Annotated in this window: 44 protein-coding genes, 1 tRNA gene and 1 pseudogene (1 of these 46 cut by a window edge); 8 read left to right on the top strand and 38 right to left on the bottom strand. The window is 48.3% G+C overall.

Features of this window, described 5'->3' with window-relative positions; genetic code table 11:
* Nucleotides 1-380 carry the 3' portion of a Ger(x)C family spore germination protein gene (locus PAT3040_RS11595; RefSeq protein ID WP_108992775.1) on the top strand. 814 nt of this gene lie to the left of the window's left edge, so the window shows 380 of its 1194 coding nt (coding positions 815-1194); its start codon lies off the left edge, out of view; it ends in the stop codon at nucleotides 378-380.
* A gap of 74 nt (nucleotides 381-454) precedes the next feature.
* On the opposite strand, the gene PAT3040_RS11590 is transcribed toward PAT3040_RS11595, so the two are convergent.
* From PAT3040_RS11590 to PAT3040_RS38575, 4 genes and pseudogenes are all read right to left on the bottom strand, one after another.
* Nucleotides 455-2206, bottom strand: a complete 1752-nt coding sequence (locus PAT3040_RS11590; protein WP_108992774.1) for a M56 family metallopeptidase — start codon at nucleotides 2204-2206, stop codon at nucleotides 455-457.
* The gene (locus PAT3040_RS11585) at nucleotides 2203-2562 is read right to left on the bottom strand and encodes a BlaI/MecI/CopY family transcriptional regulator (protein ID WP_087567936.1); all 360 of its coding nucleotides are present in this window, start codon (nucleotides 2560-2562) and stop codon (nucleotides 2203-2205) included. The genes PAT3040_RS11590 and PAT3040_RS11585 overlap by 4 nt, the downstream gene beginning before the upstream one ends.
* Before the next feature lie 208 nt (nucleotides 2563-2770).
* Nucleotides 2771-2914, bottom strand: coding sequence for a hypothetical protein (locus PAT3040_RS38580; RefSeq protein WP_258234945.1), 144 nt, complete (start codon nucleotides 2912-2914; stop codon nucleotides 2771-2773).
* A gap of 9 nt (nucleotides 2915-2923) precedes the next feature.
* Nucleotides 2924-2989: pseudogene (locus tag PAT3040_RS38575) on the bottom strand (hypothetical protein); the annotation flags it as partial.
* Nucleotides 2990-3170: 181 nt separating this feature from the next.
* On the opposite strand from PAT3040_RS38575, the gene PAT3040_RS39955 reads away from it, so the two are divergent.
* Entirely contained in the window at nucleotides 3171-3653 is a 483-nt protein-coding gene (locus PAT3040_RS39955; RefSeq protein ID WP_108992773.1) for an NAD(P)-binding domain-containing protein, read from the top strand.
* Between the two features lie 762 nt (nucleotides 3654-4415).
* On the opposite strand, the gene PAT3040_RS11570 is transcribed toward PAT3040_RS39955, so the two are convergent.
* The 5 genes from PAT3040_RS11570 to PAT3040_RS11550 form a co-directional block, all read right to left on the bottom strand.
* Entirely contained in the window at nucleotides 4416-8549 is a 4134-nt protein-coding gene (locus PAT3040_RS11570) for a DUF4855 domain-containing protein (protein WP_108992772.1), read from the bottom strand.
* 29 nt (nucleotides 8550-8578) lie between these two features.
* On the bottom strand, nucleotides 8579-12889 hold the full coding sequence (locus PAT3040_RS11565) for an S-layer homology domain-containing protein (RefSeq protein WP_108992771.1): 4311 nt from the start codon (nucleotides 12887-12889) through the stop codon (nucleotides 8579-8581).
* 219 nt (nucleotides 12890-13108) lie between these two features.
* Nucleotides 13109-13324 (bottom strand): VOC family protein, encoded by a 216-nt coding sequence (locus PAT3040_RS11560; protein WP_373863938.1) that lies wholly within the window; start codon nucleotides 13322-13324, stop codon nucleotides 13109-13111.
* A gap of 29 nt (nucleotides 13325-13353) precedes the next feature.
* Nucleotides 13354-13818: an SRPBCC family protein gene (locus PAT3040_RS11555; protein ID WP_258234941.1), complete on the bottom strand. Its 465-nt coding sequence runs from the start codon at nucleotides 13816-13818 to the stop codon at nucleotides 13354-13356.
* 59 nt (nucleotides 13819-13877) lie between these two features.
* Nucleotides 13878-14444: a TetR/AcrR family transcriptional regulator gene (locus tag PAT3040_RS11550; RefSeq protein ID WP_108992802.1), complete on the bottom strand. Its 567-nt coding sequence runs from the start codon at nucleotides 14442-14444 to the stop codon at nucleotides 13878-13880.
* 199 nt (nucleotides 14445-14643) lie between these two features.
* On the opposite strand from PAT3040_RS11550, the gene PAT3040_RS11545 reads away from it, so the two are divergent.
* Together PAT3040_RS11545 and PAT3040_RS11540 are read left to right on the top strand one after the other, a co-directional pair.
* The gene (locus PAT3040_RS11545; RefSeq protein ID WP_108992770.1) at nucleotides 14644-15474 is read left to right on the top strand and encodes a hypothetical protein; all 831 of its coding nucleotides are present in this window, start codon (nucleotides 14644-14646) and stop codon (nucleotides 15472-15474) included.
* 122 nt (nucleotides 15475-15596) lie between these two features.
* Complete coding sequence (locus PAT3040_RS11540) at nucleotides 15597-16127, top strand: glutathione reductase (RefSeq protein WP_108992769.1); 531 nt, start codon at nucleotides 15597-15599, stop codon at nucleotides 16125-16127.
* A gap of 563 nt (nucleotides 16128-16690) precedes the next feature.
* Here PAT3040_RS11540 and PAT3040_RS11535 read toward each other — a convergent pair.
* A complete protein-coding gene (locus PAT3040_RS11535) occupies nucleotides 16691-17284 on the bottom strand; it encodes a TetR family transcriptional regulator (protein WP_108992768.1) in 594 nt (197 codons plus the stop codon).
* 189 nt (nucleotides 17285-17473) lie between these two features.
* Here PAT3040_RS11535 and PAT3040_RS11530 point away from each other — a divergent pair, with 189 nt between their 5' ends.
* Nucleotides 17474-18292, top strand: coding sequence for an SDR family NAD(P)-dependent oxidoreductase (locus tag PAT3040_RS11530; RefSeq protein ID WP_108992767.1), 819 nt, complete (start codon nucleotides 17474-17476; stop codon nucleotides 18290-18292).
* 469 nt (nucleotides 18293-18761) lie between these two features.
* Here the strand turns inward: PAT3040_RS11530 and PAT3040_RS11525 are convergent.
* The 6 genes from PAT3040_RS11525 to nrdR all read right to left on the bottom strand — a co-directional run bounded on the left by PAT3040_RS11525 (nucleotide 18762) and on the right by nrdR (nucleotide 23351).
* A tRNA-Ala gene (locus PAT3040_RS11525) sits at nucleotides 18762-18834 on the bottom strand.
* Between the two features lie 207 nt (nucleotides 18835-19041).
* Nucleotides 19042-19830, bottom strand: coding sequence for a phosphate ABC transporter ATP-binding protein PstB (gene pstB / locus PAT3040_RS11520; RefSeq protein WP_087568079.1), 789 nt, complete (start codon nucleotides 19828-19830; stop codon nucleotides 19042-19044).
* A gap of 75 nt (nucleotides 19831-19905) precedes the next feature.
* Nucleotides 19906-20748: a phosphate ABC transporter permease PstA gene (pstA, locus tag PAT3040_RS11515; protein WP_087567919.1), complete on the bottom strand. Its 843-nt coding sequence runs from the start codon at nucleotides 20746-20748 to the stop codon at nucleotides 19906-19908.
* Between the two features lie 5 nt (nucleotides 20749-20753).
* A complete protein-coding gene (gene pstC, locus PAT3040_RS11510) occupies nucleotides 20754-21656 on the bottom strand; it encodes a phosphate ABC transporter permease subunit PstC (RefSeq protein ID WP_256975616.1) in 903 nt (300 codons plus the stop codon).
* A 110-nt stretch (nucleotides 21657-21766) separates the two neighbouring features.
* A complete protein-coding gene (locus PAT3040_RS11505; RefSeq protein ID WP_108992766.1) occupies nucleotides 21767-22672 on the bottom strand; it encodes a phosphate ABC transporter substrate-binding protein in 906 nt (301 codons plus the stop codon).
* Between the two features lie 199 nt (nucleotides 22673-22871).
* Nucleotides 22872-23351, bottom strand: a complete 480-nt coding sequence (gene nrdR / locus PAT3040_RS11500) for a transcriptional regulator NrdR (protein WP_087567916.1) — start codon at nucleotides 23349-23351, stop codon at nucleotides 22872-22874.
* Nucleotides 23352-23512: 161 nt separating this feature from the next.
* Between nrdR and PAT3040_RS11495 the strand changes: the two genes are divergently transcribed.
* The gene (locus tag PAT3040_RS11495; RefSeq protein ID WP_108992765.1) at nucleotides 23513-23737 is read left to right on the top strand and encodes an alpha/beta-type small acid-soluble spore protein; all 225 of its coding nucleotides are present in this window, start codon (nucleotides 23513-23515) and stop codon (nucleotides 23735-23737) included.
* Between the two features lie 105 nt (nucleotides 23738-23842).
* On the opposite strand, the gene PAT3040_RS11490 is transcribed toward PAT3040_RS11495, so the two are convergent.
* From PAT3040_RS11490 to PAT3040_RS11460, 7 genes are all read right to left on the bottom strand, one after another.
* A complete protein-coding gene (locus PAT3040_RS11490) occupies nucleotides 23843-24418 on the bottom strand; it encodes a lytic transglycosylase domain-containing protein (RefSeq protein ID WP_087567914.1) in 576 nt (191 codons plus the stop codon).
* Nucleotides 24415-25014, bottom strand: a complete 600-nt coding sequence (coaE, locus tag PAT3040_RS11485; protein WP_108992764.1) for a dephospho-CoA kinase — start codon at nucleotides 25012-25014, stop codon at nucleotides 24415-24417. Before coaE ends, PAT3040_RS11490 begins: the two co-directional genes overlap by 4 nt.
* 25 nt (nucleotides 25015-25039) lie before the next feature.
* Nucleotides 25040-25750 (bottom strand): MntP/YtaF family protein, encoded by a 711-nt coding sequence (locus PAT3040_RS11480; RefSeq protein ID WP_181376565.1) that lies wholly within the window; start codon nucleotides 25748-25750, stop codon nucleotides 25040-25042.
* Between the two features lie 128 nt (nucleotides 25751-25878).
* Nucleotides 25879-26739, bottom strand: coding sequence for a DNA-formamidopyrimidine glycosylase (gene mutM / locus PAT3040_RS11475; protein ID WP_108992763.1), 861 nt, complete (start codon nucleotides 26737-26739; stop codon nucleotides 25879-25881).
* 59 nt (nucleotides 26740-26798) lie between these two features.
* The gene (polA, locus tag PAT3040_RS11470; RefSeq protein WP_108992762.1) at nucleotides 26799-29480 is read right to left on the bottom strand and encodes a DNA polymerase I; all 2682 of its coding nucleotides are present in this window, start codon (nucleotides 29478-29480) and stop codon (nucleotides 26799-26801) included.
* A gap of 138 nt (nucleotides 29481-29618) precedes the next feature.
* On the bottom strand, nucleotides 29619-30041 hold the full coding sequence (locus PAT3040_RS11465) for a DUF1259 domain-containing protein (protein ID WP_108992761.1): 423 nt from the start codon (nucleotides 30039-30041) through the stop codon (nucleotides 29619-29621).
* A 54-nt stretch (nucleotides 30042-30095) separates the two neighbouring features.
* Nucleotides 30096-30515 carry a DUF1259 domain-containing protein gene (locus tag PAT3040_RS11460; protein ID WP_108992760.1) on the bottom strand — a complete coding sequence of 140 codons (420 nt, stop codon included), beginning with the start codon at nucleotides 30513-30515 and terminating at the stop codon, nucleotides 30096-30098.
* Between the two features lie 300 nt (nucleotides 30516-30815).
* Between PAT3040_RS11460 and PAT3040_RS11455 the strand changes: the two genes are divergently transcribed.
* Entirely contained in the window at nucleotides 30816-32225 is a 1410-nt protein-coding gene (locus PAT3040_RS11455; protein WP_108992800.1) for a PQQ-dependent sugar dehydrogenase, read from the top strand.
* Between the two features lie 322 nt (nucleotides 32226-32547).
* Here PAT3040_RS11455 and PAT3040_RS11450 read toward each other — a convergent pair whose 3' ends face one another.
* The 14 genes from PAT3040_RS11450 to PAT3040_RS11385 form a co-directional block, all read right to left on the bottom strand.
* On the bottom strand, nucleotides 32548-37626 hold the full coding sequence (locus tag PAT3040_RS11450) for an S-layer homology domain-containing protein (protein WP_181376564.1): 5079 nt from the start codon (nucleotides 37624-37626) through the stop codon (nucleotides 32548-32550).
* 221 nt (nucleotides 37627-37847) lie between these two features.
* On the bottom strand, nucleotides 37848-39938 hold the full coding sequence (locus PAT3040_RS11445) for a hypothetical protein (protein WP_108992758.1): 2091 nt from the start codon (nucleotides 39936-39938) through the stop codon (nucleotides 37848-37850).
* 5 nt (nucleotides 39939-39943) lie between these two features.
* Nucleotides 39944-40990 (bottom strand): SGNH/GDSL hydrolase family protein, encoded by a 1047-nt coding sequence (locus PAT3040_RS11440; protein WP_108992757.1) that lies wholly within the window; start codon nucleotides 40988-40990, stop codon nucleotides 39944-39946.
* 37 nt (nucleotides 40991-41027) lie between these two features.
* Nucleotides 41028-41912 (bottom strand): carbohydrate ABC transporter permease, encoded by an 885-nt coding sequence (locus tag PAT3040_RS11435; RefSeq protein WP_108992756.1) that lies wholly within the window; start codon nucleotides 41910-41912, stop codon nucleotides 41028-41030.
* Between the two features lie 17 nt (nucleotides 41913-41929).
* Nucleotides 41930-42829 (bottom strand): ABC transporter permease, encoded by a 900-nt coding sequence (locus tag PAT3040_RS11430; protein ID WP_108992755.1) that lies wholly within the window; start codon nucleotides 42827-42829, stop codon nucleotides 41930-41932.
* 85 nt (nucleotides 42830-42914) lie between these two features.
* A complete protein-coding gene (locus tag PAT3040_RS11425) occupies nucleotides 42915-44600 on the bottom strand; it encodes an extracellular solute-binding protein (protein WP_108992754.1) in 1686 nt (561 codons plus the stop codon).
* 258 nt (nucleotides 44601-44858) lie between these two features.
* On the bottom strand, nucleotides 44859-45236 hold the full coding sequence (locus PAT3040_RS11420; RefSeq protein ID WP_108992753.1) for a sensory rhodopsin transducer: 378 nt from the start codon (nucleotides 45234-45236) through the stop codon (nucleotides 44859-44861).
* Between the two features lie 13 nt (nucleotides 45237-45249).
* The gene (locus PAT3040_RS11415) at nucleotides 45250-46446 is read right to left on the bottom strand and encodes a M24 family metallopeptidase (RefSeq protein ID WP_181376563.1); all 1197 of its coding nucleotides are present in this window, start codon (nucleotides 46444-46446) and stop codon (nucleotides 45250-45252) included.
* Nucleotides 46447-46473: 27 nt separating this feature from the next.
* Nucleotides 46474-47958: a hypothetical protein gene (locus tag PAT3040_RS11410; RefSeq protein ID WP_108992751.1), complete on the bottom strand. Its 1485-nt coding sequence runs from the start codon at nucleotides 47956-47958 to the stop codon at nucleotides 46474-46476.
* A complete protein-coding gene (locus tag PAT3040_RS11405; RefSeq protein WP_108992750.1) occupies nucleotides 47958-48809 on the bottom strand; it encodes an amidohydrolase family protein in 852 nt (283 codons plus the stop codon). Before PAT3040_RS11405 ends, PAT3040_RS11410 begins: the two co-directional genes overlap by 1 nt.
* Nucleotides 48806-49591, bottom strand: a complete 786-nt coding sequence (locus tag PAT3040_RS11400; protein WP_108992749.1) for an amidohydrolase family protein — start codon at nucleotides 49589-49591, stop codon at nucleotides 48806-48808. The genes PAT3040_RS11405 and PAT3040_RS11400 overlap by 4 nt, the downstream gene beginning before the upstream one ends.
* A gap of 17 nt (nucleotides 49592-49608) precedes the next feature.
* Nucleotides 49609-50655: a phosphotriesterase family protein gene (locus PAT3040_RS11395; protein WP_181376562.1), complete on the bottom strand. Its 1047-nt coding sequence runs from the start codon at nucleotides 50653-50655 to the stop codon at nucleotides 49609-49611.
* A 93-nt stretch (nucleotides 50656-50748) separates the two neighbouring features.
* Complete coding sequence (locus PAT3040_RS11390) at nucleotides 50749-52404, bottom strand: response regulator transcription factor (RefSeq protein ID WP_108992747.1); 1656 nt, start codon at nucleotides 52402-52404, stop codon at nucleotides 50749-50751.
* A complete protein-coding gene (locus PAT3040_RS11385) occupies nucleotides 52401-54146 on the bottom strand; it encodes a sensor histidine kinase (RefSeq protein ID WP_181376561.1) in 1746 nt (581 codons plus the stop codon). The genes PAT3040_RS11390 and PAT3040_RS11385 overlap by 4 nt, the downstream gene beginning before the upstream one ends.
* Before the next feature lie 244 nt (nucleotides 54147-54390).
* Here PAT3040_RS11385 and PAT3040_RS11380 point away from each other — a divergent pair, with 244 nt between their 5' ends.
* Nucleotides 54391-55287 carry a 3-hydroxyacyl-CoA dehydrogenase family protein gene (locus tag PAT3040_RS11380; protein WP_108992745.1) on the top strand — a complete coding sequence of 299 codons (897 nt, stop codon included), beginning with the start codon at nucleotides 54391-54393 and terminating at the stop codon, nucleotides 55285-55287.
* Nucleotides 55288-55463: 176 nt separating this feature from the next.
* On the opposite strand, the gene PAT3040_RS11375 is transcribed toward PAT3040_RS11380, so the two are convergent.
* On the bottom strand, nucleotides 55464-57671 hold a 2208-nt coding region (locus tag PAT3040_RS11375), incomplete at its 5' end, for an S-layer homology domain-containing protein (RefSeq protein ID WP_181376560.1).

The raw sequence follows: 57671 nt of genomic DNA, 5'->3' as shown, positions 1-57671 counted from the left end.
GCAAAATCGTGGCATCCCCGCGCGGCACGAAGGTTCATTTTAACGTTACACTTAGCGGAAAGGGGAACATTCGGGAAAACAACACTCGCTTAGACTTGGGTGTTTCTAAAAACATAGCTCTGGTCCAGAACGAATTACATACACAAGTCGGTACATATGTCCATCAGATCATAAAGAAAGTGCAACCTCTCGGCACGGACATTTTCGGTTTTGGCGAAGCTTTTCACCGACAACATCCATATCAGTGGAACATGTTAAAGAAGGAATGGCCAGAGAAATTTGCAGAGGCGGAAGTTTCCGTTTCAATGAATCTGCAGATTCAAGAAACAGGATTAACTGGCGCACCGTATATTTTGAAAAATAGGGAGATCAAAAAATAAATGGGGAGACAAGCAACAAGGCTATGGGATCTGCAAAAACGGTTGCCCGCACACCCCGCGGACAACCGTTTTCTTCACTTCTCTTCAATATGATCTATTTTCCATTTTCCATCTTCCAGCTTCAGGTGAATCGAAACGGCATCCTTGCCGACAATCTCGCCGCCAGCCATTCCAATGATATGCCCTTGCACTTCACTGACCGCATCATTAGTAAAAATCACGGATTGGACTTCTATCCGCTCTGGCCATGGACTGGATAACTCTCTTCCAGGCGTCGATTCGATGTGTTCCTTCCATGCCGTAATTAATTCTTTTGCAACATACGGCGTATAATATTGATCAATCAGCTCTTTCGTTTTTTCTTCCGGCACTGTAACGATTCTTACATGCTTTAGATTTTGCCCGAAGCCTTCTACTGTCTGAATCACTTGATCCTTCAGAGCCAATTCATCAACTGTTTTCAAGAAAGCGAGAAAACCCTCCTTCTTCTCCGTTAATGAGAAAACCGGCTTTTCCACTCTCGCTTGCGCCCATTCTCTAGTATAGAACAAGCTATTTTCCTCAGACTCACCTTTTAATTGGAACACAATTTCATCCACATTTCCAATTAAGCCGTACAACAATAAAGCATTTTTGTGAAAATAAGGCTTGGCAGCTGCAAGCTGTTCAGCAGTGGGCAGTTGATGCTCTGTTACAGCTTCCTCCATCGCTATATACACAGTCAAACCATAAGGTTTATTTTTTGTTTGCAGCTCAATATGATCATATTTGAATGGTGCCGGATAATCCAAATGGCCGCTAATGCTGCTTACTTTCCCCGAATTGCCGACGTATTCCGTCCGATACTTCCACAACTGCTCATATTGTCCTTCCGGCTCTAAGGCTTTGAGAGGATTGGACAAAAGACCCACTGAAAAAATAATAACGATCGCAACCATTACACAACCAATCCAAAAAACAGGTTTTTTGTAATTCATAATATTTCGCACTCTCTCCTTCACGTTGCTCTCCCCGAACGATAATGGCCCAAGGAAACCTCCTTGCTTGGATGCCAGCGATAACAACGTATAAGAATAAGCCGCTCGCGTATCGCCTTCGGACCGTTTCATAACACTTTCATCGCAAGACATTTCCATATCCTTAATCATTAAATAGTAAGACAGCCAAATAATCGGATTAAACCAATGAACAGCCAGCACTAAAAAGGCCGCGGGCTTAATCAAATAATCATATCGTCTAATATGAGTCTGTTCATGCTTTACAATATAATTAAAATCCTCATTCGCTAATCCTAACGGCAAAAAAATACGCGGCCGCAGCATTCCCATTACAAAGGGTGCCTTAATTTGATCCGATTCATAAATATAGTCGCGTACTCTGGTGGCTATAGACAGCTTACGTTGCAATCTAACATAGGAAATGATCGCGTAGCTGACTATAGCTAACATGCCAACGATCCATACTGCTGCCAAAGCCTCCATAATTATACCCATCGGGTTAACGGAGTTCGCTGGATTAGGAGCAGGCAAAGCCGCAATCGCATTGTTAACAGAATCATCTGCCGCATTAATTCCTGAATCTATTTTAGGCGTTAGTTCCGAAGTGATTTGCCCGGGAATCATATTCACTTTTACCGGAACTAAACTTAACGGGCTTTCGAACGATATGGGCAGTACCAAACGAATGAATACAACCGCCCACAGCATATATGCAAATATGGTTGGCAGCTTCAGCCTCTTTAGCCCCCACCTGGCAATAAAAACAAGCCCTGCCACATAGCTCGCTGTGAGACTCATATTAAGAATGGAGATAAATAGATCCTTCATTTCGTTGCACCTTCGATCATTCGTTTGATCTTATCGGCTTCTTCCTTAGACAATTTTTTGTCCTTGAGAAAGGCTGCTATAAAGGAAGGTAAAGAGTTGTCAAAAGCTTTTTCCAGCAGCACTTCGCTCTCGTACTTCTGCACTTGTTCCCGATTAATCAGAGTGGTTACAACAGCCTGCTCATTTCTCAAAATTCCGCGTTCCGCAAGTTTACGTATCATATTATAGGTCGTTGATTTCTTCCAACCCAGTTCTTGCAAACAAAGCTTGGAAAGCTCTGTAGAATTAAGCGGCTCATGCTCCCAAATTAAACTTACAAACTTAAACTCAGCGTCAAACAGCTTATATGACTCCATCCGCTCCACCTCCCGTATAGGTTTGTTGCGATAAACCCTTTAGTAATGAGTTTACTCCGACAAACCTCTTGTGTCAAACGGATAATTTGCTCCGGCAAACCTTCATGAAAAAATAAAAAACGGCATCTTTGCCGTTTCTGATTTAAAGTTTGGTGGAGCTAGAAACCACATAACACCGTTTCAGAGATCACCGCTAGATAACTCATTCTCAATCAGGAATTCCCTTCTCAATATCTGCAAGCGCCTCACGAAATGGCCGCACTTTTTGATTTTGCTTAGCATCTAGTCCCTCATCCAGCAATTTATACAGTTCAAACTTTCCAACCCGTTTTTCATACATTTCAATACTCATCACAGCCAGATCGCCTTGGCCATTCTTTGTAATGTAGACAGGTTCATCATATTTATGGCAACTCAGATATTTCACTGTATTTATTTCGCAAGTCTGAGCTTGGTCGAATAGTCGGCATGTCACGTCCTCCTTGCAATTTCATGTCATTATTTTATCCAAATAATGATATGCAATCAATCCCATAGTATCTTGCTCATTGCCGTAACTCAATAAGGAGGGTTTGCAATTAACGACACCATTATAGACGTTCTCATCATTGGATTCCCTTGTTCTATTTACACCAAGAACGTACAGCGAACTTCCCGGACTACCTTTTCCGGGAGATCGGAAAGTATTCCCGAGCAAAAATGAAACTGCTGATTATTTGGAAAATTACGCAGATAAGTTTCATCTACCTGTTCACCTTAATACCTGCGTAACTAAAGTAGCAAAACATGATGGTTACTTTCATGCTTGGACGAACAACCGTAAGTATACATCCAAAAACATTATAATAGCCACGGGGCCATTTCAAAAGGGAAAGCTCCCCTCTTTTGCCTCCAACTTACCGGCTAATGTAAACCAATTGCATTCTTCTGACTATAGAAACCCTAATCAACTTCTCCCTGGAGACACTTTGATTGTAGGGGGAGGAAATTCTGGGGCTCAGGTTGCTGTTGAATTATCCGGCCGAGGAAAAGTTTATTTGTCGGTTAGTCATCGTCCTTTCTTCCTTCGGCGGGGTAGGCGAAGATGCTAAGTCTATCGCCCATATCATTAATCAGACTATGAACTCCACTACATAATTCTGATCGATTATGATCACCAGTCAATTTTCACAAAAAAAGGGGCTGTCCGAGAAGTGAAGTAGCCCCGTTGACCTTATGGCTCGATTATATGGGTAGGCTTGTATACAAAATTCAACAAAAGTAGCTTCACCGGGGTAAGTGTGTATGAAAATTCATACACAATCCACCAAATAAGCCTGCATCTGGCCAAACGTGTATGAAAATTCATACACAATCCGCCAAATAGGCCTGTATCTGGCCAAACGTGTATGAAAATTCATACACAATCCACCAAATAGGCCTGCATCTGGCCAAACGTGTATGAAAATTCATACACAATCCGCCAAATAGGCCGACATCTTGAAAAATGGGGTGCTGGACGTCCCGTTTTGGTTGAATGTTAAGTGGCAGGCAGCCACCTTGCTACTTTCCTGAAAAAGCAGGTACAAAAAAGTTGGACGGAAGTTTTTCACCCAACTTTTTTTTGAGACTTATTGGACAGCCCCTACTTTTGTATGGAGCCTAGATGTAACGAGCCCGAGGAAGCGGCGTCGGGGCGTCATACGTAGAAGTCGGAGGCGCCATCACGCGCCCGCAGTTCATCGCGGAAGCGCGGGACGCCTTACCGGCTTCATCCATCCATTCAGGAAGTTTTATTCTGTATCGTCGAAAAAGCACATCCCGGGCGCGTTGACGCGCTAATCGGAATGTGCTTAAATCAATTGTTCCCGCGTCTATTCCTGCTGCTGCCCTTCGATGAATTGAAGAACGCGATACAAGAACGTCGCCGCTTCCGCTCTGCTGGTCGTACTCTTCGGCTTCATATAGCCGCCCGAGCCCGTAACCAGCCCATGCTCGAACATCGTTGCCACGCTGTCCGCAGCATATGGCGCAATCTGGCTCGCATCACGGAAGCCCTCAAGTGTTGAGCCGGATGCGGACGGCTTGATTGCCCCCGTCGTTTGCAGCGCTCGGGTCAGCATAACCATAGCGTCCTGGCGGCTGATTGAGTCGCGAGGAGCAAAATTAACTTCGTTCACTCCCGAAACGATTCCCAATTGCTTGGCGATGGACACCGCATCGTAGTAATAATCATTCGGCTTCACATCGGCGAACGTCGAGGTAATCTCGGCGCGCAGGTCAAGCATGTTCACCAGCATCAGGATAAAATCAGCTCGCGTTACTTGATTTGCGGGGCTGAAAGTGCCATTTTCGATCGAGGTGCCTTTGACGATGCCTCTTTCGGCCAGCTTCTCGATCGCCTCGTGCGCCCATTCATGCTTGCCAAGGTCAGTAAACGCAGCCGGCTTCTTGCCGCCGACAGCATAGACGCCGACTTGGTCGATGGAGAATCGCAGTACGCCCTTGCCTTTGTCATAAGACGCGCCATCCATTGCCGCCGCGCTGTTGCCCGTCAGCTCAAAAGCTTGCAGATCAGCTGCTTGCTCTCCCGCTTGAAGCGAATATGGAATCGCAATGGAAATCGGTGCCTTCGCATTGTTCCAAGACAGAGCTTCACCGTCCAGTTGCAATACAATTTCCACGATTGGCCTGTTGCCGATCCAGCCAGCCGCTTCGTTGCCGCGATACTCGCCTGCATGGTCGCTTACGATAACGAGCAGCTTTCCGGCATTCTCCTTGACTCCAGCCAGCATGTCGCCAGTCAAAGCAAGCTGGGCATACGGCGTGGAGATATGCAGAATCAGTTTAGACTGGTTCGTCAGATTAGCTGCCGGAAGCTCCAAAGCATAGCTGCCGGCCGCGTTCGACTGCTTCAATTCAAGACGAATGTGCTTGTTGCCGTTGCTGTCGGCTGTTGCCTTGCGAATCGCGGCATTCAAATCCGCTGCTCCGACCGAAGCCGCAGCCTGATTGCCTTTCAATGTCGGGACAAGCACGGCTTTGACTGAACCGTCCGCTTGCAACGTATACGGATCTTGCGCCGGTCCGCCTCCAAAGCCGCCCCCATTGCCACCGCCAGTGGAAGGCGGCTTGCGATATTCGAAGGTTGCCTGCTCAGGAGTCGTCATGTCATCCGTTTCCAGCTCGACCGTATACAGTCCTTGCTCTTCTCCGTTCAACGTAAAGGCGATGCGGAAGCTTCCGTCATCTTCGGTACCCGTCTGACCGGTATATTGAATGTTGGCTTTTGGGTCAAGCACTTTGACATACAAATGTTCTTTCTTGCCGTTCATGACCAACCCGTCGATTGTGACTTGCTTCGTGGAGGCGTCCACCGCTGCTTGTATGCCGTCCAATGTCTTCAGCTCTTGCTGCTGGGCAAGATCGTACACGCCGAATTCATAGAAGGAATAACCATAGAACGTTGCCCGAGTCAGTCCCTCAAACTTGATATATCTTGCCGTCGTTGCAGGGAATACCAGCGTGTTCTTGCCGTCGGCAGCTTTAACCACGCCATTGTTGCCGACTTTCAAGGGCTCCCACGTCTGATTATCATCCGATACGCTCAGACGGTATTGGTCCGCGCGCGCATATTCCCAATCGATGCGGATCGTATCGAAGGTTTGCCGGCTGTCCAGATCGACCTGGAGCCAAGACGTGTCGCGCACTTCGCTCGCCCAGCGCGTGCCCGGTGCGCCATCCAGCGCCTTAGAAGGCTCCAGACCTGCGGCTTCCGTCGATGATGCTTCAGCCTCTTTGTCTTGTGCAATGCTGCCAATCTCGTAATACACGCCTTCCTTCAGCGCCGTATAAGCGCCTTCCGTTACAAACTCAAGACCTTTAGCCTCTTCCAGCTTTGCATTGAATGCCAGCAAATAGTTCTTGGCTTGCTCAGGGTCGCTCTCTTGCGTACGCTTCATCATGATCAAGGCGTTGCGCATCACACGTACCGTATTGGCATTGCTAAGCTGCTTGTTGTCCGCGTACTTTTCAACAAGAGCCAACAGGCCTTCAGCACCCAAACGTGCTTCGATTACGAATTTAACCTTCTTGGATTTGGCGGCTGCCACCGTCAGCTCCAGCACATGCTTGCCCGGCTTGCCCGTCAGATCTACAACAGTTCCTTGCGTATAAGGTTTGCCGTCATACTTGGCCGTAACTTTAACGATCCCGCTGCCGTCATCTCCCGGAATCGTCCAGGTGAAAGCGGCTTGTGTCGTATCAGGCACAATCGTATGCTCCGTGATCGGCTCCCCGTTCATGAGCGCTACAACATCTGGCGGAGCGGCGTCTTGCTTCTGGTAAGTGCCATTTACGAATTGATACAGCCAATCGTAGAGGACGCGAGTAGCAGGGTCCGCGCTTTTCGCCGCGGTGTAAACGGCGTTGTTGCCTTGATAGTAAGCTTTATACCCTTGCTGCATCAGCCCTGTATCCACGCCGCTGTTCAAGTAATCGATGAACCGCTCGCGGAAGACGGCGTCGTTGATCATCCGATCGTCGAACTCCAGCTCCAGCGACATGCCGTACCGTTTCGCCATATCCGCTGTATCCTCCAGGCGCGAAGGATCCAGTTTCTCGAAGAAATAGTTCGGCTGCAGAGAAATGGCATCAATGCCGACATCCTTCCACATGAATGCCTTATAGGCCATAAAATGAGGAATCCAGAACATCTTCAGATCAGCGTTATGAACGATGTCGCTCGCTCTCTTGACCATCTCCGGGCCAGTCGAATGCGTGCTGATTTGTTCCTCCAGCCAATACATGCCGACGAGCTCCAGATTCGAGTAGCCCGCAGCCGCCCATCTTGCTTGCACTTCATCGGTCCACCACTGAATCGCTTTGGTCCGGTTGTCCAGCGATTTGGCATTACCGACCGCGCTTAGGCTGAAGTCCAGATTTTCACCGTTAATGCTGCCGAAATCGGACTGATATTCGCCCGGATCGGGAATCATCATAACAACCTTCGTCTTACGGTCGGGCTCGCCGAGCTTCGCGCCTACCTCGGCCGTCGCCTCGTTCAACGCGCTCATATCGCCGCCTGCGTTAAACGTTTTATTCAAATACCATTCCCATTCCACTTTTCTAGCTTTGCCGGCCGCATCCGTCGCTCCGAAGCCCCTGCCGTTCTCCGACGTCAACCCCAGATACAGCACGCCGTCGAACAGCCAATCGACAGGCTCCCCTTGCTTATCCACATAGCTGATATTTGGAATAACCCGTTCCTTTGTCCAAGTTCCTGTGCCGTCCGGGTAATGCCCGTTATACAGCAAGCCCAGATTCTGAATCCCGCCAGTAGCTTCCCCAGACTGCTGGAGACCGTAAGGCTCGGGCTGCACCGGCTCCGCTCCGTCGAGCAAGCCGTCCGCGCCGGTAATCGTCACCTCGTCGATCATGCTCCATGCCCTCGGATGCATCGAGAACACCACTTTCACATACCGAGCGTATACGAGTCCTTCGGTATAATCGCCACGCTTGACGACTCCGGTCTCCGGGCTGCCGTCCCATTTATACGTCTCGGTGTTGGTCTGATCGCCCCATAACAATTTAGTCGCATTATGGGACAATACGCCCCAGTTCACCCCATCGTCAGACGCGTAGAATGAAACGGTGAGCGGTACGAGCGTTTCGTTGTTCGGCCAGTCGTGCAGGAAACGCGCGCTCACGTCCTTGATCGTCTTTTGCTCGCCTAGATCAAACACAACCGAACGGGATTTCTTGTTGCGATGGCCCACCCAGTTGCCGCTGTCACGCGATGTATCGACGGCATTGCCGTCCGTCAGCTTCGTTCCGTCATCCGGGAAAGCGTCCTCCGGCTGTTCCGACCAAGTGTACGTTTTCCCTTGGGCCACATTGTAGAAGTCGGCGTTTTCTCCGCCCGCCTCCTCCGCATACACGGAGGATATCAACGAGAACAACATGACCGGGACAAGCAGCAAAGCAGTCAAACTTCGTCTAGTTTTCACCTAAGCTCACGCTCTCTTTCTATGCATAATTAGTTCTGCTCCTGCGCTTGCAATTCTGCAAGCGCATCGAGCATGTTCAGAATGACGACCACAGCTTCAGCACGCGTCGCCGAGGCTGCAGGGGCAAACCGGTTGTCCCCGCGACCGTTCATGACTCCCGCCTCCCGGGCTGCTGCCACGTACGGCTTCGCCCAAGCCGGGATTTGATCCGCGTCTGCGTAAGAGAGCTCATGCCCTTCCGCAATCTTCAGGCCCAACCCGCGAACGATCATCGCTGCCAGCTCTGCTCGGCTGATCGAAGCCTTCGGTCGGAATGTCCCATCCGCATAGCCGCTGACCAGACCGGATTCCAAGGCTTGCGCAATATAAGGATTAGCCCAGGCTTGAATCGAGCCTGCGTCCGCGAAGTCCAGCGAACGGTTCGCATCTTGCAGCTTCAACGCTTTGACCAGCATGACGACGAATTCGTCCCTGCTGACCGTCTTATTCGGCTTGAACGTTTCGTCCGTATAGCCCGCCACGAATCCAAGCTCGACGGCCCGTTTGATCGATGCTTCTGCCCAATGGCTCGCAATATCGTTCAGCCGGATCGTTGTCGAACCGCCGGACTCTCCGCCATTGCCGTTGCCGTTTTCATTACCATTGCCATTGCCTGGATCTCCGCCGCCCGGATTCGAACCGCCGTTTTGGCCTTCTTCCGGATCCGGAGTTACTGGAGTCGGAACCCATCCTCCTCCACCGGAGCCAGGCAGCGCTTTGATTTTGATCTTGAAACTTTTCTCCGCGGATGCTGCTCCTTTGCTGATCGTCGCGGTCAGCACGACCTCCATGTCGCTGCTTGACGGACGCTGCAACAACTGTCCGTTGGCATTCAGATAGTCGGGCTTCGAGCTGCTCCAGACGATACGCGTGCCGAGCTGTCCTTTCTGCGGAAGATAGACATTCGCGGCAATGCTTTCATTCACGTTAAGCTCGATCAGTCCCATTACGTCTTCGATCGTTAGACGATCGCGCGCAACGCTCAGCCCGGCATACGCCTGCTCGGCCTCGGGACGAGTCAGCTGGGCGGTTTGAATCGCCGCAGTCGCTTGCACCATTGCCTGTTGAAGCTGTGCCCAGCCCTCAGGAGAGTAATGGTCCTCCACGAGCTTGTCGTTCTCGATAGCCGCCAACAGGTCGATAATCGGCCTTAGATTGCCAAGCTTATATTCCTCGCCGTACACTTCGAATTCCTCAAAGGAATAGCCGAACATGGTAGCTCTGGATACGCCCTCGAACTTCACATATCTGGCTGGCGTGCTCTGGAAGGTCGTCACGACGCGTCCCGGCTTGCCGTTAATCTCGCCGTTGTTGTCTTTCACGACGTTCGTCCAGTTCTCCTTGTCCTCGGACACGAGAATGCGGTACTTCGAACCGTAAGCCGTTTGCCACAAAATTGATACCGCATCAATATTCTTCACTTCACCCAGATCCACCATGAACCAGGTATCGTCCACCCAATCGCTGGACCATCTGGTATCCCCTCTGCCGTCCACCGCTTTGTCCGCCGTGTAGGACGAGGATTCCGGCTGCGAGGATTCGGCTTGCTTATGCAAAGCCAAATTTCCATGCAGGTCCACGTAGGTGTTTCTTACGATGAGTTCGTCAATCAGGCCTTTAAAAGCGTTCGTTTCGCTGCCGATTCTGGCTACCGGCAATACGAACGTTTCCAGCTTGGAGCCGTCTTTGAGAGTAGCCGTATACTCACTGCCGTTAATAAAGATAGAGGTCCCCGTGTCGTCGCCGATCATAATGACATGGGTCCAACGATCGGTCGGCAGCTTATAATTGAATTCGCTGACGTAATTTTCTTTTGTGATAGCGAGTTTGCCGCTGCCTCCAATGTTGTATTTCAGCCCTCCGTCCGGAGATTCCAGCAGCACAGCTCCTTGCGGGTTGTCAGCGTCCGGTTTGAGCCACATGGACATCGTCCATCCGAAACCAAGCGTGCGCAGCGGCGTTTCCACGTAGCTGGCTCCGCCTTTGAGCCTTACTGCTTGCCCGAAGATTCCCTTCTCCGTGCCTGCATTCACCGCGTTGCCGTCAAAGCCGTTGCCCGAACGATCCGTGAAACCTTCGTCGAAAGTATAATCGAGCACGATATTGCGCTCATTGTCGACTTGAAGCTTGTGCGACTGATGAACACCCGGCGGGTCCACGTACTTTGCGGCATCCGCTTGGAAGCTTGCAAAGTTCCGGTCGACGCGGTTGCCTCTCCACAGCTTCTCCGCCAACACTTGCATGGAAGGCAAGATACGCTGATGCGAGTCCGCCATGGAGACGCCCTTCTCTACGGACACGTCGTTCCAGAGCGCGAACATGCCGCCTTTTACTTGCGGGTGCGCATAAGGAAGCTTCGTCTCCAGCCAATCGTTAGGCTCCCATTCGTTGTAGATGAAATCATAACTTAGATAGTTGCGGTACAGCTGTGGAACGATATAGAGCAAATTCGTGTTGGTATTGATAATGTCGTAGCCTAGCTCTACCGCCTGCTGCGCGCTTCCGTACGGCTCATACCAGATGTCCATCGTCGCATTGTTGCTGACCGGCGTCGTGCCGTCGTATGCGGACAAGCTGCCCCACAGACGGGCATGCTTGCCTTTGCTGTTAATGTGGTTAAGAAGCATATCTGCATATCTGCGGAACGCCTCCTTGTCGTCGCCGAAATATTCATCCGTGCCGACATGCACGTCCGGGCCGACGAAGGTCGGATTGCTGCCGTCGAGATACTCGTCAAAAAGTTCTTTAATGAAGTCGAGCGTCTCCGGACGTTTGATATCCAGCTGATTGTTGCTGCCCAACCTAGGGTCGTAAGCGATGAACGCGCCGGAATGGCCCGGCGTATCGATTTCCGGCACGACGTTTACGCCGTATTCCATCCCAAGCAGCTGCAGGTCTCTGAATTGCTGCTTCGTATAGAAGCCGTCCTTGCTCGTCACTCCCGGGAATTTCTCGCTCTCCAGACGGAAGTAGCCGACATCGCCGACATCATCGTTTAAGTGAATCTGAAACCTGTTCATCTTATAGTAGGACATCAGCTTCACATAGTCCTGCAAAAACTCGATTGTATAAAACTTGCGGCCCACATCGAGCATGAAGCCCCGATCCGGGTATTTGGGATAATCACGCGATTGCCCCGTAGGCATCGTCTTATGATCGGCAGCGTGGCCGAGCAGCTGCAAGATCGTTCTTGTGCCGAACATGACGCCTTTCTGATCGGAGCCGGCGATGGAAGCATATTCGCCGATATTCAGTTCATATCCCTCAGTCCCCAACAGTGCTTGAGCGGCATCCAGCACCAAGTAGATGTCCCCCTCTTGAGGTGAACCAACCGTTACCGTCAGCGGAAGCTTCGTTAAATCAAGCAAGTCCTGCTGCAAAATATCGGCCGTCCCCCGCAGAGCCGCTTCATCCTCCGCGCGAATGACGATTTTCGACTTGTCCGTCAAGCAGAACTCGCCTGCTGCGCCCAGCCACTCGCGCAAAGAAGGAATGACGCGCGGCTCCGGGTTCCGATCGCCCGTCTGCTCGTAGAGACCGGGCACGGTGACTAGCGCATTATCCGTTAAGAGATAGGCCGGATCGCTGTCGCTCTGGATTTGCAGCAGCAGCTGAACCTGAGTATCGACTAGCGGCGCTTGGATATTGCCCTGCGCGTCGATCACCGGCAAGCTGTCTGTATTCAGCAACGACAGCGTATAACCATCCGGTACAGCGGGCAGTTTCAGCTGAGTGTCCCCTTCGGAGACGACGATGCTGTTTTTGACCGCGTCCATCATAGGCGGCAACAGCGGTTTGCCTTTGTAGACCTCGAATTCCCAGAAGGAGTATCCGTAAAAGATACCTTCAATTGGACGTCTCGTTACTCCTTGAAACTTGACGTATCGCGCCAGCGTCGGCTCGAAATCGATCGTATCCTCGACTGGTCCGCGGGCGACGAGCACGCGGTTGTCCGCGAATACGTTCCTCCAGGTTACCGCGTCGTCAGACACGAGAACTTGATATTGTTCCGCCGGCGTCTGCCAGTTGATAATGACTCTTCCGATTTCTACGGGCTCGCCCAGATCAACGTAGAACCACTGGTTATCCGTTCTTTCCGAAGACCAGCGGCTTGCATCCCGATTGCCGCCGTCGACCGCTTTCTCGGGTCCGAAAAAGTCTACTTCGTTCGACGACGAATAAGCCGTCTTTCCTAAAGCCAAGTTCCCTGTTGCGGCTTCGGACTTCTCCGATGAAACGGCAACTAAGATGAAAGCGATAACAAAGAACACTAAAAAAATATTCCTATACCGTAAACGCACTAAGATCCCCCCCGTTGTTTATTAGCTCGAATTTTACTCCAGCTTTCCGCATGACCCTCCATGCTCAACTGCTGCAGCAATTTTATTATAAGTAGGGGCATTCTTTTCATCGATATACTTGTGTTTACAATCCATATACAAATGTGGACATTCGGCCTTCTACGGTGTAGTGAAAAAGAAAAAAGCCATTTCAGTAGAAGTGGCTTTCCTGGATTGGATCTAATTTAAGCGATGAACCATTTCATATTTATTTCCGCAAGGATCTGCAAAGTATACGGCGTAATAGGTCGGGCTAATCGGGAATAGTTGAGGACCGCCGCTTATGTTTCCCCCAAATTCTTTAACCAACTTAGCGATACGATCCACTTCTGCCCGATCTTTCGCCCAGAAGCCTATCAAATTCCCGTTCGGTTTATGGTCCGCTTCCTCGGTAATTGTTTACACGAAGATCAATATGGCTGAACTTATTCATAGGTATTCATCTCCTCATTATGATTAACGGAATAACTTGTTTTTTCCCTGACCGCAGTTAGCACGTCTTCCCAATGAAGCTTCATTTGTTCCCGTATACCCGGATGATCCAGATTCTCTTGATGAAAGCTGATCGTTGTTCTGTCAGACTTATCGGATATCAATCGGATTTGCAGCGTGGATGGTTTGTCCCATCCGATCTTTCCCCACTTTAAGCGAATTTGTCTTGGCGGTTTAACCACTCTGAATTGCCCTGTAATTCCCTCATCGGATGTGAAGGTCTCCCCCTCCTTCAATTTACGGAACGAAACGGTTCCAATCCATAATTTCAAACCTTCAGAGGAGGTAAGAAATGCCCATGCCTGTTCCGGCGAAATCGGCAACGTCCTCCGAACCCCGATTTGAAAGCCAGCAGATGCGGTTTGCCCAACCAATCTGACGTTTTCGGTTTTATTCAATCCCTAACACCTCGCCCATTAAGATTGTTAGTACTAACTAACTCAATGATCAAAAAAAATTATGGGGTTAAAGCCCTCACAAATAGCTCGATACTCGAATTCATAAAACTTTGAAGCGTAACTTTAGTCATAGACGGACCGAACAGCTGCGACATGAAAGCACCGTAATTAAGCCACATAAACGTGATCGCCTGGGTTTCCGCATCCGTAGATATCATTTTGTTTTTACTCTGCATCTCATTAAAATAATCCGTTAATAACTCCAGCAATTTGCGCGGATGCCTCTCTGCCTTCTCTCGGATGCCAGCCAGTTCGTTGTCACCCAAGACGATGATAAACAATTTACGGTTACGATGCATGATTTCATGGTACATACGGCAAATCGTAAGCAAGTCTTCTTTCAAATCCCACTTCATATTTTCTTTAAAGAGCTTTTCCATTTCAACCGAGTAATGATAACGATCAACTGCTTGCTCAAGCAGATTCAGCTTGCTCCCGAAATTGCGGAACAAGGTCATTTCGCTGACGCCTGCCGCTGCAGCGATTTCTTTAGTCGATACCCCTTTGTATCCTTTTTCAGCCATTAAATCGATGGCCGCCAACATCAATTTACTTTTATTGTCCATGATCAGCGTGTTCACCAAGTATGTACCTCCCTCTGCTTAGTTTGCGGACGTCACCTCGTTAGTTAGTAATAACTAACATTTGTATTCATAATAAAGCCAATGACTACAAAAGTCAATCTATTCGAGTTGATGACCCGCCGATCTTATAGGATAATATAGAAAAAGTATCCACTTGAATAAGGAATGGGAGTGATTCCTCTTGTTACAATTAAACAGCGAGCTGTGGGGCAAGCTTACCGGTCCTTACGAGTCGGGCGAACAGGTACCTGAATTGTTGGAGCGTCTGATGCTTGATTTCGATAAAGAAGTTTTCGAAGAGCTATTCCAGGAGCACTTATATCACCAAAATACGATCTATACCGTCACTTACGCGGCAGTACCCTATCTGGCCAAACTTGCTCTTGCATCAAAAAATAGGGAAGTGCGCCATGAAATCTACGTCACTTGCGGGATTATCGAGTCGTGTCATGACAAAACAAGATCAGAGCCGTATCCCTCGGATTGGACCGAACTCGCTGCTGAAGCGGGAACCGAGGTTTGCGCGGATATGTACCAATCTTACTTAAAAGCGATAACGGAGCTTGCTTCGCTGGTTCCAGAGATGTTGGCCTACGCCAAACAAGAAATAAGCAGCGATACCGAAAAAAGATATGTTCTCATTGCCGACGCGGCTTATCGGGAATCCCAGAGCGTGGCAAACATGTTTCTGAATTTTACGGCTGGCGACGAATATGTGGCCGTTTGCGGAGCATGCGATCAAGAGGCTTACTTGTGGCCGAGCGGAGAAGGCGGTCGTATACAAGCATTCGCGGAAGATCCGGTATTCGAACCCCTTCAGGCGGCACATGAAGTTACTCCCGTTGAGGCATTCGTTGAAGCGGAACTTCAAATACTTGCCGAGCGAGCCGATCAGATGGGCGATTCCTCTTTTTTGAACCAATTGCCGTATTTGGCCGGGGAAATGAATTGTCCTTCATGCGGCGCCAGAATGCAGGTATGGCCTAGTTTGCTGTCGACTTTCGGAGGGTAATAAACAGGAGCTGGATATCGCATCCAGGCGAACAACAAGCAATATCGATGCCGTGTGGGATGAAGAATTAGGTTGGAAAATGCCTGAAAACTAATATCCATAATAAAAAGGATGGGATTATTATGAGCACGCTTCAACCGATTGTTCATGTCTTGCAACATTCTTCCGATGAAGCCGTCGTGGAGCAGTTCTTCGAAAACGAGTCGTTAATCTGGATTGACTGGAGGGAATACGAAGAGGACGTCATTAAATACTTTAACGATCAACTGCCGGAATCTCATCAAATCAAGTACGAAATGATCGAAATCGACAAACCGAGAGGAGTCGATATCGTGTTAAGTTCGGGCGATCGCCAGCTGACGATTCCGTTCGCCGATGATCGGACTGATCGGGACAGCACCATTCGGGCCATGCAAGAGATGATCGCTCCCCGATATCAGATTCGATGGTTTATGGAGTCTCTAGGCAACGACACGTTAGCCTTTCTTTTATTGTCAACGGAGCAGTGGTCGGAGTTAGAGAGGCAGTTCGGGAAGGATAAGCTAGAATTCCATTTCCAGCCGGTAACGAGCGAAAGCGTTATGTTTTACCTCGACATGGATGACGTATTCGACCTAATCAAGATAAGGGAACAAGCACGTACCTCTGAATAGCAACGACAATTCGTTGGTAAATGGATGACGTTGTATTCATATCTGTGAGAAACCCCTCCCAAGCCTAGAGCCTGAGGTAGGTTCTTATGTTGAATGGAAAGAAGAGGCATGCCGAGGCATCGTCTTGTCCGTTTAAAAACATATTCTTTTTAGCTCCCCTTCTACTCCCTGCGCGCGGCGAACCCCTATTTGGGGTTTCATCTCCCCCTAGGTAATCCATACAAAAAACGCCATCACGTAATGTGATGACGTTCCTTTTGTATGGAGCCTAGAGGTAACGACTCGCACAAGCTCGTCTATCCGTCATGGGATGTCCGAATCCTGATTATATGGCTGAGGAAGCCAACTCGGTGAGGACTTTTAGCGGTAGATTCAGAGGCCGTGCTCCTCCGTGAGACAGATTCAGTGAAGTTAACTCATCCACTCCGTCCGCACGGACTGAACCCCGGGGTTCGCCCCCCTATGGGCTCGACCAAACACAAAAAAACACGCCTAACTTGGCGTGTTGATGTTTGTGTTTGGTGGAGCCTAGCTCGTATTCCGCAGGCGCAAGCGTCCACCTGTTACTCTCCATTCATGAAATCAAGCGTACGTAAGTTGGTTATTAGAAAAGGCAGCACTTGTTCAATAAAGTCTTCAGCTGGTTCCTCCTGCGAATGACTCCATTTCAGAACCACACCGTAAATCGACCAACTGATCATCGTTGCAAGCCTCTCCAATTTTCTCAGTTCATGCACCGGAATGTCTTTTATATGTGCTATGCACGAGACAATAACATTATATAGTTGTTGTTTGGCCTCTTCCTCCATCGCATGCGATAGGGTTCGCCGTGAGTTTAGCCGCTTCGTCGTTTCAATCTGCCATTCACAAACAGCCATCATTAACCTTCGCAACAATTCCGGGCCCTGCATTACTGTACCCGAGGGAATCCAAGCGGATAATGTATCTGTAAATGCTTCCTTCATGGTCAACTCTAGCAATTCATATTTATCCTGGTAGTGATTATAAAAGGTTGCACGATTCAATCCTGCCCGATCCATAATATCTTGAATAGATATAGCTTCAAAGTCCTTTTCCGTGAGTAAATCAGCGAATGCATTTTGTATATAATTTTTCGTTCGCTTTGCTCGAGGGTCATTAGGATTAGCTAAACTCAAACTTCATCCTCTCCTTGTACCACAATCTTTTTTGAAAAAAAACTACAATTGAAGCAAATTGTTGTTTACACAACAGATCCGAAACTCTGCTTATTGATCACCTTTGAACATTAATATTATTATACTAATTGACAGTTGTCGTCTAGTCAACATGTGTAGTTTTAATTTATATGCAAGGGAGTTGGAAGAATGAAAAACTTATTCATAGCGGGTGGAACTTCCGGAATGGGCAAAGGGTTAGCGATTCACTATTTGCGCCAGGGAAGCAGAGTGACCGTTACCGGGAGCAACCGTCTCAGGGGAAAAGAATTTCTAGATGAGGCAGCAAGTTTGGGTGCTGCTAACCGCGCCTCCTTTATTCGAGCTGATCTGTTATCTTTGTCGGAAAATCGCCGTGTCATTCAAGAGGTTCAAGCACGACATGAGTCGATAGACGGATTGGTACTCACAGCGATGCAGCAATTCCCTAAACGCAAATTAACGCTGGATGGATTTGAGAGTACGTTTGCTCTCTACTATATTAGCCGGTTTATTCTGAGCTACGGTTTGACGGATTTGCTGGAGAAGGGGAAAAATCCTGTTATTGTAAGCATCGGCGGTACCGGAATGACAAAGGGGGAAATTCATTGGGATGACCTTAATCTTCAGAACAAGTACGGGTTGCTGAAGGCTACTCTGCAAGGAGGGCGAGCAAACGACCTGCTTGGGGTCGCCTACGCAGAGAACAATAAGAACGCGAAAACACGCTTCATTCTAAATCATCCCGGATATACAAACAGTGGCACGAATCATCTAGCTCAGCCGTTTAAATCTATTATGCGCATCATGGGAAAGCTTTTTGCTCAACCGGTGGATAAAAGTATTCAACCGATTATCAAGCTCATGGATCATCCTCCATCACAGCCTCTAATTGCCTGGGACCGGACTAAAGCTGTCGACCTCTCGCTTTCCACACTTAACAAACTAGATGCAATGAAGTTATATCAATTAACGAAACACCTTCTTTAATGCTGAAAAGTGACTACGTATGATGGAGCAAAGTGGAATAAGGAAATCCTGCTTCAATTGGCTGACGAAGCGGATTCGGCGTAGCAGATCGCAGCGGTAGATTTCGATGCCGCACTCCTCCGTGACGTTCACTTAAGATCTCTTTTCATCCACTCCGTCCGCGAGGACTAACCCCCGGGGTTCGCCACCTTTGGGGCTCCAACCCCAAAAAGCCGACCCGTTGGATCGGTTATTGATGCATTATGGAGCCTAGGGGACACAGCTCGTCCTACCTCGCTGTATCATCATGGGATGTCCGAATCCTGATCTAATGGCTGACGAAGCCAACTCGACGAGGACCTTTAGCGGTAGATTCAGACGCCGTGCTCCTCCGCATTCGCTCCGTCCGCGCGGACTGAACCCCGGGGTTCGCCCCCTGGCAATCCATACGAAAAAAGCCATCACGATTTGTGATGGCTTTTCATTCGTATGGAGCCTAGGGGGATCGAACCCCTGACCTCATCGCTGCCAGCGATGCGCTCTCCCAGCTGAGCTAAGGCCCCGAGTTATTGTGGCGACAAGAAAGATCATACCATACAGCAGGAATTTTTGTCAATTCTTTTTTTGCACTTATTTCTGATATGCCTTCATCACATTTTATCGTAATATTATTCCATTCCGCACATTGAGTTTCCTACCCCTTGCAAGGCAATTAGCCCTCGTCCTATGGGGATAAGGGCCGGCCTTATATGGGGATGGATGACGGACAATTAACCGAACTTGCCCGTGATATAGTCCTCGGTTTGTTTGTTGGAGGGGTTTGTAAACACTTTGCTTGTTACGTCGGTTTCGATGATTTTGCCGTTCAGGAAAAACGATGTGATATCGGAGATCCGGGCAGCCTGCTGCATGTTATGCGTTACGATAACAATCGTATAGGATTGCTTCAGTTCGTTGACCAGCTCTTCCACTTTTAGCGTTGCGAGCGGATCAAGCGCGGATGTCGGTTCGTCCATAAGTACGATCTCCGGCTCAACAGCGAGCACGCGAGCGATACAGAGACGTTGTTGCTGACCGCCGGACAATCCCATTGCGGAGGAATGCAGACGATCCTTGACTTCGTTCCAGAGTGCGGCTTGCGTTAAGCTGCGTTCCACGATTTCGTTCAGCTGAGCTTTTTTCTTGATGCCGTGAGCTCTTGGACCGTAAGCAATGTTGTCGTAGATGCTCATCGGAAACGGATTCGGCTTCTGGAATACCATACCGACTTTTTTGCGCAGCTCGACGACGTTAACCGACTTGTCGTAGATGTTTTCGTTGCCGATACGAACCTCGCCTTTGATAGATACGCCCTTTACAAGGTCGTTCATACGGTTAAGCGTACGTAAGAATGTGGATTTACCGCAGCCCGAAGGACCGATAAGGGCCGTAATTTGTTTCTCCGAGATATCGAGATTGATTTTGTGCAGCGCCTGGAACTCGCCGTAGAACAAATCCAGGTCTTGAGCTACGATTTGCGGAGCGGAATTTCCGGTCTCGACTGTATTGCCGGCCGGCACTGCGCCGCTAATGGATTTTATTTGAGTGGTAGCCACGTAAATCCTTCCCTTCTAGTCTGTATTGTTCTACGAGTTCTACGAGAACCGCTTGATCAATCTGCGGAATAACCAGGTTGCCGTCAAATTGATGATAAGAATCAGCACGATCAACACGGCTGCCGTTCCGAATGCCATATCCATGGCTCCCGTCTCCATGGCCACCATGTAGAGATGCAAGGACAACGTCCGGCTTCCGTCCAGCAAGGAATTCGGGATAAGAAGCGTCCCGCCCAGCGTCAGAAGGAATGCCGCCGTCTCGCCGACAACGCGTCCGATCGACAGGATCAAGCCTGTAATGATACCTGGCATTGCGGTTGGCAGGATCAGACTTTTGATCGTCTGCCACTTGGTCGTGCCCAGCGCGAGACTGCCTTCACGAAGCGTGTCCGGTACAGCTTTCAGCGCTTCCTCGGACGTTCGAACGATGGTAGGCAATACCATGGTCACACCAGTCAACGAAGCCGACAGAATCGACCAACCACCAGTGATCGGCTCAAGCAAGATAACGAAGAACGCAAAGCCGAACAAGCCGAAGACGATTGAAGGAATACCTGCGAGAGCTTCCGTAGCGAAGCGGATCATGGAAGTAAGTTTGCCGCGTGCCGTGTACTCGTTCAGGTAGATCGCCGCCCCTACACCGATAGGAGTAGCAATGATCATCGTGGTCCCGACCAGATACAAGGTACCTACAATGGCTGGGAATATACCGCCCTCCGAACCCATTTTGCGAGGATTCGAAGTCAGGAATTCATAGTTGATCATGGAGACGCCTTGACTCAGAATGTATCCGATAATGAAGATTAGCACCAACACCGTCAATAAGCCGAGTCCGCTAAGGCAAGCAAAAGCGATTTTTTGGTTTCTGACTACATTGTTCATAGTTTTTACTTCCTCGCTTTCCGGCGTACCAGCAGTGTCGTGACGGAGTTTAATACGATGATGAACATAAACAATACGATACCTGTGGCAAACAGAGCTTGTTGATGCTCCGGTCCTGCATAACCCATCTCAAGAGCGATGTTCGCGGTCATGGATCTCGCAGGCGCGAACAATCCCGTCCAGTCCATTGCAGGTACTAGCGGCGTATTGCCGATAACCATAATGACGGCCATCGTCTCGCCGAGCGCGCGTCCAACACCTAGTATGACTGCAGTAATAATGCCGGATTTCGCAGCGGGTACAAGCACTTTGTAGATCGTTTGCCAGTGGGATACGCCAAGCGCCAAGGAGCCTTCCTTGTACTCGCGCGGAACTGCCTTAAGGGCGTCCAACGAGATATTGATAATGGTTGGCAAAATCATAACGGCGAGTATGATGGCGGCCGTCAAGATCGAGTAGCCCGTCTGGTAGTTGGCTGGCAAATATTCCGCAAGGGGCCCCCGCTCAAGACTCGAAATGACGCCGCGGACGGCGAACATTCCGAACAAGCCGTATACAACGGATGGAATTCCAGCCAGCAGTTCAACAGCGGGAATAATAATCCGGGATATTCGTTGATGAGCAATTTCCACAAGATAGACAGCTACTCCCACGCCCATCGGGGCGCCGATCAGAATAGCCACGAAAGTTACGTAGATCGTACCTACGATCATCGGCCAGATACCATACACCTGATTCGTAGGGTTCCACACCGTTCCGAATAATACATCGACAATGCCATACTTGAAAAAGATGGGCAAACCTTCGATAAAGATGAACACACCGATTAACAATACGCTAAATACGGCCGTAATGGCTGTTATGAACAACAAGGTTTTAACAATTTTCTCTTCCAGGATCCTACTCAACGACAATCCCCCCACGTCCAGCGGTCAAAATCAGTCAATCTCCATAACAAGCGCGAAGGATAGCGCATGATCTGCTATCCTCGCGATTGCCATTCTTGCATATTGGATACTTATTTTACGGTTACATAACCGTTTTCTGCTACGATTGCCTGTCCTGCGTCGCTGAGAACATAGTCGATGAAAGCTTGGGCTACTGCGCTAGGATCTTTGGAATCGCCAACCAGGAAGTTAAATGGACGTTGGATCGGATAAAGGCCGGATTTGATGTTTTCTTCAGTCGGCTCGTGCTCATCGACTTTAACGGCTTTAACGGAATCGTTCAGACCGCCAGTGGAGATGTAACCAATTGCGTTAGCGTCTTGGCTAACCGCTTCGCGAACTGCGCCAGTCGAGTTCTGGATGATCGCTTCAGCTACGAAAGGCTCTTCGCCAAGCACGATCTCGCCGAAAGCGTCGCGCGTGCCGGATCCTTCTTCACGGTTGATAACGACGATGTTGCCGTCTTTGCCGCCAACTTCGCTCCAGTTCTTGATTTGACCGGAAAAGATGCCTTTAACTTGATCTACTGTCAGGTTTTCTACTTCGTTAGCGGAGTTGGCTACAACCGCGATACCGTCGATCGCGATAACGATTGGCTCGATGCCAGTCTCATCGTCTTTAATGGCTCTGGAAGCCATGCCGATATCGGCTGTTCCGGCTTGTGCTGCTTTTACGCCTGCGCCGGATCCGCCGCCGGATACTTCGATCCGTGCATCGCCGTTTGTACCCATATATGCTGTTCCAAGCTCTTCCGCAAGTGGTTGTACGGACGTGGAGCCCGCTACCGTTACAGACCCGCTAACCTTTGTTTCAGGGGATGGCGAAGCCGCTTCCGTCGGAGCATTGGTAGGTGCGTTTGTCGCCGCGCCGCCCGAATTATTCGTATTGTTGCCGCCGCAACCCGTTACGATCATGGCCGATGTTACTACTGTAAGAATTGCCCCCGAGAACATTTTTTTCTGTTGGATCTTTTTCATTGGTTTCATTCCTCCACCTTTATATTTGTTGGCTACAAACTGAATTATAGAGAGCTTTTTTAAAGCGCGTATATGCGGAGTGTAAATTCAATGTAAAATGTATGCTGTTTGCATGAAAACTTTGTAATCGTCCTGTAACAAAAAAAATCCGATCCCCAAAGGGAACGGATTTCATTCTCGCATATGTCGAATCGGGTAATTACGATCGGTCTCCGCCGGTCAAAGGATGTTTAGACAACAGACTGTTTAGTTCCTTCATGAACATGTCGATATCCTTGAACTGGCGATAGACGGAAGCAAAGCGAACGTACGCCACCTCGTCTACGGGATACAGCTGGCTCATAACAATGGTGCCGATATCGCTGCTGTCGACTTCGGCGACCGCCGTCGTCCGCAGCTCCTTCTCTACTTCGGAGACGATGACCTCGAGCCGTTCGACGGACACGGGCCGCTTCTCGCAAGCGCGAATTAACCCGCGCAATATTTTGTCGCGGCTAAATTCTTCGCGGCTTCCGTCTTTCTTGATGACGATAAGCGGCGTCTCCTCAATCATCTCGAACGTTGTGAACCTGCGGCTGCACTTCTCGCATTCACGGCGGCGACGAATCGACTTGTTTTCGTTGGCAGGTCGCGAGTCCAGCACCTTTGTACCGGCATAATCGCAATACGGGCATTTCATAGGCTTGGCGCCTCCTTTCTAAATTTTAATATTCAAAATACGTGTTCAAAAAGTTTGTTTTTCGGATTTTTTGAACAACCTTTTTTTGCCATACCTTTCCTGTAATGATATTTGGAATAACGCACATAATACAGTTACCAACCGCAAGGAGGTGAACATCAATGAGCTCGAACAACAGCAGCAACAACCTGTTAGTACCACAAGCGACAGCCGCTCTGGACCAAATGAAATTCGAGGTCGCTCAAGAGCTGGGCATCGCGATTCCGCAAGACGGCTACTACGGCAACATGGCGACGAGAGACACAGGCTCCATCGGGGGTTACATCACGAAACGCCTGGTCCAAATCGCTGAGCAATCCCTGGCTGGCCAAGCAGGCCAACGTTAATGTTGATTTATTAAGCTCGTATGTATAACAGAGGTCTTGAAGGTGCTTGTCCCGAAGCGGCGAGCCCTTCAAGGCTTCTCTGTTTATGTTCAATGATCAGGATGCTCAAAATTCCGGATATAAATCCTTGTACTTATTATAATAATAAAAAACTCGTTGTACATAGTGTCTGGTCTCGCCAAAAGGAATCTCGCTTACGGAATCCAATTCCCCGTCCCATTTGCCGCTGTCCAGCCACTTGTTGACATTGCCCTGACCGGCATTGTATGCCGCCACGGCTGCTATGGCGTTGTGATCAAATTGATGGTGGAGCCAGCCGAGATACCATGAGCCTACCTCGATGCTGACATCGGCCCTATGCCGCAGCACATCGTCGTTGACGGCATCGAATCCAGCTTTCTCCACGACCCAATGTGCCGTTGTCGGCATCAGCTGCATGAGACCCAGCGCGCCTTTTCTGGATTCCCTGCCCGTCTCGTAATTGGATTCGGAACGAATAATAGCCGCGATCAAATGCGGTTCCAAATCATAATTTTCGGCGCTGGCCCGTATATCGTCCTTATAATGAACGGGGTACATCCATCTCGCCATCCAGTCCGACTTCAAAAACAGGAAAGCGATCAGCGCCACCAGCAGGATCAGATAAAATCTCTTTTTTACTCGTATTCGTTTTTTCTTCATGGCTGCCATTCCTGCTGCTTCCATAAGTCGTCGATCTGCCGCGCCGTATTTTCTATCGTGCCTCTATTGTCGATTACCCAATCCGCCAGTTTCCGCTTTTCTTCAATGTCCATCTGCAGCGAAACTCTTTGCTCCGCTTCCTCCTTGGACATGCCGTTACGTTCCGCTAGACGATGCACCTGCACATCCGCTGGAACATAGACGACCATAACCCCATCATACAGCTGCACCTGCCCCGTCTCGTAGAGGAGCGGTATATCGGCAACGATCAGCCGACGAGGATTCTCTGCCGATAGTTTATGTATCTTCTCCTGCATGCGCCGCCTAATGGCGGGATGCGTAATACTCTCCAGCATCTTAAGCTTATCTTTATCGCCAAACACGATGTCGCCTAGCGCCTTCCGGTTAAGCGAGCCATCCTCCTGGATGACGGCTTGTCCGAACAGCGCCGCGATTTCGTCCAGCGCGGCTTCCCCCGGCTGGACGACTTCCCTGGCGACCGCGTCGGCATCAACCAAAGCGGCGCCGCGTTCGACAAGCAGCTGGGAGACGGTGCTTTTCCCGCTTGCGATGCCGCCGGTCAATCCGATAATCATGGTCTCACCTCGCACTCGTCACGATTTAGAACAATTTGAAAAGCCCCATTATGATCAACATGATCCCCGGTACAACAGATAAAGCGCCCATCCCCCGCTTCGAAGCGAATCGCAAGCCGAGCTGCGTGCCGCACACGAGAAAGATCGCGCTGGACACCGCAATGACGATGGCAGTCAAGAGAGCAGGCAAGCCGAGCAGCGCCGCTCCAAGTCCCGCGCCGAACGCGTCAAGCGACAAGGCGACTCCCAACATGACCGCCTCGGAAGCGGAGATGATGCCGGAGCGGTCGACGTCCGCCGCTTGCGGCGTGCGCAGAATCTGGATAACGAGGCCGAGCCTCTTAAGCTCCAGCTTAAACATCTGCATGGCGGCGTCTTCCCCGCCCGCCGAAGCAAGACGGCTGTCGCTAATGCCAACAGCGGCTGCAACCGGCCCATGATCATCAGCCGAATCCGGCTGATGTTTGCCTCGCCACAGCTGCACGAGAGCGAAGCAACCGATCACGATAAGGATGGAAGCTCCGACGACCCTGGCGACGTACTCCGAGACAAAGCCGCTCAACCAGCCCCCCGCCTGCATGGATAACCCTATAATCAGCCCTGAGCAGCAAGCGATGATCAACACCGACAGAATCGGAATTCGAATCTTCCTCAGCCCGTACGTCACGCCGACGCCGAAGCCGTCCAAGCTGACGGCAAAGGCCAGCAGAACCAAGGATAACAGATGTGCAATCAACTTCAGGCTCCTCCCCGCAATCAGCGAATGCCGACTAACGACATGATGGGTTAGAAGGGCATTCGCCTATCGTTCGTAACACCATCATCATATGCGGGGAGAGCGCTGCGGTGCACAATGACGTTTTCCTAACGTGCAGGTGAAGGCGAGTTCACCTTGGACTTCAGCGGCTGGCATCGTTCGCAAATATGCGTTCCGCGCCCGCCGACCACGAATTTGGTGATCTGTCTAGAACAGTTCGGACAAGGCTCGTCCTTGCGGCCATAGACAAGCAACTGATGCTGGAACATCCCCATCTCGCCTTGACCGTTCACATAGGACTTGACGGAAGAGCCGCCCGCCTCCACCGCGCGGGACAATGTCTCGATAATGGCGGCATACAATCGCTTCCATTCCGGTCCGCTCAAACTGGACGGCTCCCGTTCCGGGTGAATGCGGGCCTGAAACAGCGCTTCGTCGACATAGATATTGCCAAGTCCGACGATCAGCTCCTGGTTAAGCAGCAGCGGTTTGATCCTCGTCGTGCGCTTTTGAAGGCGTTCGCGAAGCGCAGACAATGTAAACCCGGGCTCCAGCGGCTCCAATCCCAGTTTGTTTAGCGGCGGCAGCAGAAACTCCTCGCCCGGCGAGAACAGATGCATCGTGCCGAATTGTCTTACATCCTTGTACCGCAATTCGGTGCCGTCTTCGAAGCGGAACAGCACATGGGTATGATTTTCTACAGGCTCGTCCGCTTCGAACAGACCATAACGGCCCTCCATGCGCAAATGCGACACCAATATCAAACCGTCGAGCACAATGCGCAAAAACTTCCCTCTGCGCTCCACCGTCTGCACGGTGCGTCCGACAAGCGCCCGCTCAAATGCTTCGGGCTCTGCCGGCCGCTGTATAATTCTAGGCAGCTTTACCTTGACCGATTGAATGGTCTTGCCGCCGATCAGCTGAATTAATGTACGTTTTACCGTTTCTACCTCTGGTAGTTCAGGCATGTCTCCTCACCTCTGGCTACCATTATACTGCATCCGAGGGGACTGTGCGTATTCTTCCTTTACTTCGCCTCATACCAATTATCGCCGTAGCTGACATCCGCCTTTAGCGGCACGTCCAGCTTAATCGCGTTCGACATCACGTCTGGCAGCAGCTTCTTCATCTGCTCCATCTCTTCCGGCGGAACTTCGAATACCAATTCGTCATGTACCTGCAGCAACATGCGGCTCTTTAAACCGCGTTCGCGAAGCTGCTCGTCCATCTGCACCATGGCCAGCTTGATAATATCGGCAGCCGTGCCCTGGATCGGCGTATTCATCGCGGTACGTTCGGCAAACGATCGCAGATTGAAGTTGGAGGCCTTAATCTCGGGCAGATATCTTCTACGGTCGAGCAGCGTCGTTACGTATCCATTTTCGCGCGCCTTTACGACAATATCGTCCATATACTTCCGTACGCCCTTAAACACATTAAAGTATTGTTCGATAAACGCCGAAGCTTCCTTACGCGTAATGCCCAGGTTCTGCGACAAGCCGAAATCGCTGATCCCGTACACGATGCCGAAGTTGACCGCCTTGGCGGAACGTCTCATATTGCCGTCCACTTCCTCTGCGGTCACGCCGAAAACGTCCATCGCCGTCTTCGTATGAATGTCCATATCGTGAATAAACGCTTCCTTCAAATTTTCATCGCCGGAAATATGGGCAAGCACGCGCAGCTCGATCTGCGAATAGTCCGCCGCGAGAATGGACCAGCCCGGCTCCGACGGCACGAATGCCTTACGGATCTGGCGCCCTTCTTCCAGCCGGATCGGGATATTCTGCAGGTTCGGGAATTGGCTGCTCAGCCTTCCCGTAGCCGCGATCGTCTGACGGTAATACGTATGGACCTTGCCCGTCTCCTCGCGAATCTCCTTCAGCAAACCTTCCACGTAGGTAGATTGCAGCTTGGCCAATTGCCGGAAGTGAAGGATCGGCGGTATAATCTCCGAATATGGCGCCAGCTCTTCCAGCACTTCGGCATCTGTGGAATAGCCGGTTTTTGTTTTTTTCCTGGCTGGAAGACCCAGCTTCTCGAACAAAATTTCTCCAAGCTGCTTCGGAGAGTTGATGTTGAACTCCGCTCCGGCCTTACTATAGATATCGGCCATAATGGAAGTCAGCTGCGACTCCAGTCTCTCGCCCAGCGACTGCAGCTCACCGCGCTCCACCTTGATCCCTTGGTGTTCCATGCCTGCCAACACTCGTGACAGCGGCTGCTCCAAATCAAAATAAAGCCCGCTCATTCCCGTCCTCGTCAACTCTTCGTTAATAAATGGCACAAGCCGCCGCACGGCGTCAGCCTTAAGCGCGAGGTGACGATGCAGCGTATCCGGCTCAGGCACCTTAAACTTTGCTCCCTTGCCGTATACGGCTTCGTCCGAAGGAACGCCCGTCTGGCCTAGCCGCTCATTGATGGCGCTCAGCGACAACTGGGTATCCGTCGGATTAAGCAGATAAGCCGCTAGCTGCACATCCAACGCGGCTCCTCCGAGAGCGATACCCGCCCAGCGCAGCGCCAGCTCCGACTTATGCAGGTCGAAGCCGTATTTCGGACGCTCCTCGGAAGCCAGCCACTCGCGTAGGCCTTCTGCGTATCCTGCCTTCAGCTCCTCCAGCGGGAATACGAATACTTCATCCTCCAAGGCGAGGGCAAGACCAAGCAGCTCTGCGTGATGCGGATTCTCGCCGATCGCTTCTATGTATAAGCCATGCTTGTCCGATGATTCCAAGGACTTCAGCAGCCTGCGGATCTCTCCTTCGCCATCCTTCCCTCCCGTCGGAACAGTCACATTAAGGCTGGCTGCGGCTGCCTTGGCGTCTGATTCGCTTGCGCCGCTCTCCGATGCCAGCTCCAGCCGCTCCAGAAGCGTCCGGAATTCCAGCTTGCGCAGCGACTCGCCGAGCTTCGCAGCGTCGTAGCCGTCCCAGCGCAGATCCTCCGTCTCCCGATCCAGCGGCACCTCGCGGTAGATCGTCGCCAGCTTCTTGCTCATGACGGCGTCGTCCTTGTGCGTCTCGATATTGTCTTTGAGCTTGCCCTTGAGCGCCGCCAGGTTGTCCAGCACGTTCTCCACGCTGCCGTATTCGTGCAACAGCTTAAGCGCCGTCTTCTCCCCCACGCCCGGCACGCCGGGAATATTGTCTGACGTATCGCCCATCAACCCTTTGAGATCGATGATCTGAAGCGGTTTCAGGCCGTATCGCTCGTCGATGGCTTCCGGCGTATACCAGTCCACCTCGCTGACGCCCTTGCGCGTAACCGCCACCGTTACGCCGGGCGAGGCCAGCTGCAGCATATCCTTGTCGCCGGTAACGACAATGGCTTGCACGCCGGATTCGTCGGCTTGTTTCGTAAGCGTGCCGATAATATCGTCGGCCTCATAGCCGGATAACTCGAATTGCTTAATGTTAAAGGCCGAGATCAGTTCTTTGAGCACCGGAAATTGCTCCGACAGCTCCGGCGGCGTCTTCTGCCTTCCGCCTTTGTATTCGCTGTAGCCTTCGTGGCGGAACGTCACCTTGCCTGCGTCGAATGCGACCAGCACATGCGTAGGTTTCTGCTCCTCCAGCATCTTGAGCAACATCGTCGTAAAGCCGAAAATCGCATTTGTATGCAGTCCGGCAGAATTCGTGAGCGGCGGCAGCGCGAAAAACGCCCGATAAGCGATGCTGTTGCCGTCGATTAACATCCATTTTTCCATAGGTTCGACTAGCACCTCGTTTCCAACAGTCAATAACTTCCCCTTATTATAACACAAAAAAAGTCCATCCCAAGCAACGGAGCCGCAGCTTGATGAAGGACTTTTCCGTCATAACTTGTTACCGAATACGAATCAAAGCTAACCTAAGAAAGCAATAGACCGTTTCACTTTTCTCGCGAATGCAATGGGATTATCGATCGACTCCCAATGAATATACATAAGACGCGGGTTCTCAAACAGCCAATGATTATGAACGGCTGTTACTTTGATCCCGTTTCTGCGAAGGTTTGACAGCAGTTGATTAACTTGACTCTGAAAAAGGGCCGTTTCCCCTAAACAGAGTGCGCGGCCTGAACTGTCCAGTGATTCAAACGAGAACAGCTGATAACGGACTAATGGCGATGTGGTGCGCCGCCCTAATATTGTGGCGTTGATTTTCCTGTTTCTGGACACAAAACAAACTGGACCTTTTGTTATTTCATGTTCCGTTCCGCCTAAAATGGCTGAAAATTGGTTGCAAAGTCTTCTAAATCGAGGACTTGCTTTCGCTTGAGCCGCCATAAGATATCATCCTTTCATACTATGCTATGAATACAGTTTCAGCGTTTAGCTGCATTAACCCAAAAATGCAATGGATTCCTTGGTTTTTCTAGCAAATACAATAGGATTCTCGATGGCTTCCCAGTGCAAATACATTAATCGAGGCGTTTCATTTAGCCAGTGATTGTGAAGCGCAGTCACTTTTATTCCGCGTTTACGTAGATTCGACACCAATCGATTAACTTGATTTTGATGAACGGCAGTCTCGCCCAAACAAAGCGCGCGACCCGATCTATCAAGAGATTCGAACGAAAACATTTGCATTTGAACGAGAGGGGAGCGCGTTTTTCTTTTCAGGATCGTCGCCCTTAAGTTTGTCATTCGCATGACAAAACAAACCGGCCCTTCATCAACTTCCGATTCACCGCCCAGGATTCTTCCGAATTGGGTACAGAGTCTTCTAAATCGAGGGCTAACGTTCATCTTTGCCGCCATATAAAGCCTCCTCTAGTTATTTTCCGAATATCTTATGATCAATGAAGCAATGGTGCATGGGTAAACCACTATGGTACAAGTATGAGGCGCAACTTTAGGCTCCACTCACCGCCCTCGCGTTTCTCCCTAATATGAAAAAGCCGATCGGAAATCAGAACAAATCTGAATTTCGTCGGCTTTGTAGCAATCAATTGCTCATGTTACATATAGAGGTTCAATTCAAGAGGAATAAGCTTTGTCTAATCAAGCAACCCCCATCATACGCTAATAAAGATAACGAAGTCCGGGAGGGATACAATGTTGAAAAAAGTTAAAGTTCGTTTACAGCCCATTGTTAGCGGGATAAATATGCCGACGATCATAAAAACAACGATCTTTCCAGGGGACTCGATCGAAAGCATCATTATTGCAACCCAGGTCGGAGAGATCTTTTACATTAGACAAGGAGTTATCGGGACATTTGCGGATATTCGTCAGCACATTTTAAAACTAGGCGGCTCCAGTGGCGGATACGACGAGCGAGGACTGTTAGGTCTGGCTTTTCACCCCCAATTTCATTATAACGGTTTGTTCTACCTCCATTACTCCGTAGCCGGAAGCCAAGGCCCAGCAGCCTTTTCCGAATCTTTTAAGCCTAACCCTTGTGATGCCAGCACTTTAAATCTAAAGTGGATCAATAGGGAGAAACAATACGACCATATTGATACCGTTGAAGAATGGATTCTGCTTCCGAACGGACAACTCCAAAAACGGCGAACACTGCTCCTTTTAAGAAGGCCCTTTTTAAATCATAATGGGATCAACAGCTTAAACTTTTCGCCTGAATCAGGAAAACTGGTTTTAACGACCGGAGATGGCGGATCGGCCTATGACCCCTTTAATTTAAGTCAAGACATGATGGAAATCGCAGGAAAAATAATTGAAATCGATGTAAGCTTAAATACATTTACCGGTACTCCTCCTGTCGTAACTCGATTTAATGAACTGCCCGTGCCTACTCAGGAATCGCTTACGGTCATTGCCAAAGGAGTACGCAATATTACGGGCATTTCTTATCAAAGGTTCAATAACCGGTATGTTAAATACGCAGGTAATGTCGGACAAGATCTGGTGGAATCCGTCTTTTCATTCGTTCATTATAAACCAATGCCTGTTACTCAAATCGTTCAGGCCTCAACAATGGGTTCCGAGCTTATCCAAGAGGAACTTGCCAACTTTGGCTGGCGAGGTTGGGAAGGCGTGTTGCCTACTTGTGTGCCAAGAGACTGCCCTGCAAATGCGAGGTTGAAGGAGAAAACCATTGCCTATTACGATGAGACCTTGAGCACTTCGGTGCAGCGTTTACAGCCTCTTACTAGTTACTATCATGAAGATCCCCGCCCCGATAAATTCGGAGGAACGGCACTCACAGGCGTTCAGGCCTATAGCGGGAATGGAATCCCCGATTTAATGGGGAGCGTTGTGTTTAGCGATCTTGCTCAAAAACAATCAAATTCCCCTGTTAGGGGTGTTTTGGCTTATACCAAGGTAAAAGCGGATTGCACACCAAATGATTATTCTATTATTGAAACGGAGAATAATTTTGGCTCTCAAGCCGCTTATTATGTTTCACTAGGAGCAAATATGAATCAAACCCGGCTATATCTAGGGGTTTACAACTCTATAAAAGTGACGGATTTTAACCAAGGCTCTGTATTTGAGATCGTTTGAGATTATGGAAAGGATTTGCGTATGATAACCGATCGTATGCCTGGTTCTGGACAACCAACCGTACACCCCAAAGGTCGCCATATTGTTACGGATACATATGCCTGGGAGCCAACTGCATTTGGAGACGGTACCATTCCGATCCGTTGGATTGATCTCCAAACGCAAACGGAGCAGACGCTTATAAGAATTAATGTCGTTCATCCCGCTTGGTGGTTTTTTATGCAAAATAGCCCCTGAAGGATAATCTTTTGGGCATGTAGAAAAACCAGTCCGATTTGGATGGACTGGTTTTTCTACATGCGGCGAATTAATGCTCTGTTATTTACTTCAAGCCTGGCTCCAATGTCAGCATTTGAAACAGCATCATTGCCACTTCCGCACGCGTCGCCTTCACTTCAGGCACAAACATGTTGTTACCTTTTCCCTTGATGTATCCGGCTTGATGCAAGGCAGCTACATGTCCGATTGCCCATGCTGGGATTTGTTGCGAATCGCTGAATGCGGCACTTGCAGAAGGCTGGATCGTCAGGCCAAGCGCTCTGGACATCAGCACCGCCATCTCCGCACGACTAATGTGCCGTTCGGGAGCAAACCGCCCCTGGTCAATCCCGGTTACCAATCCTGCAGCAACAGCTGCTTTAATGCTGCCCGCATACCAGGCATTTGCATCAACATCCGTAAACGCTGTTTGCCCATCTTCCGGAATGTCCAATTGCATGCTGCGAACCAGCATAGCCACAAATTCTGCACGGGTAATCAGACCCGACGGGTTAAAACGGCTGCCGTTCTCCCAATTGATTACTTGCCTTGCCGCCAAAGTTTGAATGGCCTCCATGGCCCAATGCATGCTCGGAACATCTGCATAATTCTTCTTGTACTCCATTGCCACATAAGAATGCGGGCTGATTTGTTTAAGCTTAAGAGTAATTCGTGCCGGTTCCGATTTTACGAAGCCTCCATTATAAACCCATTTCTTATTCAAAATATCATACTCGTAAATACCCGTTAATTTACTGTCGATGTCGCTTGCCAGTAATGGGAGCTCCAAGCTTACGCCAGCAACCGTTTGTTCAAGCTTGATCTTCGTGCCATCGGCCGTAACAAGCCAGACCGATACGGTATAAGCTGGACTCAAGATGCGAATAGCATTATCCGTTTTTTTGCCAGCAGCTTCCTTTAATACTTGCTCACTTGCTTGCGCAAACTCAATCTCCAAAGTCGCGCCTGCCGTATTGCCCGTTCTGCCCAGCAAGGCGTTTAACTCAGCTGATTCAATCTTTAACAGTGCTTCTCCTGTTTGAACCTGCAATGGGTATCCAGAAATCTGGCTTATCGGTATTGTAACCGACTTCTGGCTATCTTTCATGCGAACAACCGCGATGCCGTCCTCGATTGCAACTGCCGCAAGGCCAGAACCTGAATTCCCCCCGGTTCCACTGCCACTTCCTGAGCCATTACCGTTGCCATTACCGTTACCATTACCATTTCCGTTACCGTTACCGTTGCCATTGCCCGGCTCTTCCTGTGTGTTCTCATCATATTCAGCATTCAAAATCAGACGCTTCAATTCAGTTGCACTCAGCTTCCGCTGATAGATACGAAAATCATCCAGATAGCCGTGGAAATTCACGCCTGTCTCTTGCAACGATGTACCCAATACAGTGCCTGAGGAACCCTGTGAGAGGTATGTCGCATTGTTAGGTTCACTCGCCAAATCACCATTTATATATAATGCCGCTCCTGCTTCTGCATCGTATACAACCGCGACATGCGACCAGTTATTTGTGGAAACCGGCCCTCCTGCTACAGTAGTCCATACTCCCTCTGCAGGGTCTGACAACATTTTGAGTTGCAGCGCTCCTGCTTCATTGATCTCCAATACGACGTTTTTATTAGAGTAAATAACCATCCGCCGCCCGTTCTCATAAGGCTTCAACCATGTTGCGATCGTGAAGCTTTGTTCATCGAGCACGCCGGTTTCCTGATTGGCTACATAATTAATGCCCCCATCCAGGTACATCGAGTTGCTTCCGATTTTACCGGAATAATACGCAGGAACCCAAGGAATCTCATTCGTTGGAACGCCATCAACTGTTCTTATAATGCTGCCATGTCTGGCAAGAGCAGTCGAGTCATAGGCGTTTGTGCCTCTGCCTTCATCGAAGGTCCAGTGAAGGGCAAGATCGTCGACAAACATGTCCCTGCCCGTAGCAGTAAGACTAATGTCATCCAGCCATACCGTACCAGGAGCTGATAGGGAGTCTAAGCGAATATCTATCCATCCGTTGTTCACGACGGTCGGCGTCATAAAGCGCGTAACCAGACGTGTCCATCCCTTGGTGCCGAACAGCGGTTCGGATTCATATCGATAAGTTGCGGTTCCTTCTACGGACATACGCAAGGACAAGCCCGTCCCCTTAATCTGATCCGTTTTGACCCATGCACTCAGCTCATACTCCTTGTACGGCTCCAGATTTACGCTTTGTCTCATAACGGTACCTGAGGCAGCTCCAGCTATTTGCAGGGATGTCCCGCCGGAGCGCGAAGCACTCGTATCCAGAACGGGATTAACGGAAGACGGGAACGTCCATCCCGCTGGGATGCCTTCGTTATTCTCACCTTCCTCAAAGGAAGGATTCTGCACCTGGTTTCCGCTGCCGAGCACCATAATATGGACGGGTTGCGATTGGGCGGCAACCCCTTGACCGCTGATTGCTTTTGCCGTTATGGTGTAGCTGCCCGCCTTCAGCTCTTTCCATTCCATCTTGAAAGGAGCAGATGCGGCTGTTCCTATTCTCTTTCCATTTGCCCAGAACTCGACTTTGGCAATACCTTGCGGATCGGTTGCGCTTGCTTGAAGCGTAAGCGCACCATTCTCCGACAAAATCGTTCCTTGATCAGGAGTCGATAATTGAACAACCGGGCTAGTTCTGGAAGTCGTCGGGATCACTTCGAACAATTTGCCGTCTCCCGGCAAGAAGCTGATTGCGGAAGTTCCAATTTCATAAATCTCTCCCGTTTCCAGGTCCTTCAAGCTGCCTGTATAGTAAGCTGAGCTTAGCGTCAGATCCTGTTGCTGTTCGGCATCCGTGTTCACAGCGACCACGTAGGACTTGCTCCCGTCCCGTTTCACCAATGTACTTACATATGGCTTCGTGTTACCGGTTCCCGCGACTGTAAATCGATCCTCATCCTTCTTTGCATTCAATAAAGTCTCTTTCAAAGGCCGAACGCGATTCGCTAACGAGCTTACTTCATCATAATGAGCAGGGCTGTCCTCAAGTCCAAGCCAGCTTTGCTGTGTGCCATAAATAAACCAGAATATGCCCGTAGCTCCTTCTCCTATAGCCATCCAGTTCTGCATTCTCAGTTCACCCAATACAGGTGTCCGTAAGGAGAAGCGTCCTGCTTCAACTTTAAACGCTTGCAGTATCATCCATAAAGGAGTATCTTCCGGCTTTTCTTCTACTACTTTGCGGACATAGCTGACAAAATCCCATGCCGAATAACCGAACGCATTCAACGTAAAGTCGCCAATCGGATTGTGCTTCGCGGCAGGGTATACGTCAATAAGCAATGTATCCAGACCAGCCGCAGTAAAGATAGGCCCTACCCGGTCCAAACCGATGAGCGGAGTGGAAATTTTCAGCCCCGGGGCATTTTCATGAAAATATTCCGTTGCGACGACATGATTGTTTAATGCCTCAAGGAACGGTTCATCCGACAGGTTAATACTCTTGATGCTCGGATGATCTTTTAATTTATTAATAATATTATCCGCGATAGGTTGAAATTGCTGCGGATCGGCAGCCTCGCTGTGCATCCAGTCATACGTATTCGCATGCGGTCCGTAATGCACGCCCACACCGTATTTATCAGTTGCCTCGAACATAAAGTGGTCTTCGTCCACATTGCCATTCGTAATCATAATAGAGTCCAAGCCATGGCTATGCAGATCTGCAATGATTTCCTTAAATCTTTGTTTATTGCCTCTTATCAGGAGCGCATCCTCGAAAACCCCGATCGGGAAGTCGCTTGGCGGGAACGGCTCCAGATCAGCTGGATATTCAGGCTCCATGGGAGCCGCTACGCCCTTTACGATAAAGTTTTTGATCCTCTGGCCATTCGCAGTCGCATTGCTGAACATGAAGGACGCATAGTTTATGTCTGGAATGAAGCCTGCGACCTGGCCAACATCATGCTTATCCACGATTATCTGGCCATTCATCCATATACTGACTGTATGCTCTGAAGCATTATATTCGACCTTCACTCTCGTATAGCCGTTTGCATCAAATCCTGGAGCCACTCCATTCTTGACCACATTTTGCGCCCGGTCCAAAAAGGCCTGGTATTCTCCGTTCTTGTTTAAGTAAATCCATATTTGGCCGTCCAGCCACATGGCGCCCGTACCTTTATTCAGCCCCAATCCGATCCAGTCCTCTACGCCAGCCGGATAAATATCCGCCTCCACGCTGGATACCGGTCCTACGGACTTAAATGGGACACTGGCAGTGGATGAACCTCGAACCGAACTGGTAATATAGCTTTCGCTTTCATCCCCTGCAAACACCAGATTTTGACCGGCTTCCCACTTTCGGCCGTCGAACTCCGTCTCCTTTTCCTTGAGAGAAGCGCCAACTGTGCGATTCGTGCCATTGATTGCCAACGTATCCGAAATAGCCAATGTTTCCCCCCGAACGATCAGGTTTTTCACTCGTTGTCCATATGCTGTCGCACCGCTGAGCACAAAGCCCGCATGCGATATGTTCGGAGAGAACCCTTCAATCCCGCTAATGTCATGCTGATTTACAACAAGCTCTTCATTGAGCCAGATGGAGATCGTAGCATCCGCCGCATTTAACTGCACCTTAACTTTAGTGTAACCGCTTGCATCAAATGTGAGCAGCGCCCCGGACTTCACCAAATATTTGGTGCCATTAACGAAAGCCTGGTACTCTCCATTCTTATTGACATAGATCCATACCGTTCCATCCTGCCAGATCGGACCAGTCCCCTTCAGCAGTCCAAGCCCTACCCAATCTGTCACCCCTGACGGCTTAATCTCCGCTTCTATGCTAGCAATCTCTCCAACCGAACGAAAGGGCACACTTGCATTAGCAAGCATTTCAGCGCTGCCGCTAGTCACATAGCTTTCATTCTCGTCCTCGTAATAGACCAGTGACGGACTAGCCGTCCACTGCACGCCTCCCGCTTCAACATCGCTTCCCGCAACCTGGGTGCCGGATGCGCGATTCAGCGGTTCTACACCCAGTGTGTCCGCGACTGCGACAGGCATATCCGACTCAGTTGCCGCGTGCACGTTCACGCTTCCTATACCGGATACGGGCAACAGTGTCAGGCAGAGAACCAGCGTGCATACCATTTTGACCAATCTCATTACAATCCCTCCCATTTAAATTGGTAGAAGATATTCTCTTCTGACGAGCTTATTATACTGTCACTCTTAAACGGGTAACCACTTTCCGATTTCCACTTTACTATCTTTTGGCTACTGATTAGAGGGACAAGAAGAAACCCTTCGTGTCCTTCCTATAATTTGAAAAGCCGCTCGCTTCCCGAAAGGGATTCTGAGCGGCTGCAGCGTTCATTGTAACGGCCTTAAATGGAGGTTTTAGCTTCGGGATACACATCTATGAGGGTAACCCCGCCAGGTTGAAGCTTGACCTCAAAACTCTGCTTATAGGTTGACCCGCCAACATAATGGTGGGTAAGCCCGCCTGTTGCCGCATCCTTGTAACGGACCGGCAAAATAGGAAAGCTGGAGACAGTCCGTGTATCCGCGACAGGCTCTTTCATCGTAACAAAAGCGCGCCGGTAATGAACGTCGTTGTCATTAAACAAGTAGAGACGGCATGTACCATCCTTAAGCCGATAGGCCAGATAAGGTTTATCGCAGGTTAACGGACAGTCGCCAATATCAAGAAGGAGCCGGGCAAGTGCGTCGCGAAAGCCTGTTGTTACCTTGACGAATGGCAGAGTGTCGACAAGCGTATAGGGAAAATCCGGCGCATCGGCGGGATCGCCTTCCAGATTCGGTTTGCCGTCATCTTGCGTTAACAGAGCTTCGATTGCCGCACGGGTATCCTCATCCGGCGATGCGCCGAAAGCGAACGCAGTCAACGGCCGATTGCTAAAGCGGTCCGCGAACAAAATGGTTGGTTGAATACCGTAAGCAGCAGGCTCGAAGCCTGCATGAGCTGTACATACAACCGCTCCACGATCGTATGCCGCTACTTTGCGTTGTTCTTCTAGCGACAACATATCAAAATCAGGAACCAGCAATGTACCGGTAAACGAATCGAGATCCTCTGAACGAACGCAAGCGCCGCAATGAGTTCCGGCCTTCGCAAGCTCGTAGAATAGCTTGAAAGGTGTCCAACGACGTGTTTGGATGTATTCAGCCAACATGTTCTCATAAGCATGATCGGACCAGAGCATCGTAGGCGAGAGCGTTCGATCGACATCTGCGGAGAAGGCGATTTCCATGCGTTCTCGTTCCCAGTCCCAATCGGCGCGTTTGATTCCGTCGCCAAGACACAGGAAATAACCTTCAAGAGCACGTCGCGAACCGCCCTTCTCTGCAAGCTGGTAGGCCATCATTGTATAAAGATCACGTTCGTGCAGACAGGGCACATGTTTCATCATATCCCATTCCTCAGTTGCATCCTGCAGACCAACCATCGAAACCAGATGGCCTTGTCGAATATGTGCCGCGGTAATCGGAGCAATAGCCATATAGCGGTGGAAATAGTAATCTTGCGTATCCCAAGGAGACGCGATAAAACAACTGGTCGGCAAAATATTGGCGGTGAGGTAATCAACGCCAGCATTCATGATGCGAGCCAAATCCGTGCCAAGACAATACTTCGTCTCGAATGGATCCGTACAGTACATGCCAAGCACCATCACTTCGCGTCCGATTGCGTGAACGCGCGCGCAGATTTTTTTAAAGAAGCTTTCCCATCGCCAGCACATGAATTCGATCCACTCCGCGCGGACATTTTTCCAAATCCAGTCTGCGCGGGCGTCCTCCGCTTCCGCTTCATCATCCCCAAGAGCCGCAACAATACCGTCAGGCAGAATCAGCCCTGTATGGTCGATAAACTGTGTAACCATATCGGTCGAGTAGTCGCCATGATAGATGTTTCCGCTTGGGCTAAAACCGTCCGCAAGATGTATACCCTTAAATCCATAATCAACTAGCGTACGACAAAGCTGCTCTACGAAAAAATCCTCGTAGTAAGCGCCATTTTTAAAGCGTTTGAGCGCAAATAAACCGCGCCGTTTGCCGCCTCTCGTATGAAACTGTAATTCTGGATGATCACTAATCCATTCTTGGTGAAAGGAATCTCCGATGGACACCCCCATGATACCCGCGTAAAGCCCGGTTCCGCTGTCAGACAAGTTGCCGGAAAGGTCGCGAAGGTTGTAATTCGTCCAAGGCTGCCTTTCACGTTCCGCATTGCGCGGAATGCCGTAATAAGCACAATTATCGGCAGGAAGCTCGTATTCCTCGTCCATCCCCTTGTACTGATTGACGAAATCGGGGTGGAACAGCAGCGCACATGCGCCATCGGGTAGAAAGCCAGTTTGGTCTAAAAACCTCGCAGCCCCGCGATCGGAGTCCTCTCTATCGAAGCCTAGCAATTGCATCCAGATAAAAACCTTTCCGTTCTTGAGCTTCTCCACAACTTTCACTCCCTAGACAATATGTTTTTCAAGATTGGAGCCAAACCATTCGCAAGCTGCAAAAAACCCAAATCGGAAGGATGAACTCCATCTACAGTGCATTCGTTCCATAAGTCTCCAATTAACTCTGCACCGTCGCAAAAGAAAATAAAGTCATCTCCGTTTTCTTTTAGTTCTTTAACAAGCTCTCGTTGGAAGGTCATCCTTTCAATTCTTTCTTGATAGGATTGTGCTTGTGTATGTTCAAATCCAAATGGAATCCGCGATACAACGAGAATCGGCAGCACTGGATGACGGCTACGGATTATTCGTATAAACTCAGGCATCGTTTTAGCTAATTCATCAAGAGTATCGCAATTTGCATCGTAATCAAGCACAAGACATTTTGGGAGTTCAATCTCGCTAATGAGCTCAGCTATTCTTGAATCGCCCTTTCCATTTCCTGAGAAACCTAAATTTATAAATTCCATATTAATCTTCCGGCTCAAAATGTTAGTATAAGCCATACCAGGGCGTGACGCGCATCCCCCTTGAGTAATCGATGTACCATATATAATGATCTTGCCTTCATTATCATACGGCGGGAAATTGCCGATAATTGCATCTGGGTTCAAACCTATTTGCAACTCATGCACACCTTGGTAAAGCGGAAAATGAAGTGTAATATAGCGAAGCTCCGGTTCAAGTGATTCAAACAATATGCTCTCGTATTGCTCTGCATCATGAGAAAAACGCGTAGTTCCAAAATAAAGTTGAGAACCCGGAGGACCAAAATAACAATCAAATCCATTAACCCCGGTTGATGGCATATGATCATAAGGATTAGTTCCAAACAACTTCACTTTGACAACCAGTTTAGCCGCATTCGTTTGAAATCTTATTTGCCCCCCGGCAGTATTGTTCGCCAGCTCGTCGAGCACGCTGCGAATAGTTCCATGGGCTGCCGCAGGCAGACGCCGAAAGCTGCGTTCCTCTTTCCACCATGCAAATCCTGATACTAAAAAGGGAACGTCCGCAGGAGAAATCCATTTTAGTTCATTTTGATCATTCATAATCTGCAGCCAATCACTCCTAATTTCGTTAATAGATTTACCCTTTTACGCTGCCCAATACGATACCTTTAATAAAGTATCTTTGAAGAAAAGGATAGATGAGCAGCACCGGGAGGCACGCGGCGAATATTTGTGCCGATTTGGATGTCTTATCCGAAATACTGGACATCAATATCGCATCCTGAGGCGACAATTGACTAAGTTCCCTGCCTATGACAACGGTCTGCAAATAGCTGGTTAAAGGATAATTGGTTGGATTATTCATTAAAATGAGCCCGTCAAACCATGCATTCCAATGCCCTACAATACTAAATAGCGTAAGCGTTGCAAGCGCAGGGGCCGAGAGCGGCAAAAACAGTTTGAATAGAATAACCCAGTGATTGGCGCCGTCGACAAATGCCGCTTCTTCAATCTCCCTAGGCAAATTACGAAAAAAATTAAGCAAAAGAACGACATTAAATACCGGAACCGCTCCAGGAATAACCAAAGCCCATATCGAATCCAGCATGCCTACAGACCGGATCGTCATATACCAAGGAATAAGACCCCCATGAAAAAGAATCGTAAACACGAATACCCATACATAAAGGGTTCGAAATCGAAAGCTGTTTTTTTCTTTGGACAATGGATATGCCGCTAACAGGGTCAGCAACATACTAAGCGTAACTCCCAGTACGATTCTCTTTACCGAAATGAACATGGAGTCGAGAAACTGTTGTTTTCCAATGACATATTGATAGGATTGGAAAGTAAAATCAATGGGCCAGAACGTAACCATTCCCGCATCAGCCGCAGAAGCGCTGCTGAGAGAAATAGCTAACACATGAATTAACGGCAAGACGCATGAAACAGCGAGCCCAATTAAAAACACATAGATAACCACAGTTGCGACTTTTTCCAATTGTCCCGCATGAGCATTCAATGTTGTTTCCTCCAAACTTAGAAAATGCGATAATTTGCAAATCGATAGGCACACCAGTACGAAAGCGATATTAATATTAATGAAACAACGGATTTAAGCAGCCCTACAGCTGTTGAAACGCCAAAGCTCATCTCCACCAAACCGGTTCGATAGACCAGTGTATCAATGATATCTCCCGTCTCATAAACGACAGGACTATAAAGATTAAAGATTTGATCAAAACCGGCATTCAGAATATTCCCCATACTTAATGTTGTAAGCAGAACGATAATGGGCATCATCCCCGGAATGGTAACATGCCAGGTTTGCTTCCATCGATTTGCTCCATCCGCTTTGGCCGATTCATACAAAGCGGGATCTATGCCTACAATGGCAGCAAGGTATACAATCGTGCTGAATCCAAATTCCTTCCATGCATCGGATACAACCACGACGAAACGAAACCAGTTATTGTCTCCCAGGAAAAAGATAGGATCTACACCAAAGGCGAATTGAAGAAATTGGTTCACAATCCCCTTCATTGATAGAATGTCAATCAGAATGCCTGCCAGTACGACCCAAGATAAAAAATGCGGTAAATAAATAAGGGTTTGGATGCCTGAACGGGTAAGCTTGTGATTGACTTCGTTCAACAATATAGAGACAATCAAGGGCAGCACAATTCCTACAATAATTTTCATCACCGCAATGATAACCGTATTCCACAAAACCTGTATCGTATTCGGCAATTTGAACATAAATTCGAAGTTATCCCAACCCACCCACTTCGAACCTGATATCCCCAAAGCAGGATAAAACTTTTGAAAAGCAATGACTACGCCGGTCATCGGTACATAGGCAAATAGGATTAGAATAAAAAGTGCTGGTATAATCATCACATGAAGGGGCAATTCTCTCGCCCAGTTCCTATATCGCATATTTAACCCCCTTCGTCATAGACAAGGGCGAAAGAATGTTCCGCCCTTGCTATACTTTAATCATGCACGCAATAAATACTTATTGTTATTGCATTTGTTTCCACTCATTCACTTCTTTAGTAATCTGATCTCCACCCAGTGCATGCCAATCTTTCACGAATTTATCAAACTCATCAATTGAAACCGCGCCCATAATGATTTTTGTAAATACTTCGAGTTCCATCGTTGCCAAGGTAGCCGATTTATCCGTCATGGTCGGCGTATTGCCGCCATAGAAACCGTCGTTTACAAATAAGCCTTTATCCATAATATCGAAAAAGATTTTCCAGGCGGGATAATACAATGCCCATCCATATACGCTGCCTTCGCCATTAATCGCTTTCAAACGATTATCCCAAAGCAATTTTGCTGTCGGATCCACAGCCAAAGTCTCGTCATTGGCGTCAACGGCATCTATAAACTGTTGAAACGGAAGATCGGTTGCGTCATTGGAAAATACGGGAGCCAATTTCCATAATTGAATGCTGCCATCCTCAGGATCATACATGAAACGGTCATAGGTCTCCTTGCCGGCATCTTTACCTACCGTTTTTTCAAAGACATAGTTAAATAATTTGACGATAGCTTCCGGATGCTCGTAACCTTTTCTGACCACGTAATACTCAAGAACAGGCGCATTCAAGCCAACCTTAGCGGGCTCATTATCAATAGACGGCAGCGGGTAAGGCACCCATTCGGATTTTGGATCATTATCCTTTAATTGATGCGGACCTAACTGGCCAAAGAAATGCGCGCTATTGATCATTCCTACTTTTCCTGAAGCGATCATCTCGATTGTTTTGGCTGCATCTTTGACCGTAAATTCGGGATCAATAACCCCTTCGGCGTACAGTTGTTGCAACGCTAGAAGGGCTTCTTTGGCTTCCGGCAGTGTACTGCCATACACAAGTCCGCCATTGTTGTCTTCAATCCACAACCCCGGATAAGCATGAAAGCTATTAAAAAAACCGGAAGCTGATAATCCGCTGTTTTTAACTGTATTGTCAAATGTGAAACCATACGTATCCTTCATGTTATTGCCATCCGGATCATCATTTGTAAAAGCTTTTGCTATATGAATAAAATCTTCTATTGTTTTAGGCTCTGGCAGATTTAATTTCTTCATCCAGTCCGCCCGAACCCAGATGAGCGGGCCGCCCGCTCCGCCGATCGCGGATGCCGTATTAGGCAGAGCATATAACTTTCCGCCAACCGACGACTGCTCAAGCGCAATCCCGTCTCCGACCGCAAACTGCTTTTTTGTTTCTTCCGAAGCGTATTGATCGAATATTTCTGTTAAATCCGCTATACTGTCGGTTTCGACCAGTTGTTGCAGTTGTTGGCCGTTGACGCGCATTAAATCAGGCAAATCCCCGGAAGCCATCGTCACGTTCAGTTTGCTGTCATATTGGCCAATATCCGCACTCCATTGCACTTTAATGTCAATGCCCAACTCTTCAAGAATCGCATCGCTCCACACGTTTTTTTCATAGGTTTGACCACTCGGCAGATTCATGCTTGCATCAATTCGTCTTACCGTAGTCATCGAAATAGGTGAATCATATTTGCCTAAAGGATCAATCACAACCGTTTGTTCGGAAGTTGCCGACGGTGCTGGCGACGATGTCGCTTCGCTGCCTTTGTTCCCATTTTTGTCGTTCGAACAAGCAGACAGCGCCAACACGCATAACACAAATATAATTGTTGTCATAACGATCCTTTTTCTCTTCATGCTTTATGCCCCTTTGGAATTGGATTTATCAAAGGAAATATCCTTGATATGTTTAAAATTATACAAGCGGGTATAACCGCTAACCACTTTCTAATTTCCACATTTAATATCTTCTGTCCACTACCTTATATTTCGTATAATCCATGCAAAAAAACGATATGAATAGAGAACGCAAAGAAAGGAATTCGAACGCTGTAATCAGGATTGTATCCATCCAATTAAGCGGCAAATTCCCATCTTTACATGCTATTTTACCAATCACTCCGAATATCCCATCATTCCTATATAGGCCAAATTGGGTTGGGCAATATCCATTCTGCCATACTGAATAATGACTTCGATATCGCTGCGGAAACGAAGGGAATATTGGACTTGTCTATCCAGTGCGATTCCGCCAATCTCTTCAGGATGATCCATGCGAATACACTTTACTCTTCTGGCATTTACGTTTAGCTTGATATCTTGGTCAGGCTCTCGATCTTCATAGAAAATATCCATGAATATAGTGGCATCAACATCATGACAATTCAGTATCATAATGGCTTCATGGCCTTCAAGCAAATCCTGTTCCATTTTCCCCTTGTATGGCAAATATCCATCAATTACATACCAATTCCGGGCACCTTCTTTGTTCATGCACGATTCCTCCTCAGTTCACCGATATTTCCCTGATGGTTCTCCATGTCTTGCTGAGATGTCTGACCAGCTTCGACATCGATTCATAACCGTTATCGGTGACCAGAAGACTTTCTTCAATCCGGTTGGAGCCATGAGGATGGCCAAACAAACTGACATCCGTATTCACGGTCATACCTGCAGTAAATATCGCGGCGGAATTCTCGTCCGGGTACGGCGATTCGGCTTCCGCCAGGCCACAACCGTGGAGCGGCGGGTATAAATCATATTGCGTCATTCCATGCTTCTGGAAACAGTCTTTAACAGCGCGTACCACATCGCTCTGCTTGGCGCCGGCTTTAATCCGGGCAAGCCCGCTTTCCTCCGCTTCGACGAGAACATCGATAAATGCCTTCTGCTCTTCTGTCATTGTCCCGGCAACAAACGGGAAGTTCACAGTTGCTATATACCCCTCGACCTGTACGGCTATAGCGGCCAGGATCATGTCTCCCTCTTCAATCACTTTGCTCGAAGGCCGCCCGATAATCGTCTTGACCCGATCGCCGCTGGTTATCAGACAGAACGGCATATGTTCCGCTCCTTGACGTGTACATTCGCCATAAGCCAGTGAGGCCAGTTCCAGCTCTGTCATCCCCGGCCTTACCTGTTCGATCATTAACTTATAGCCTGCATCGGCAATTCTGGCGGCCTCCTGCAGACAAGCAATCTCGTTCGCAGACTTGTTCATCCTCAGCTTAAACAACAAATCGGCTGCATCCACGATTGCAATCCCTTCAAAACTGGACTCGATGATATTCATTAACGGTACGGGAATCGCATCTATCCCCGCCACACCCAGTTTGTGGAGGGAATGGCTATCCTGCAGTTGTTTGCTAATTGCGGTCAAGCTCGTATAATGAGCGAGCGGGTACTCAATATGATCGGGTACAGTTACACAATTAAATTCGGGTAACAGTCGAACATCCGGCCAAACGCTCATTTCACGACAAAACATTTCCCCTTCCGGCGCAGCTAAAATAATAGGATCGCCGCTGAGCGGAACAATTACCGCCCCTCGTTCGAATAAGGGCCAGTAATTGCCCATATAACGCAGGTTTTCCTTCCTGTACTCGTCGCCATAAATCAGGCAAGCTTGCAAATCTTGATCTCTCATGAGTTCTCTTAAGTTTTCGATTCTAGTTAGAAATTCTTTATTGGGAATTTTAATCAAATGTATCCCCCTCCTCAAGTCCATACTTTAATAGATCACTTTTCTTATTCCCATAAAATCGGCAATCATCGAAAGTTCCTCCGTAAGGTCGCCGTATGCAATAATGCAATGATGAGCAAATCCTTCCTTGATAAGCGTAGTCAAAAATGGCTTGATTGGAGTATCAAACCTTACAACGCCTGTAATTTCCTCACAAGGAATGTTGGTTGGAATATGCAAAGCCTCGGCTTTTACAATAAGCATTTTATAACCTTCCGCATCAATGATCAGATGACTAATCGTCACTTCTCCGGGCATAAGTGTATATTCGAAACCAAATCCCGCTCCCTGCAATCCCCATTGTTCAGGCGAACGGTTCACCTTAACCGTATTTCTGTCGGTTGCATAATTGGTGTTCGCATAACCATGATGAACCATGAGCAGAGCATTCAGCTCCTCATCATATTCGCCCCACTCGGCATAAGTCGGCATTTGTCCGCTGAGCTCATTCATGATGGTCATGATGATCAGACCATGTACATCCCCCTCGGTATTCACGATATACTTGCCTTCCTCATGGATCATGGTATTGGCCAAGTAGGAGGTCGTTCCCGTTTTCTGTTCTACATAATGCTGACCGAGCAGCGTAAGCGCATCCAATCGGAATCGCTCAAGCGTTTTCCGAAGCGCTACGTAAAATCTTGATGATTGATAGACATCGTTATCGCTTAGTCCCACGATATTAAACCTGCTCTTCGTTTCTGCTTCGATCAATTTTATTTCTTCTTCGTCAGCTTGACTAAACTGATCGAGCAAGTGGTCGACCTGAATAGCAATAATATTGGGCCCGAGCGTTCCCTTGATCATCGTCTTGTCGTATTCGAAATCGTACATGCCTCTGAATACATGACCAATAACACCGATATTCGTATTTTTCAGTTGATGAAAAACCTTGTATGCCCGTATATACTTCTTTATTTCTCCGTAGGCCGCCGAATCGCGGATTGAACCAACAACAACCTTTAAATCGGGGTACCATCCCATCTTTCTAAATGTGGCTGCCAATTGAAGACTGGCGATTAAAGCAGAATTTCTAAGAATGTTTTCATAATTGGTTTGCAGATTTATTTTATTGCTGTATTGCGTATTGAACAGGATAACCGGAGCATGGCGAATATGCTCCAAAGCCTGGATCGCCATATAATCCGGGCAATAGGTGCCTGCAACATATACGATTATATCGACTCTTTCTTCAGCCAGCTTCTTCCCCGCTTTATCCGCTGCGTCAAGCGTATCAATTAAACCTGGCCAGATAACTGTATCTTGATCCAGAGCTTCGCATAAATGGGTATAGACGCAAGTCATATCCTCATTTACATTGGCTCTCATAGTTCCGGGGAACATGCGCCAGTACTCGAAGAAACCAACCGTGAGCACGCCGATCTTCAATGAGCTGTTCTTCTCTTTTAACGTCAATAAATCTCCGAATGTATTGCCTTTAGCCGTTTCAAACGACTCTATGATATCTGACATTAACGATTCAAACCTTTCCTAAGTTGTTTTTTGGCCTGGATGACGGCGATCAAGCGAGTTGCGTTATGATGGATAATATTCTCGATATCCTGATCGCTAATGCCGGACAGGAGCACGCTGCCCAGCATATAATGGGGGTCATACCAAGGAAAATCGGTTCCAAACAGCACCTTCTCAGAGGATGCCTCCTGCACCATCTTCAAGACAACCCCATTAAGACGTCCGGTATCGCACAATTCCAAGTAAACATTAGGACGTTCCTTGGCAAGTGAAATCGCATAATCCGTTTCCCCGGGCGCGGAATGACCCAGAAGGAATTGGATATTCTCATATTCGCGTGACAGCTCTGCAATCATCTGCGGAGGATTATATGGACTATGTCCCCATGTATGCGAAAGTAGCAATAAACCACGTTCGTTCGCAAATTCATATATTTTGCGATACTTCTCCCCGTTAAGCGGATATTTGTGATAGTCTGGAAGAAATTTGAACCCCACAAAACCTTCGAAGCTATCAAATTGTTCCAGATCACGATCCAGATCATGATCATAATGCGGATTTACCGCGTAATAGCCATAAACCTTTCCGGGATATTCGCGCATAGCAGCGCGGATATCCGAGTTGCCGCGTATAGGATCAAACAAGGCACTATGCGGCGCCGAGATAATCCACTCGATATTCTGTCTGTCCATCGCCTTGATCATCATTTCCAATTTCGCTTCAGGTAAATAAGTGCCGTAAAAAGCACCCATATGGGTATGCATATCAATGATCGAAATGCTGCTCAAGCGGCCCGTTTCAAAAAACTCTTTCGCCAGAAGCGATTTACTGGTCATTGTTTGCAAACTCATAATTTCACCTCACTTAGCATTCTTTCCGCATTACGATAAGCGATGTTCTCCAGATGTTCGGTTGCAATGCCCGATCCGAACAGCGTCGCTAATGGACCGCCTATCCCATTGCTCGGAAATTCAGAACCGAAGAGCAAACGTTCCGAACCGAATTTATTGCATATTTCCCTTATCTCTCCGGCGGTCTGCAAATCTCCGGTCTCGATATAAAAGTTTTTGTAAGTTTTGAGCAACGGAAATGTCAGCCGAGAATGGCTCCACAAGCCGTAGTTATAGAGAATAACCGTAAGATCCGGGTATTCCTGCAACACTTGGTATATGCCATCCCATCCCTCGCTAGACGACAGGTACAGTGGAATTTGGGCAGCAACGAGTTCTTGCAGAAGATCACCCATGACAACGCCATTTAACAAATATCGGTTACGTTCCGGATATGCCCTCAGCAATTTTACGCCACTTGCTTTCATTGCCGGGAATAAATGTTCCGGTGCGTACTGTTCTTCCGTAATGGAAGGCAGAATTGTCCATGTAGGAATTAATCGTTCCGGCGCTTTAGCCGTTTCTGCAATCAATGCCCGGTTTCCGTAATCCGGATCGACATCCGCCATCGTATTGTGACCAACTATTGCGCGGTCAACGCCACAATAGTCCATCGCAATTAGCAATTCCTCCGCGTCACGCACTTGTTTCACTTTTTCGCGAACAAGCAAATGCTCATGATTGACGACCTCATAATTAATCGTTTTAAATCCAATGGAGCAACTGCAATCGATAATCCGCATTTTCTCCCCCCCTTTTTTCAATCGAATGGATTGTTCAGAAATGTGGCTGGATTGTCGCACATCATCATCCGGATTTGTTCTTGTGTTATCCCTTCGTCTTCCATCATCGGCACAATGTTCGTCAGTATATGGTCGAACCCCCAGCCTCCATACTGATGCAAACAGGTTTTCAGACAGACATCGTTTGATACCAGTATTTGCAACAGATAACCTTCATCGATTAACTGCTTGATCGCTTTTACACGCTCAATATCTCTGGCGAACAAGCCTTGCAGTATACTTCTGTGCCTTCTGTCGGCATAAAATTCCTTGCCGAAATTATCAAATTCGATATATACCCCTTGCTGAAGCAACGCTCTCAAATAATCCATCCGCAAATCAACATCGATGTGGTTAATGCATATTTTTTCAGTTGAAGCTCCTTGCTCCTTCAGAATCCGGATGACCTCATGCCCTGTTGTGCCCCACAAATAGGTATGCACATGCAGTCCTAATCCCGTTTCCCGCTGAACTAACCCCGCGGCCATCAACGACTTTTTCTCATTGGGATAGATGATTTCGCTCGTGCCGATTTCGCCAATCACTCCTGCTCTAATATTCGTCCCATCTATCCCATAGTTGATCTCCGCCAGCATTTCTTCTGCGATATCCTCCATTGTTTTTGCATCCATATTCGGAGGGTGGGACGCATGGATATAATAACCGCAGCCAGCAACAATTTGGATTCCCGTCTCCCGCGACACGCCTGCAAGCAATACCGGGTCTCTCCCGATATCGCGAAGGGTCAGATCAACAAATGTACCTCCGCCCGCTTTTTTAAAGGCCAGGAGTTCCTCTCTGACAACCTTCTCGTCATCGATCACGGCATTATCCAGCACAGCGTATGGGTTGCGCGACAAGTGACCCAAATTAGTCAAACTTACTTTTTCTTGTGCCATTGATTTGGCCGAGATTGTTTGCGGCGACGGCACAAGATTGCGTAAATCAATAAAAGCATGCTCGTGAGGCAGCACCCAGCCGAGATTATCTTTATCTACCTTGCCGGTTACTGTCATTACAGACATGGGCAGTCCTCCCTGCATAAATAACAATCGCCTTACATCATTTATTATAGATAGACTGTTCAAAGGCAGACTACTCACCGATTTCCACTTTTCCTATCTTCTGTCCACCGAATGGATCTCCCTATATTCCTGAGGAGTCATTCCAGTTGCCTTGCGGAAAAATCGGTAGAAATACGGTTCTGACAAAAATCCGACAGCGCTTGAAATCTCATAAATTTTCAAGGATGTTTCTTGCAGCATAGTTTGCGCGTGCACCAACTTTGTTCGGCTAATATAGCTTGACAAGTCCTCTCCCGTACTTTTTTTGTATAACCGGGATAAATACTTTGAATTATGTCCTACGACATCGCCAATTCTCACGAGCGACAGATCTCCGTCCAGATGATGTTGTATGTACTTCTGCACCTTATTTATAACAACGTTTTCCTCATGCTCCATGCCTACTTTCTTTTCGGCAAATATAGCCGACGATAGCTCCTTGAAAAAGTCGGTAATGTCTCCCCACGATGTATGCGCTTCCAATGATGTTAACTTGTTAATATTCGAATGATATCCAACCTCTTCCGAAAAATAGCGATTCATGTGAGAAAGAAATATCGGAATGAGTGAATAATAGATTTCTTGTTCTATCCTAGGTTCATTTGCATGGTCGGAGCCTGTAAGCAGAATGTCGGACAATACCGTTTCAAAATTTTCCTTTTGTCCATTCTGAAGATACAGCCTCAACTGATCCAACTGTTTACCAAGGTGATTGTCATTTAAGGATGTTAGCTTGGGCTCGCAAACTTTTTCTTCTTTCTCCTGATACACCCATAGAAACTCCGACCCCAAACCAAGTCCCCGCGACATCCATTTCGTGCATTGCCCGTACACATCGCTAACCCGCGGCCACGGTGTCGGTCTTTCTTGCAAAATGAAAGAAAGCGGCGTACCCAATAAATCCTTGCAGGTTTGTTGAATGAGCTCCAGACTTCCCATTAAAAAGTTTTTGCTGTCTGCCCAAGTAACGAATGGATTCGATGCGGGGATCTTGGGTTGAATAAACCACAACATTCTGCTAGGGTTCAGTTCAACCGGGAGCAAGGTGAGAGATGACTGCAAGTACTCTTGGGCTACATTCTGTATACTGTAGACTAATAAGTTGCGATCATAAATGCTGTATTCCTCTCGAAAGCTGTCAACTCTTACTAAAACCAGCATGACCGGATGATCTGCATGAAGCGGGATTTGCAGCTCGGCGAAATGCTCGGCAAGTCTTGAGATCGAATATAAATCCCCTTGCAATATATGTTGCAAGAACTCCTTTTGCAGCAAAGGGATTGTCTGACGCAACTGTTTGCCCGCCTGCGCGATCAACTCTTGCATCTTGACTTCTTCTTTATTAAGCTCTATCGCCTTTTCCACAGCCTTGAATATGACTTCATCGCCTTCGCCTTTCAGCACATAGTCAATCCCTTGATTCCGCAAAGCATCTCGAATATATTGAAATTCACTGAACCCGGTAAGGATAATAACTTTGCATTGCGGCCATGCTTGATTGATTCGTTTTTGCAGCTCCAGACCATCCATTTCAGGCATTCCTATGTCAGTAATGACGATGTCCATTCTGATTTGCGAAAGCAGCTTTAATGCCTCCGCTGCGGAATGAGCGCCATATACTTCTAATGGCAGCATATCTTGCTGCACAAATAAATCCACCAACCCATTCACGATAATGGATTCATCATCCACGATTAATAGTCGATTCACTTTTCATCTTCCCCTCTATTCGGAATTTCGATCGTTACTTTCAGTCCCCCCAGCTCGCTCCTCTCAAACTGCAAGCCAAATGGTACGCCAAAATAGATTTGAAGCCTGCGATGAACATTGATCAACCCCGTTATTTCTTGTTCATTCATTCCTTCTGCCAGCAGGCTTCTCAAATGATTTAAGTTTGCTTCACTTAACTCGCTGCCGTTATCCTCCACCGAAATCAAAAGAGTATCCTGTTGCGTTTTGACGATATTTACTTGTAGAATGGCGTTTCTTCCTTTTTTCTCCAGCCCGTACTTGTAAGCATTTTCGATGAGCGGCTGAATGATCATTCTAGGCACTTTGATCTTCCGATAGGACTCGTTAAGAGTGGGCCACTCTATTCGGATACGATCTGCAAAACGTATTTTTTGAATTTCGATGTATACATTTGCATGTTTCCATTCTTCGTCTAAACAAATCTCGTTGACACCGGTTCGTGTCAGGAACAAAAAATACTTTCCTAAAAGATCTGTAAAACGAGTCACATCCGGCAAGCCATAAGAGGCGGCCATTCGATGCAGCATAAATATCGTATTATACAAAAAATGAGGATTGATCTGAGACTGCAATTGCTTTAATTCTGCTTGTTGAGACAATATACGCTGCGTATACACTTCATGGATCAGCTCTCGCAACCGATTTACCATCAAATTGAATTGACCGTACAAATACTGAAATTCATCATGCTTATCGTGTCGCAGCGCCACATTCAGATCTCCAACTTCTACTCTGCGCAATGCACGAACGAATACCTGCAGCGGACGATGGATAATGAGATACATGCGATAAGAAAAAAATAAAACGACAAATATGGCGGCAATCGATAAAAACCAGAAAAGATAGGTAAATCGATTGAGAACTTTAAAAATCTGTCGTTCAGGAACGGCTACCAACAGTGTTGTATCCAAATATTTAGAGCTTCGATAGGCACCCAGATAAGATTGTTCATCCAATGACATATTATAAAAGCCGCTTCCATGAAGAAACGTATTTCCTTCCAAAACATCCTGAAAATCAGCAGCTAACCCCACACCGCTTGAAGTATTGGATAACATCCAAGTATTGGCATTATCGATTAGAAAGTACTTTCCATCTTCTTTTGCCGTTATTTGCACCAGAGTTTGCTTCATGCGTTCGGGGGACAAAATGATTTTAAAATAAAAATTCGATCTTGCGCCGGAGTAAGGGGGATCATACAAAGCGAGAATTAATTGTTCTTTCCACACCGCAATTCGGGGACTTCTATTGGCATTTGTTTCACGGATCATCAACATTTCGTCTTCCTCCATAGGTTCTAAGTAACTGGAAGCTCGAATTGTTTTTTGAATATTAGGGATGTAAATTTGAACATCTTCTATAAATCGACTCGACTCTTTAAACATAAAAAGTTTATTGGACAATCGTTTAATCGCTGCTAGTCGCTCATATTGCGTTAAAGCAATCGAAACAGTGCTCAGCTTCTGCAAATCTTCATCGGCCAGATAATCCGTTTTCAACTGGGCGATGTGATTAATTTCGGAATCAATCAATTCCGAGTAGGAACTGATTCTCGATTCCATGGAACTTGCAATTTCATTACGAAGTATGGAGCCGCTTGTATGGTTAATCGTGAACACCAAAATATAGATGGGCAATATAACAATCAGAAAGAGGAACAATATACGCAGAAATATATTAGGATTTCTAAAAATACTCAAATCTCTCAACTCCATCTGGCCCGTTTTTGAGTTGTAATATTTTTGGTATCATACAAAATTATATCGCCTCCATTTTCCTCACGACACTAACTTTTTTCTACTTCTACTATCTTTTTTCCACCTGCGAGTTTGGGCGAAAAAGGATATATAGATATTTCGAATAAATCGTATTCTATAAATCTATTATGACTATATTATAGTTTTGAGTAAAATAATAACAGGCGACAGACCAAGGAGGATTCGAATGATCGAGCATATCGGAGTTTTAGGAGCGGGAACGATGGGGTTGGCAATTGCCAGCTTATTTGCGGAGCATGGTTATGAGGTCTCTCTGTACGAGCCCAATGATGAAATGTTACGTAGCGTAAAAAACCGACTGAACAAAGGGACCTTAAACATCCAGTTAACAAATAATTTCGAGAAAGCGGTTGCAAAAGCTGATCTTATTATAGAATCTGTTCCTGAGCAGCTTACCGTCAAACGCGAGGTTTATAGGCAGCTGGCCTCAGCCATCAGGCATGAGGCGATCGTAGCCTCAAACACCTCAACATTTCCTCTTCAGACATTGGCGCAAGAACTGCCCTTTGCTAATCAAATGGTCATTGTCCATTTTTTTAATCCGGCACATCTAATTCCATTAGTCGAAATGGTTGGCTTGCCCGCCACACCGCCATCGATCCTGGAAGAGCTCGCAGCTCTGCTGCGGAAATGCGGAAAAACGCCCGTTGTGCTAAATAAGGATATCCCTGGCTTTATCGCGAATCGACTACAAGCTGCTTTAATGAGAGAAGCCTGCTACTTGCTGGACAACGGCGTAGCCAATGCCGCACAAATCGATACGGTGGTAAGTGAAGGACTTGGACTTCGATGGGCAATAAAAGGTCCATTTGAGATTGCAGACCTGGGAGGGCTTGATATATGGGCCAAAGTGACCGGACAACTTTTCCCAGCATTAAGCATCAGCACCGATACTCCCGGAACAATCGAGAAGATGGTCGCTTGCGGAGATCTCGGAGTTAAGAGCGGCAGCGGCTATTATCAGTATGACGATCCCGATGCAGCCGCAGCGGACATGAACAAAAATCTACAGCGCCTGATTGCTTGGAAACAAAATGGGAATGATGAGCTAAATGACAACTAATTATGTCGTAACCGCAAGTGCTGTACGGACGCCTATTGGCAGTTTCAACGGCATAATTAAGGATGTATTGGCTGAAGGATTGCTGCTCGCTGAGGTTGCGGACGGCTGCGCGATTGAAGGATATCATTGTGGCGACAGAGCCGCCACTAATGATATCCGAGCATGTCATATTTTCTTTACAACAATCGCCCAATAATCGATGCCGCTTCCGCACGGGTCGCGTGAGCCTGGGGTCTTATCGTGTTGTCCGGGTAGCCGGTAATCAGTCCGCTTTCCACCGCGGCAGCGACTGCTTCCCTCGCCCATTTCGAAATTTTGTTTTGATCCGCAAAAGCTCTAACGGATGGTATAGTCTCCAGTTGCAGAGCATTCATAATCATCATCGTCATTTGCTCGCGCGTAATGGGATCGTCGGGAGCGAACGTATTGTCGTTATAGCCGTGAACAACCCCATAAGCATGAGCCGTCGAGACGGCTTGCTTGGCCCAATGGTTCGCCATGTCGTTAAACGTCTTGCCTTCTTTGTCGGTATAATCCAGTGCTTGAACCAGAATCACGGCGAATTCCGCCCGGGTAATCTCGAGATCGGGCATGAAGCTGCCATCGGTATAACCGTGCAACGCGCCTTTTTCCGCCAATTTCACAATGGACTTCTCCGCCCAATGACCCTGGATATCTGTAAAACGGACGCCTGACTCAGCCTTTTCTTCAGTTACCGCAATGACCGCGAATTTGGTGAAATGGTTGGTCGTTCCGCCTGCGATACCTTTCTCCCAATCTACTTTACGATTATCCAGTGGCATCCACTGTCCTGTTTCTTCATTAAGCCAGCATAGAAGGACTTCCGTCTCTTCATCCCGTACCGATTCGACATCAAATTGGATATGGATGCCAACGTCTTTATCAAACTTTCCAGCTTGATCCTTCGTAACTTCGATAACTCTGCTCACCAGTCGTTGTCCGTCGGACAACGGCAAAGTATTCGGATCGGCAACCTCGGTAATCTTCAAATAGAACGTACGGCTGATGGCACCCGCTGGGAAGAAGATTTGACCCCCGTCAAAAGTCACCGTTCCTCCGTTCATTCCTACCAAATAAGTACCCTTCGGCAGTTGATATCCGCTTGCTTCTGAATTTCCGCCTTCGCTTCCCGTTCGGGACATCAACCGGAACCGATCCGATACCCGAACGCTCTCATTGCCCGCAGCATCCGACACCCGAATATGCAGGTACCAGTCTCCGTCTACGCCGCTTTTCGCCAGGCCGGTTCCACTCACGAACGGCTCCCAGCCCGAAGACGGGGTCGATGTATCCGTTGTCCAAACATATTGCAGCGTAGAGGCGTTCACGCCACTCGCCGCATCATCTGCCGTTACCGTTGGCGAAGCCGATGCAGCTTGCGTTTCGCTGCCGCTTGGCTCATAGACAACCGATGGCGGCGACTTATCGATCTTCACTTCCAGCTCAACGGATACGGTTTGGCCCGCTCTGTCCGTAACTTGGAAGATAAGCGAGTTGGTCCCTTCCTCTGTTATCACGATTGGCGAACCGTTCGTATAAGCTTGCTCCAAACCCCTGTTCAATGTATAAAAAAACTCGGTTATGTCTTCGGCTCCCGCCCCGACATTAGCGATTACGGTCACACTTTGGTTTGTCCAACCCCCGTCCTCATAGTCGCTGGCGTCCGCTTTCTTCATCATGATTCCGATCACCGGCAGCTTATATACATTCTTGCCCGCCAAGCTGCTCAGCGGGTTGCCTGCCAGATCGACGATATTGCCCAAAAGAGCATCGTAGGAAAAGATCACTTCCGCCCCTTGCTCGAACGCATCGGATACGGTAAAGGCAAGAGTCTTCGTACTTTCTCCTTCTACATCGATAATAGTTGTGCCGACTCCGTCGGATTCTATCATGACCCCGTCCGCGTCCGTCAAGCGAACTTCTTCATCGAAGTGGAGGAGTATGCGATCAGGCTGCTCGACATCCATTACTGCGCTGACAACTGTAGGGGGAGCGACATCCCGTCCGATATTGCCGATAATGTCTCGCAAAGCGGGATAAACCTTTCCTTCTTCGATGGTCCAAATATGAACGAAATCCCAATCCGGCTCAAAAGTTGCCCGTTGCTTCATCTCCGCCGTCGTTCTGGGAGTGCCTTTGTCGGCATCGCCGTGACCGGATGTCTGGCTATTGTAACGACCGGAAATGACGGGTTCGAAATTTCTTCCCACCAGTCCGCCCACGCTGCCTTCGGCTGCCGTGACTTTGCCTACGGAGTAGGCGCGATTAATGGAGCCGACATTCCGCCCCGCCAGTCCCCCGACTTCAGAGATGCCGTTGACGAACCCGGTACTATAAGCGTCGTTGATCGTTCCCCTTTCGTT

The sequence above is a fragment of the Paenibacillus agaridevorans genome (assembly GCF_003112455.1).
Classification (GTDB): domain Bacteria; phylum Bacillota; class Bacilli; order Paenibacillales; family Paenibacillaceae; genus Pristimantibacillus; species Pristimantibacillus agaridevorans.
This window is presented reverse-complemented; position numbering and strand designations above follow the sequence as displayed.

Bases quoted from the DNA above. Each gene is read 5' to 3' on its own strand.
- PAT3040_RS11410 (WP_108992751.1), bottom strand. From the start codon at position 47,958: ATGTCAGATATCATAGAGTCGTTTGAAACGGCTAAAGGCAATACATTC.
- PAT3040_RS11430 (WP_108992755.1), bottom strand. From the start codon at position 42,829: ATGCGATATAGGAACTGGGCGAGAGAATTGCCCCTTCATGTGATGATT.
- PAT3040_RS11530 (WP_108992767.1), top strand. From the start codon at position 17,474: ATGAAAAACTTATTCATAGCGGGTGGAACTTCCGGAATGGGCAAAGGG.
- PAT3040_RS11550 (WP_108992802.1), bottom strand. From the start codon at position 14,444: ATGGACAATAAAAGTAAATTGATGTTGGCGGCCATCGATTTAATGGCT.
- PAT3040_RS11440 (WP_108992757.1), bottom strand. From the start codon at position 40,990: ATGAATGATCAAAATGAACTAAAATGGATTTCTCCTGCGGACGTTCCC.
- coaE (WP_108992764.1), bottom strand. From the start codon at position 25,014: ATGATTATCGGATTGACCGGCGGCATCGCAAGCGGGAAAAGCACCGTC.
- PAT3040_RS11540 (WP_108992769.1), top strand. From the start codon at position 15,597: ATGAGCACGCTTCAACCGATTGTTCATGTCTTGCAACATTCTTCCGAT.
- PAT3040_RS11425 (WP_108992754.1), bottom strand. From the start codon at position 44,600: ATGAAGAGAAAAAGGATCGTTATGACAACAATTATATTTGTGTTATGC.
- PAT3040_RS38580 (WP_258234945.1), bottom strand. From the start codon at position 2,914: ATGAGTATTGAAATGTATGAAAAACGGGTTGGAAAGTTTGAACTGTAT.
- polA (WP_108992762.1), bottom strand. From the start codon at position 29,480: ATGGAAAAATGGATGTTAATCGACGGCAACAGCATCGCTTATCGGGCG.
- PAT3040_RS11505 (WP_108992766.1), bottom strand. From the start codon at position 22,672: ATGAAAAAGATCCAACAGAAAAAAATGTTCTCGGGGGCAATTCTTACA.
- PAT3040_RS11405 (WP_108992750.1), bottom strand. From the start codon at position 48,809: ATGAGTTTGCAAACAATGACCAGTAAATCGCTTCTGGCGAAAGAGTTT.
- PAT3040_RS11450 (WP_181376564.1), bottom strand. From the start codon at position 37,626: ATGAGATTGGTCAAAATGGTATGCACGCTGGTTCTCTGCCTGACACTG.
- PAT3040_RS11460 (WP_108992760.1), bottom strand. From the start codon at position 30,515: ATGGCGGCAAAGATGAACGTTAGCCCTCGATTTAGAAGACTCTGTACC.
- PAT3040_RS11490 (WP_087567914.1), bottom strand. From the start codon at position 24,418: ATGAAGAAAAAACGAATACGAGTAAAAAAGAGATTTTATCTGATCCTG.
- PAT3040_RS11495 (WP_108992765.1), top strand. From the start codon at position 23,513: ATGAGCTCGAACAACAGCAGCAACAACCTGTTAGTACCACAAGCGACA.
- PAT3040_RS11590 (WP_108992774.1), bottom strand. From the start codon at position 2,206: ATGAAGGATCTATTTATCTCCATTCTTAATATGAGTCTCACAGCGAGC.
- PAT3040_RS11420 (WP_108992753.1), bottom strand. From the start codon at position 45,236: ATGAACAAAGAAGGTGCCCGGAATTGGTATGTAATTGATGGATATTTG.
- PAT3040_RS11400 (WP_108992749.1), bottom strand. From the start codon at position 49,591: ATGCGGATTATCGATTGCAGTTGCTCCATTGGATTTAAAACGATTAAT.
- mutM (WP_108992763.1), bottom strand. From the start codon at position 26,739: ATGCCTGAACTACCAGAGGTAGAAACGGTAAAACGTACATTAATTCAG.
- PAT3040_RS11380 (WP_108992745.1), top strand. From the start codon at position 54,391: ATGATCGAGCATATCGGAGTTTTAGGAGCGGGAACGATGGGGTTGGCA.
- PAT3040_RS11395 (WP_181376562.1), bottom strand. From the start codon at position 50,655: ATGTCTGTAATGACAGTAACCGGCAAGGTAGATAAAGATAATCTCGGC.
- nrdR (WP_087567916.1), bottom strand. From the start codon at position 23,351: ATGAAATGCCCGTATTGCGATTATGCCGGTACAAAGGTGCTGGACTCG.
- PAT3040_RS11585 (WP_087567936.1), bottom strand. From the start codon at position 2,562: ATGGAGTCATATAAGCTGTTTGACGCTGAGTTTAAGTTTGTAAGTTTA.
- pstA (WP_087567919.1), bottom strand. From the start codon at position 20,748: ATGAACAATGTAGTCAGAAACCAAAAAATCGCTTTTGCTTGCCTTAGC.
- PAT3040_RS11465 (WP_108992761.1), bottom strand. From the start codon at position 30,041: ATGGCGGCTCAAGCGAAAGCAAGTCCTCGATTTAGAAGACTTTGCAAC.